At 70.8% G+C, this 57,671-nt stretch carries 44 protein-coding genes and 4 pseudogenes (2 of these 48 only partly in view); 28 read left to right on the top strand and 20 right to left on the bottom strand.

Annotated elements, in window-relative coordinates; genetic code table 11:
- From OHS82_RS11950 to OHS82_RS11920, 7 genes are all read right to left on the bottom strand, one after another.
- Positions 1–1,086, bottom strand: the 5' portion of a protein-coding gene (locus tag OHS82_RS11950; RefSeq protein WP_057575602.1) for a bi-domain-containing oxidoreductase. It extends 1,119 nt beyond the left edge of the window; only the first 1,086 of its 2,205 coding nucleotides appear in the window; the start codon lies at positions 1,084–1,086; its stop codon lies beyond the left edge, outside the window.
- An 80-nt stretch (positions 1,087–1,166) separates the two neighbouring features.
- Complete coding sequence (gene asnB, locus OHS82_RS11945) at positions 1,167–3,092, bottom strand: asparagine synthase (glutamine-hydrolyzing) (RefSeq protein ID WP_057575605.1); 1,926 nt, start codon at positions 3,090–3,092, stop codon at positions 1,167–1,169.
- 3 nt (positions 3,093–3,095) lie between these two features.
- Positions 3,096–4,616 (bottom strand): Wzz/FepE/Etk N-terminal domain-containing protein, encoded by a 1,521-nt coding sequence (locus OHS82_RS11940; protein WP_057575608.1) that lies wholly within the window; start codon positions 4,614–4,616, stop codon positions 3,096–3,098.
- Complete coding sequence (locus OHS82_RS11935; protein ID WP_057575611.1) at positions 4,613–5,989, bottom strand: Wzz/FepE/Etk N-terminal domain-containing protein; 1,377 nt, start codon at positions 5,987–5,989, stop codon at positions 4,613–4,615. Before OHS82_RS11935 ends, OHS82_RS11940 begins: the two co-directional genes overlap by 4 nt.
- A complete protein-coding gene (locus tag OHS82_RS11930) occupies positions 5,982–7,283 on the bottom strand; it encodes a glycosyltransferase family 4 protein (protein WP_079041019.1) in 1,302 nt (433 codons plus the stop codon). Before OHS82_RS11930 ends, OHS82_RS11935 begins: the two co-directional genes overlap by 8 nt.
- The gene (locus OHS82_RS11925; protein WP_057575615.1) at positions 7,240–8,556 is read right to left on the bottom strand and encodes a nucleotide sugar dehydrogenase; all 1,317 of its coding nucleotides are present in this window, start codon (positions 8,554–8,556) and stop codon (positions 7,240–7,242) included. The genes OHS82_RS11930 and OHS82_RS11925 overlap by 44 nt, the downstream gene beginning before the upstream one ends.
- 82 nt (positions 8,557–8,638) lie before the next feature.
- Positions 8,639–10,117 carry a sugar transferase gene (locus OHS82_RS11920; RefSeq protein WP_057575618.1) on the bottom strand — a complete coding sequence of 493 codons (1,479 nt, stop codon included), beginning with the start codon at positions 10,115–10,117 and terminating at the stop codon, positions 8,639–8,641.
- 1,022 nt (positions 10,118–11,139) lie between these two features.
- Here OHS82_RS11920 and OHS82_RS11915 point away from each other — a divergent pair.
- Positions 11,140–11,874 carry a hypothetical protein gene (locus OHS82_RS11915; protein WP_157876296.1) on the top strand — a complete coding sequence of 245 codons (735 nt, stop codon included), beginning with the start codon at positions 11,140–11,142 and terminating at the stop codon, positions 11,872–11,874.
- Positions 11,875–12,133: 259 nt separating this feature from the next.
- Here OHS82_RS11915 and OHS82_RS11910 read toward each other — a convergent pair.
- Positions 12,134–12,631 (bottom strand): annotated as a pseudogene (locus tag OHS82_RS11910) (MarR family winged helix-turn-helix transcriptional regulator); the annotation flags it as partial.
- A gap of 112 nt (positions 12,632–12,743) precedes the next feature.
- Between OHS82_RS11910 and OHS82_RS11905 the strand changes: the two are divergent.
- From OHS82_RS11905 to OHS82_RS11865, 9 genes are all read left to right on the top strand, one after another.
- Entirely contained in the window at positions 12,744–13,259 is a 516-nt protein-coding gene (locus OHS82_RS11905; protein WP_057575623.1) for a YceI family protein, read from the top strand.
- A gap of 139 nt (positions 13,260–13,398) precedes the next feature.
- On the top strand, positions 13,399–13,788 hold the full coding sequence (locus tag OHS82_RS11900) for a cell division protein SepF (RefSeq protein ID WP_057575626.1): 390 nt from the start codon (positions 13,399–13,401) through the stop codon (positions 13,786–13,788).
- 82 nt (positions 13,789–13,870) lie between these two features.
- Complete coding sequence (locus OHS82_RS11895; RefSeq protein WP_328433844.1) at positions 13,871–15,277, top strand: ATP-binding protein; 1,407 nt, start codon at positions 13,871–13,873, stop codon at positions 15,275–15,277.
- Positions 15,274–15,603, top strand: coding sequence for a nucleotide pyrophosphohydrolase (locus OHS82_RS11890; RefSeq protein WP_057575630.1), 330 nt, complete (start codon positions 15,274–15,276; stop codon positions 15,601–15,603). The genes OHS82_RS11895 and OHS82_RS11890 overlap by 4 nt, the downstream gene beginning before the upstream one ends.
- A gap of 214 nt (positions 15,604–15,817) precedes the next feature.
- Complete coding sequence (locus tag OHS82_RS11885) at positions 15,818–16,297, top strand: DUF6099 family protein (protein ID WP_057575633.1); 480 nt, start codon at positions 15,818–15,820, stop codon at positions 16,295–16,297.
- A gap of 142 nt (positions 16,298–16,439) precedes the next feature.
- Positions 16,440–17,363: an LLM class F420-dependent oxidoreductase gene (locus OHS82_RS11880; RefSeq protein WP_057575636.1), complete on the top strand. Its 924-nt coding sequence runs from the start codon at positions 16,440–16,442 to the stop codon at positions 17,361–17,363.
- A 139-nt stretch (positions 17,364–17,502) separates the two neighbouring features.
- Positions 17,503–18,486 (top strand): DUF4232 domain-containing protein, encoded by a 984-nt coding sequence (locus OHS82_RS11875; RefSeq protein WP_057575640.1) that lies wholly within the window; start codon positions 17,503–17,505, stop codon positions 18,484–18,486.
- Between the two features lie 213 nt (positions 18,487–18,699).
- Entirely contained in the window at positions 18,700–20,232 is a 1,533-nt protein-coding gene (locus tag OHS82_RS11870; RefSeq protein WP_328433843.1) for a 3' terminal RNA ribose 2'-O-methyltransferase Hen1, read from the top strand.
- The gene (locus OHS82_RS11865; RefSeq protein ID WP_328433842.1) at positions 20,229–22,799 is read left to right on the top strand and encodes a polynucleotide kinase-phosphatase; all 2,571 of its coding nucleotides are present in this window, start codon (positions 20,229–20,231) and stop codon (positions 22,797–22,799) included. Before OHS82_RS11870 ends, OHS82_RS11865 begins: the two co-directional genes overlap by 4 nt.
- A 665-nt stretch (positions 22,800–23,464) precedes the next feature.
- Here the strand turns inward: OHS82_RS11865 and OHS82_RS11860 are convergent.
- Both OHS82_RS11860 and OHS82_RS11855 read right to left on the bottom strand, forming a co-directional pair.
- The gene (locus OHS82_RS11860; RefSeq protein ID WP_057575646.1) at positions 23,465–24,379 is read right to left on the bottom strand and encodes an NAD(+)/NADH kinase; all 915 of its coding nucleotides are present in this window, start codon (positions 24,377–24,379) and stop codon (positions 23,465–23,467) included.
- A complete protein-coding gene (locus OHS82_RS11855) occupies positions 24,376–25,539 on the bottom strand; it encodes an SPFH domain-containing protein (protein WP_057575649.1) in 1,164 nt (387 codons plus the stop codon). The genes OHS82_RS11860 and OHS82_RS11855 overlap by 4 nt, the downstream gene beginning before the upstream one ends.
- 162 nt (positions 25,540–25,701) lie before the next feature.
- Here OHS82_RS11855 and OHS82_RS11850 point away from each other — a divergent pair, with 162 nt between their 5' ends.
- The gene (locus OHS82_RS11850; RefSeq protein ID WP_057575651.1) at positions 25,702–26,925 is read left to right on the top strand and encodes an arginine deiminase; all 1,224 of its coding nucleotides are present in this window, start codon (positions 25,702–25,704) and stop codon (positions 26,923–26,925) included.
- Between the two features lie 59 nt (positions 26,926–26,984).
- On the top strand, positions 26,985–28,010 hold the full coding sequence (gene argF, locus OHS82_RS11845; RefSeq protein WP_057575653.1) for an ornithine carbamoyltransferase: 1,026 nt from the start codon (positions 26,985–26,987) through the stop codon (positions 28,008–28,010).
- Between the two features lie 27 nt (positions 28,011–28,037).
- Here argF and OHS82_RS11840 read toward each other — a convergent pair whose 3' ends face one another.
- The gene (locus tag OHS82_RS11840) at positions 28,038–28,499 is read right to left on the bottom strand and encodes an ATP-binding protein (protein ID WP_328436055.1); all 462 of its coding nucleotides are present in this window, start codon (positions 28,497–28,499) and stop codon (positions 28,038–28,040) included.
- Positions 28,500–28,825: 326 nt separating this feature from the next.
- Between OHS82_RS11840 and OHS82_RS11835 the strand changes: the two genes are divergently transcribed.
- Together OHS82_RS11835 and OHS82_RS11830 are read left to right on the top strand one after the other, a co-directional pair.
- A complete protein-coding gene (locus tag OHS82_RS11835) occupies positions 28,826–29,653 on the top strand; it encodes an enoyl-CoA hydratase family protein (RefSeq protein WP_057575656.1) in 828 nt (275 codons plus the stop codon).
- Between the two features lie 428 nt (positions 29,654–30,081).
- Complete coding sequence (locus OHS82_RS11830; protein ID WP_328436054.1) at positions 30,082–32,343, top strand: bifunctional salicylyl-CoA 5-hydroxylase/oxidoreductase; 2,262 nt, start codon at positions 30,082–30,084, stop codon at positions 32,341–32,343.
- A gap of 124 nt (positions 32,344–32,467) precedes the next feature.
- Here OHS82_RS11830 and OHS82_RS11825 read toward each other — a convergent pair whose 3' ends face one another.
- Positions 32,468–33,280, bottom strand: coding sequence for a PaaX family transcriptional regulator (locus OHS82_RS11825; RefSeq protein ID WP_328433841.1), 813 nt, complete (start codon positions 33,278–33,280; stop codon positions 32,468–32,470).
- Positions 33,281–33,295: 15 nt separating this feature from the next.
- The gene (locus OHS82_RS11820) at positions 33,296–34,900 is read right to left on the bottom strand and encodes an AMP-binding protein (RefSeq protein WP_057575660.1); all 1,605 of its coding nucleotides are present in this window, start codon (positions 34,898–34,900) and stop codon (positions 33,296–33,298) included.
- Positions 34,901–35,265: 365 nt separating this feature from the next.
- On the opposite strand from OHS82_RS11820, the pseudogene OHS82_RS11815 reads away from it, so the two are divergent.
- Together OHS82_RS11815 and OHS82_RS11810 are read left to right on the top strand one after the other, a co-directional pair.
- Positions 35,266–36,381, top strand: a pseudogene (locus tag OHS82_RS11815) (acyl-CoA dehydrogenase family protein); the annotation flags it as partial.
- Between the two features lie 290 nt (positions 36,382–36,671).
- Positions 36,672–37,073, top strand: coding sequence for a RidA family protein (locus tag OHS82_RS11810; protein WP_057575662.1), 402 nt, complete (start codon positions 36,672–36,674; stop codon positions 37,071–37,073).
- Positions 37,074–37,329: 256 nt separating this feature from the next.
- Here the strand turns inward: OHS82_RS11810 and OHS82_RS11805 are convergent, their stop codons facing one another.
- The gene (locus OHS82_RS11805) at positions 37,330–37,524 is read right to left on the bottom strand and encodes a DUF5999 family protein (protein WP_057575664.1); all 195 of its coding nucleotides are present in this window, start codon (positions 37,522–37,524) and stop codon (positions 37,330–37,332) included.
- Between the two features lie 229 nt (positions 37,525–37,753).
- Here OHS82_RS11805 and OHS82_RS11800 point away from each other — a divergent pair, with 229 nt between their 5' ends.
- Complete coding sequence (locus tag OHS82_RS11800) at positions 37,754–38,179, top strand: DUF6299 family protein (RefSeq protein ID WP_057575666.1); 426 nt, start codon at positions 37,754–37,756, stop codon at positions 38,177–38,179.
- Positions 38,180–38,953: 774 nt separating this feature from the next.
- Here OHS82_RS11800 and OHS82_RS11795 read toward each other — a convergent pair.
- On the bottom strand, positions 38,954–39,244 hold the full coding sequence (locus OHS82_RS11795; protein WP_328433840.1) for a hypothetical protein: 291 nt from the start codon (positions 39,242–39,244) through the stop codon (positions 38,954–38,956).
- 785 nt (positions 39,245–40,029) lie between these two features.
- Between OHS82_RS11795 and OHS82_RS11790 the strand changes: the two genes are divergently transcribed.
- The 3 genes from OHS82_RS11790 (at position 40,030) to OHS82_RS11780 (ending at position 41,895) form a co-directional block, all read left to right on the top strand.
- On the top strand, positions 40,030–40,308 hold the full coding sequence (locus tag OHS82_RS11790; RefSeq protein ID WP_328433839.1) for an RICIN domain-containing protein: 279 nt from the start codon (positions 40,030–40,032) through the stop codon (positions 40,306–40,308).
- A 125-nt stretch (positions 40,309–40,433) separates the two neighbouring features.
- A complete protein-coding gene (locus OHS82_RS11785; protein ID WP_328433838.1) occupies positions 40,434–41,339 on the top strand; it encodes a hypothetical protein in 906 nt (301 codons plus the stop codon).
- A gap of 127 nt (positions 41,340–41,466) precedes the next feature.
- Complete coding sequence (locus OHS82_RS11780; protein ID WP_057575678.1) at positions 41,467–41,895, top strand: hypothetical protein; 429 nt, start codon at positions 41,467–41,469, stop codon at positions 41,893–41,895.
- Positions 41,896–42,006: 111 nt separating this feature from the next.
- On the opposite strand, the gene OHS82_RS43510 is transcribed toward OHS82_RS11780, so the two are convergent.
- Positions 42,007–42,285: a transposase domain-containing protein gene (locus OHS82_RS43510; protein WP_443042335.1), complete on the bottom strand. Its 279-nt coding sequence runs from the start codon at positions 42,283–42,285 to the stop codon at positions 42,007–42,009.
- Between OHS82_RS43510 and OHS82_RS11775 the strand changes: the two genes are divergently transcribed.
- Positions 42,178–42,462: a hypothetical protein gene (locus tag OHS82_RS11775; protein ID WP_328433837.1), complete on the top strand. Its 285-nt coding sequence runs from the start codon at positions 42,178–42,180 to the stop codon at positions 42,460–42,462. The genes OHS82_RS43510 and OHS82_RS11775 overlap by 108 nt on opposite strands.
- Positions 42,463–42,527: 65 nt before the next feature.
- Here the strand turns inward: OHS82_RS11775 and OHS82_RS11770 are convergent.
- The 3 genes and pseudogenes from OHS82_RS11770 to OHS82_RS11760 all read right to left on the bottom strand — a co-directional run bounded on the left by OHS82_RS11770 (position 42,528) and on the right by OHS82_RS11760 (position 45,106).
- Positions 42,528–42,919, bottom strand: a pseudogene (locus tag OHS82_RS11770) (hypothetical protein).
- Positions 42,920–43,311: 392 nt separating this feature from the next.
- On the bottom strand, positions 43,312–44,841 hold the full coding sequence (locus OHS82_RS11765) for a UDP-N-acetylglucosamine 1-carboxyvinyltransferase (RefSeq protein ID WP_057575682.1): 1,530 nt from the start codon (positions 44,839–44,841) through the stop codon (positions 43,312–43,314).
- Positions 44,842–44,905: 64 nt separating this feature from the next.
- Positions 44,906–45,106 (bottom strand): DUF4236 domain-containing protein, encoded by a 201-nt coding sequence (locus tag OHS82_RS11760; RefSeq protein ID WP_079041024.1) that lies wholly within the window; start codon positions 45,104–45,106, stop codon positions 44,906–44,908.
- Positions 45,107–45,779: 673 nt separating this feature from the next.
- Here OHS82_RS11760 and acnA point away from each other — a divergent pair.
- From acnA to OHS82_RS11745, 3 genes and pseudogenes are all read left to right on the top strand, one after another.
- Positions 45,780–48,497 carry an aconitate hydratase AcnA gene (gene acnA, locus OHS82_RS11755; RefSeq protein ID WP_057575683.1) on the top strand — a complete coding sequence of 906 codons (2,718 nt, stop codon included), beginning with the start codon at positions 45,780–45,782 and terminating at the stop codon, positions 48,495–48,497.
- Between the two features lie 449 nt (positions 48,498–48,946).
- Positions 48,947–49,237: pseudogene (locus OHS82_RS11750) on the top strand (carboxymuconolactone decarboxylase family protein); the annotation flags it as partial.
- A 701-nt stretch (positions 49,238–49,938) separates the two neighbouring features.
- The gene (locus OHS82_RS11745; RefSeq protein ID WP_057575685.1) at positions 49,939–51,015 is read left to right on the top strand and encodes a lytic polysaccharide monooxygenase auxiliary activity family 9 protein; all 1,077 of its coding nucleotides are present in this window, start codon (positions 49,939–49,941) and stop codon (positions 51,013–51,015) included.
- A 640-nt stretch (positions 51,016–51,655) separates the two neighbouring features.
- Here OHS82_RS11745 and OHS82_RS11740 read toward each other — a convergent pair.
- Positions 51,656–52,648: an acetylxylan esterase gene (locus OHS82_RS11740; RefSeq protein ID WP_328433836.1), complete on the bottom strand. Its 993-nt coding sequence runs from the start codon at positions 52,646–52,648 to the stop codon at positions 51,656–51,658.
- A gap of 279 nt (positions 52,649–52,927) precedes the next feature.
- Between OHS82_RS11740 and OHS82_RS11735 the strand changes: the two genes are divergently transcribed.
- The 4 genes in view from OHS82_RS11735 to OHS82_RS11720 are tightly spaced (at most 33 nt apart) and all read left to right on the top strand, a layout consistent with a single transcriptional unit that may run on beyond the window.
- On the top strand, positions 52,928–53,923 hold the full coding sequence (locus tag OHS82_RS11735; protein ID WP_328433835.1) for an ABC transporter permease: 996 nt from the start codon (positions 52,928–52,930) through the stop codon (positions 53,921–53,923).
- The gene (locus tag OHS82_RS11730) at positions 53,920–54,834 is read left to right on the top strand and encodes a carbohydrate ABC transporter permease (RefSeq protein WP_199863696.1); all 915 of its coding nucleotides are present in this window, start codon (positions 53,920–53,922) and stop codon (positions 54,832–54,834) included. The genes OHS82_RS11735 and OHS82_RS11730 overlap by 4 nt, the downstream gene beginning before the upstream one ends.
- A 33-nt stretch (positions 54,835–54,867) precedes the next feature.
- Positions 54,868–56,523, top strand: a complete 1,656-nt coding sequence (locus OHS82_RS11725; RefSeq protein ID WP_057575691.1) for an ABC transporter substrate-binding protein — start codon at positions 54,868–54,870, stop codon at positions 56,521–56,523.
- On the top strand, positions 56,520–57,671 hold the 5' portion of the coding sequence (locus tag OHS82_RS11720; protein ID WP_328433834.1) for a GH39 family glycosyl hydrolase. Its footprint extends 516 nt past the window's final position; the window shows 1,152 of its 1,668 coding nt (coding positions 1–1,152); its start codon is at positions 56,520–56,522; its stop codon lies beyond the right edge, outside the window. The genes OHS82_RS11725 and OHS82_RS11720 overlap by 4 nt, the downstream gene beginning before the upstream one ends.

Here is a 57,671-nt window from a genome sequence, read left to right as displayed (position 1 = left end):
CTCGCCGTCCTTCAGACGCTGATACGTCTCGACGGCCTCGTCGAAGTCGGCGATGTGGGAGATCAGGGGCTCCACGTCGACCCGGCCGCGGGCGGCGAGGTCGAGGAAGCACGCCAGGTTGCGGCGCTCGGTCCAGCGCACATAGCCGATCGGGTAGTCGCGCCCCTCCAGCTCGTACGCCGGGTCGTAGCGCCCGGGGCCGTAACTGCGGGAGAAGCGGACGTCGAGCTCCTTCTCGTAGTACGCGTTCCACGGCAGGTCCAGGCGGCACTTGCCGATGTCGACGACGCGGCCGCGGTCCCGGCTCAGCCGGGCGGCCAGCTCGACGGGCTGGTTGCTGCCGCCGCCCGCCGCCAGGTACACCTGGTCCACGCCATGGCCGTCGGTGAGTTCGGCGACGGCGTTCTCCACGGCCGCCGAGGCGGGATCACCGCAGGCAGCCGCGCCCAGCCGCTCGGCGAGCTCGCAGCGCACCGGGTCGGGATCGGCCCCGACGACACGGACGCCCGAGGCGGCGAGCAGCTGCACCACCAGCTGCCCGATCAGCCCGAGGCCGATGACCAGGGCCACTTCGCCGAGCCGCGACTCGCCCTGCCGGACGCCCTGCAGCGCGATCGACCCGACGGTGCCGAAGGCCGCGTGCTGCGCCGCGAGGCCGTCCGGCACCGGGGCGTAGAGGTTCTTCGGCACCCAGTTCAGCTCGGCGTGCAGCGCGTGCTCGTTCCCGGCGCACGCCACGAGGTCGCCGACCTTCACGTCGTCGATGCCGGCGCCGACCTGCTCGACCACCCCGCACAGCGAGTAGCCCAGCGGCGTGTACGAGTCCAGCTTGCCCATCACCTTGCGGTACGTCGCGGGCACCCCGTTGGCTGCCACGCTCTGCACGACCTTGGCCACCTGGTCCGGCCGCGAGCGGGCCTTGCCCAGCATCGACATGCCGGCCTCGGACACCTTCATCAGCTCGGTCCCGGTGGAGATCAGCGAGTACGCGCTGCGGACCAGCACACCGTCCGCCTTGCACCCCGGCGCCGGCACGTCGAGCAGCGCCAGCTCACCGCTCTTGTAGTTCTGTACGACCTGTTTCACCCGAAGTCCTCTTGTCTCTACGCCGTCGTCAGTGGTCAAGTCGTCAGTGGTCAAGTCGTCAGTGGTCAAGTCGTCAGTGGTCAAAGGGAGTTCCGGACGGGCCCGGAGGTCGCGCCGCGATACCAGTGCTCGAGGGTCAGCACATGCCACAGATGCTTGGAGAAGTCCCGTTGCCCGGCGGCGTCCTCGGCGACCATGCGCGCCAGCGCGTCGCGGCGCAGGATCCCGGCACGGACGAGCTCGCCGTCGTTCACCACCTCGCGCACCAGCGGAGCCAGATCCCGGCTCATCCAGGCCCGCAGCGGCGCGCTGAACAGACCCTTGGGCCGGTACACGATCTCCCGGGGCAGGACCGAGACGGCCGCCTCCTTGAGGACGGCCTTGCCCTGCCGTCCGACGATCTTGCGGGCGCCGGGCACCGCGAACGCCGCCCTGACCACCTCGACGTCCACGTACGGCACGCGCACCTCCATCGACGCGGCCATGCTCGACCGGTCGGTGTAGGCGAGGTTCAGGCCCGGCAGGAACATGCGGGCGTCGCCCAGGCACATGCGGTTGACGAAGTCGTCGAGGTCGTTGTCCCGGTAGACGTCCGCGTGCTCGGTCAGCACGTCGTCCACCGTCCCGGCCAGGTCCGGATCGATCAGGGCCAGCAACTCGCCCCGGTCGTACATGGTGTAGCTGCGCCGGAACGCCGTCTCCTCCGGCAGGTCGGCGAAGGACAGGAACCGCTTCGCGAACCGCACCGACCGGTACCCGCGGCGGGCCGACGCGACCGGCAGCCGGTCCACCGCCGCGGACAGACCGCGCCGCACAGGCCGCGGGACCCGCTGGTAGCGCAGCGCCAGCAGGTTGGCCAGGTGCTTGCGGTAGCCGGCGAACAGCTCGTCGGCGCCCATCCCCGAGAGCATCACCTTGACCCCGGCCTCCCGGGCGGCCGAGCAGATCAGGAACGTGTTGATCGCGGCGGGGTCGCCGATCGGCTCGTCCAGGTGGTACGTCATCTGCGGCAGCAGATCGAGCACGTTCGGCGCGATCTCGATCTCGTGCAGGTCGACGCCGAACCGCCCGGCCACCTGCCGGGCGTAGCGCAGGTCGTCCGGCATCGCCTCGAACCTGGCGTCCTCGGCGCGGAACCCGATCGTGTAGGCGGAGATCCCGGGCCGGTCGCGGGCGGCCAGCGCGGTCAGATAGCTGGAGTCGAGCCCCCCGGAGAGGAAGGTCGCCACGGGCACGTCGGAGATCAGGTGGCGTCGGGTCGACTCCTCGACGACGGCCGCGATGTCCGGCTGCTCGCCGGCCAGGGCCCGCTCCCTGCCCTCGGCGGCGACGTCCCGCAGACTCCAGAACCGGCCGCGCTCCACCCGCCCGTCGGGCCGGCACCTCAGCCAGGTCCCCGGCGGCAGCTTCTCCGCCTCGCGGAACGCGCACCGCGAGTCGGGCACCCAGTAGTACAGCAGCGACGCCACCAGCGCCGCGTGGTCCACCTCCAGCGACCCGCCCGTCACGGCGGCGAGCGCCTTCAGTTCGGAGGCGAACACCAGGCCCTCGCCGCGCCGGAGCAGGAACAGCGGCTTGATGCCGAGCTGGTCGCGGACGAGCACCAGGTCGCCGGTGCGCTCGTCGAAGATCCCGAACGCGAACATGCCGCGCAGCCGGGGCAGACAGTCCGTGCCCCAGCGCCGCCAGGCCTCCAGCAGCACCTCGGTGTCGGAGGTGCCCCGGAAGCGCACCCCGGCGGCCGCCAGCTCGGCACGCAGCTCCGGCGCGTTGTACAGCTCGCCGTTGTACGTCAGCACGAGGCCGTCCGAGACCATCGGCTGGGCGCCGGTGTCGGACAGGTCGATGATGGCCAGCCGGCGGTGCCCGAGGTGCACCTCGCCGTCGCCGACGGCGTGGCCGTAGCGGCCCGCCCCGTCCGGACCGCGGTGCGCGAGGGTGTCGGTGAGCCGGTCGGTCACGACCTTCCCGTCCGGCCATCGGTACGTTCCTGCGATGCCACACATGTGCTACTGAACCTCCTGGTCGCTGTCCGGCACCCGTGCCGCCCACATCGGCTGCCGCTCCGCCCGCCGCGGGACCGTGCCCGTCTGCCGGGCCGGCCGCTCGCTGCGCTCGCGCGGCGCGGTGCGCAGCCCGTCCCACAGCGTGCCGTCGGTCCGGTCACGCGGGTCGGGGTCGACCAGCACCACACCGATCACCGGAATGTGCTGGTCGGCGAGCTGCCGGGCCACGGTGTGCAGCCATGCCGCGCTGCCGTGCCCGGCACGCACCACGAGCACGGCCCGGGTGCCGAGGTACTGCAGGTCGGTCCACGCCGTGCCGGGCGCCACCGAGCCGACGCCGATCCGGCGGCCCTGCGGCGACTCGGCCGCTGCACGCTCGCCGGTGACCACGGTCGGGTCCCCCGGCTTCGGGCGGCGATCGGCGAGCTGCCTGCCCGGCAGACCGTCGACGACGACCACCGGCCCCTCCGCCGCCAGTGCCCCCGCGAGGTCCAGGGCGATCACGCTCGTGTTGCGCGCGCAGCCCAGTTCCAGCAGCGACACCGGCTCCGCGGACCCGCGCACGGTGCGGGCCAGGGACGTGGTGAGCCGTTCGCGCGACGCCCGGACCCGGCGGCGCTGCCATCGCCCGCCCGGCCGGTGGGGCAGCTCCGCGATGACCGAGGCGCCGAGGTTCGCGGCGATCTCCCGGCGCAGCACGGGACGGTCCGCCACCACCGAGCCGACCGCCGCCACCGCGAGCCCGAGGAACAGGCCGAGGAACAGCCCGATCGCGGCGTCGGTGGCAGCGGTCCTGGGCAGGGAATACCGCACCACGTACGGGGCGTCCACGATCTGCGTGCCGGCGACGAGCCGGGGAGTGCCGATGCTCGCCTCGCCCGCGCGCTGGCTGAAGTCGGTGATCTGCGAGGTGAGTTCGGCCCGGCGGGCGTAGAGGGACTCCAGGTCCGCGGACGATCCCGGGCCGCTCGCCTCGGTTCCGTCGCCGATCGTCTTGTTGACCTGCGCCAGTTGGGCCTTCAGCTGGTCACGCTGGTCGAGCAGGGCCTTGGCCTCGGCCTTCGAGGCCTCCTGTATCCGCCGCACATGGTCCGCGACGAACGCGTCGGCGAGCGCCCCGGCACGGGCCACCGCTTCCGCGTCGCTGTCACCCGTCACGGTGATCTGCAGCACGTTGTTGGTCACGCCGGCGCCGCTGTAGTCCTGCATGAAGTCCTCGGCCTTCTCCTGGGACCGGAGGGACTTCAGGGCCTGCTCGGCGATCCGGGTGGTCTGCAGCAGCGCGACGTCGGTGCGGATCAGCGTTCCGGGGTCGTTCGGCTGGTCCTCCTCATGCGAGACCAGCACCTTGGTCACCGCGGTCGGCGGCTGCGGCAGCAGGAACGCCACCGCGGCGCCGGCGAGCAGCCCCAGCAGCGCGAGGGAGCACCACAGGCGCCGCCGCCGGCGTACCGCCGCCACCAGGTTCTGCAGATCCAGCAGCGGAGCGGCGGTCGACGACTCCGCGGTCGTACTCGTCGTCACCCTGTGACTCCTGTCGCGTCGTCCCGTTCGCCGTCGAGGCCCGTGGGCGCGGGTACGGCGGTGCGCCGCGGGCGGTCGGCCGAACGCGTCGCCCGGACCGGACCGGCGAGCACGACGCCGACGACGGCGTGCTTGGCGTCCGCACACGCCTCGGAGACGCCGGCGAGCTCCCCGGCGGTCCAGCTGCCGGCGCTGAGCACGACCACGGCCCCCGACTCCTTCCCGCGGTCCGGCACCATCGGCCGGGACACCGGGACGGCCACCGCCCGCAGCAGCGGATCGCTCCCGGCCAGGGCGACGAGCTGCCCCGCCGCCCGGCGGGCGATCTCGTCGCCCTCGGGGAAGACGACCAGCAGCCGCTGCGGGGCCGGCAGCCGGTCCCGCAGGCGGGAGCACACCCGCCGGTAGCGGATCTGCCTGCTGGCCTCGTCGCCGGACAGCTGCGGGGCCGGAATGTCCCACCGGACGTCGAGGCCCAGCAGCCGGCGCAGCCACGCCCGCGGGCCACGGCCTCCCGGCCGGTGCATGGGCCGTTCGACGGGCACGTCGACGGTGCCCAGCAGCGCCGATCCCAGTGCCGCGGCGATCTCGGACTCGCCGCGCAGCCGGCGGCTCATCCGCCCGGCGGTGAGATGGCCGATGACCGCGAACAGGAAGAACAGCAGCGCTCCACCGGCGACGAGCTGCGTCCTCGTCGGCGGCGCCTCGCCGGTCGGCCGGGCCGCCGACCCCATGACGACCATGTTCTTCGCCTCGTCGTCCACCGGGTCGGCCTGCTTGATGGTGCTGATGGCCTCCCGCAGCGCGGTGCGCAGCTTCTCCAGCTCGGTACGGGTCTGCACGCTCTCGACGGTCTCTCCCGGATCGGTCGCGTCGGCCAGCTTGCTGATGCGGCGGCTGGTGTCCTCCACCGACTGCTGGAGCGCGGCGAGTTCCTCCGCCGCCCCCGGGTCGGCGGTCTCGCTCGCGATCCGGGTGGCGTAGGAGACGAACTCCTTGGCCACCTGGTCGGAGAGCCGCTGCGCACGCTCCGGCGTGTCGGCCGTGCCGGAGATCTTGATGATGTTCCCGTCGGTGGCCTTGGCGCCGACCTGGTCCCGCAGGTCGCTGCCGCTCACGCCGGTCCAGCCGAGCGTGGCGGCCGCGCGGTCGACCACCACCGAACTGGTCGCCACCTCCGTCTGCGTCAGCAGCTCGCGCTCCTCCCACGTCCCCGGCAGCAGCACCGACGCCGAGGTCGTGTAGCGCGGCGGGAACAGCAGGGACGCGCCGTAACCGACGAGCGCACCCACCAGGGCGAAGACGGTGAGCAGCCGCCAGCGCCGGCGGACAATCCGCCCGATGGTGACCAGGCGTATCGTGTCGTCACTCAACGGTGCGGCCTTCCCCTGCCGTGTCAGGGGCGCGCGCCGTCACCGCGGTCCGGTCACCGCAGGCAGCCTCGTAGGCGGCGAGCAGCGATCGCTGGGAGTTCCGCCAGGACAGCGGACCGCCGATCCGCTCCTGGCCGATCTTGCCCATGAGGGCACGCTTCTCCGGGTCGTCCAGCAGCAGGGCGATGAGCCGGGCGAACTCGGCCTCGTCGTCCGCGGCCGCGTACACGGCGGCGTCACCGGCGGAGACCCGCGCCTCCCGGAGGTCGAACGAGACGACCGGCCGGCCCATCACCATGTACTCGAGGACCTTGTTCATGGTCGACACGTCGTTGAGCGGGTTGTTCGGGTCGGGGGAGAGGCACACGTCCGCGGTGGACAGGTAGCGCACCAGGTCGGCGTCCGGGATGCGCCCGGTGAACTGCACCTGCTCCGAGAGGCCGAGCCGCCCGGACAGCTCCACCATCGCGTCGAAGGTGTCGCCGCCGCCCACGAACACCGCGTGCCAGTCGCTCCGCCCGACCTCGTCACGCAGCTTCGCCAGCGCCCGCAAGGCGTAGTCGACGCCGTCCTGCGGGCCCATGACGCCGAGATAGCACAGCAGATGAGGCTTGCCGCGCTTCAACTCCGGCTCGGGCGGCACGGGGTGGAACCGCTCCACGTCGGGCGCGCTGCGCACCACGAAGACGTCCGCCGACCGCTTGCCGCCGCGACGCACCGCGACGTCCCGGTAGCTCTCGTTCGTGGCGAGCACGACGTCGGCGGCCCGGTAGGTCCGCCGTTCCAGCGCGCACACGGCGCGGTAGAGCAGGTCCTTGCCGCGCCCGAACCGGGAGAGGTACAGCTCGGGCACCAGGTCGTGCTGGTCGAAGACGAACCGCGCTCCGCGCCGCTTCAGCCACAGAGCCGGCAGGAACAGCAGGTCGGGCGGGTTGCAGGCGTGGACCACGTCGACCGGGCCGACCTTGCGGGCCAGCCTGACCGTGTGCCACAACGCCGAGCCGTACTCCCGCAGATAACCGGCCGGCCCGCCGGTGGCCGCGCGCAACGGGTACCGATGGATCCGCACCCCGTCGATCACGGCCTCCGGCTCGGTGTCCCGCTTGCTCCCCTGCGGACAGATGACGTGCACCGTCCAGCCCGCGTCGCGCAGCGTCGTGCACTCCTGCCATACCCGCCGGTCGAACGGCACCGACAGGTTCTCCACCAGGATCAGCGCGCGCCGGTCGGTCCGGTCGCCGCTTCCCGCATCACCAGGCAAGGCCCACGTACCCCTGTTCGGTCCGGCGCACATCGGCGTCGGGAAGGTGGACGAGATCGATGATCACCGGGGCGTCGCCGTGGGGCAGCGCCGCCAGCACGGCCGGATCCTTCGTCCCGACCAGGCACACCTCGGCGTGGTCGAGCACCTCCTCGACCGAGTCCGCGAGCAGTTGCGCGAGGTGCGGCAGCCGGGTCTCGATGTACTCGCGGTTCGCGCCGAGCAGCCGGGACAGGCTCACGTTGGCGTCGTAGATCTTCAGGTCGTACCCCTTGCCGAAAAGCCGCTCCGCCAGCTCGACGAGCGGGCTCTCGCGGAGGTCGTCCGTGCCGGGCTTGAAGGACAGCCCGAACAGGCCCGCCCGGCGTTTCCCGGTGCGCTCGACCAGCTCCACCGCACGCTGCAGATGGTCGGAGTTGGACGGCAGCACATGGGAGAGGATGGGCACCGAGACGTCGGCCCGCTGCGCCGCGTGGACCAGGCTGCGCAGGTCCTTGGGCAGGCAGGAGCCGCCGAAGGCGAAGCCGGGCCGCAGATAGGCGGGGCTGATGTTCAGCTTGCGGTCGGCCAGGAACACGTCCATCACCTGGTGCGAGTCCACCCCGAGCGCCTGGCACACGGCGCCCAGCTCGTTCGCGAAGCCGATCTTGAGCCCGTGGAACGCGTTGTCCGCGTACTTGATCGCCTCGGCCGTCGGGACCGGCACCCGGAACACCTCGCCGGGCAGGCCCTCGTACAGCGCCGCCACCGCGTCGCCGCTCGCCGGGTCGAGCTCGCCGATGACGGTCTTCGGCGGGTCGAAGAAGTCCCGCACGCTCGTGCCCTCGCGCAGGAACTCCGGGTTGACCGCGACCCCCACGTCCACCCCGGCCGTGCCGCCGACGTACTTCTCCAGGATCGGCACCAGCAGGTTCAGGCAGGTGCCCGGCAGCATGGTGCTGCGGAACACCACGGTGTGCCGGCCGCCCCGCTCGGCCAGTGCCGCGCCGATCTCCTCGGTGACCCGCTCCAAGTACGTCGTGCACAGGCTGCCGTTGGGCTCCGACGGCGTGCCCACACAGACCAGCGAGATCTCGCTGTCCATGATGGCCTCGCGGACGTCGCGGGTGGCGCGCAACGCCCCGGTCCGCACCACGTCGCCGATGAGCTCGCCGATCCGCTCCTCGACCACCGGGGCCTTGCCGTCGTTGACCAGGTCGACCTTCACCTGGTTGACGTCGACCCCGATGACCTCGTGACCCATGCTGGCAAGGCACGCGGCCGACACGCAGCCCACGTAGCCGAGCCCGAAAACGCTGACCTTCATGACCCGTTCCTCCCCCCGCGCAGGCCCTCGCGGCCTGCGGTCCGCACGTCGGCGGGGCCGTTGGCTCCCGGCCCCCCGCGCATCAGTAGGCCCCCTGGCCGTAGAGCACCGCACGCAGCGTCTTCCACAAGATCACCGTGTCCAGGGCGAGCGACCAGTCCTCCACGTACCGCAGGTCCAGCCGTACCGCCTCCTCCCACGACAGGTCGCTGCGTCCGCTGATCTGCCACAGGCCGGTGAGCCCGGGCTTGACCAGCAGCCGCCGCCGGATGTCCGGGCCGTACGCGGCCGACTCCTCCGGCAGCGGGGGCCGCGGACCGACGAGCGACATCGACCCGGTGAGCACGTTGAACAGCTGCGGGAGTTCGTCGAGCGAGTACCGCCGCAGCACCCCTCCCACCCGGGTCACCCGCGGATCCCGGCGGAGCTTGAACAGCGGGCCGGCGCCCTCGTTGAGGTCGGCCAGCTGGGCGCGCGCCCGGTCGGCGTCGGCGACCATCGTGCGGAACTTGAGAATGGTGAACTCGCCGCCGTCCTTGCCGACTCTGCGCTGGCGGTAGAAGACCCCGCCCCGGCTGTCCGCCAGCACGAGCAGCCCGACGAACACCATCAGCGGCGCGAACAGGACCAGCAGGACCGCCGCTCCCATCCGGTCGACGACGCCCTTGACCGCCCGGCGCCCCCCGGTGAAGGTCGGCATGCTGACCCGCAGCAGCGGGATGCCGAGCACCGCGTCGATGTGCAGTCGCGGGCCGGCCACCTCCATCAGCACGGGTGCCACGACCATCTCGGTCTCGGTGCCTTCGAGGTTCCAGGCCAGCCGCTGCAGCCGGTGCGGCGACCAGTGCGGATCCGGGGTGACGGCGACGACACGGTAACCGTCGCCGTGGACGTGCTTGGCGACGTCCGACAGCCGGCCTACCACGGGCACGCCGTCCAGCAGGTCACCGTCGAGCCCGGGACCGTCCGTCGTGCACACCGCGTCCACCCGCCAGCCGAGGTGCGGGAACTTACGGGTGCGGGTGATCAGGTCGTGCACGGTGGCCGGGCTGCCGGCGGCGAGCACCGGACGCAGGCACCGTCCTTCCTTGCGCTGCCGGTGCAGCGAGAGGCGCAGCAGATAGCGCGCGGTCATCGTGACGAGCGCGATCGCGGGGATCGCGACGAAGATCCAGAGCTTGATGTTGCGCGAGGTGAGCGCGATCCCGCCGAGTGCCAGGACGACGGTCGCCGCGAACAGCGAGCGTCCGAGCCGGCGGAACTCCTCGGCGCCCTGGCCGAGCACGGCCGGCGCCCACGACCGGCTGACCGCGAGCGCACCCAGCACCAGCAGCTCGGTGCCGAACGCGAGAATGCCCCATTTCTCATGCCAGTTGGCCGCGTCCCGGGCCCCGAAGAAGTTGCCGATCCCCGCCACCACGAAGGCGGTGGCCACGGTGTCACTGATGATCACGGTACGTCGGTACCGCTGCTCCCAGTCGATCGCGGGCCGGCTGATCGTGTCGTTCTCCAGACGCCCGCGCGCCGACGGAAACGGGCTGACTAGCTCCCCTTGCCGCACAGAACCCCCCAGGTTCCCCAGTGGTTCGACGTGTTCGCCTAACACTGATTCCTCCCCCCGGGAGGCCCCCGCCCCCCGTACTGTCCCTCCCCTCGGGAGGCCCCCGCCCCCCGTGCCGCGCCGGTCCTCCCGCGGCAGGCCCCCGCCTCCCGCGCATGACATCCCGGTACTCCGGCGCTACTCGAACACGCACCCCGGAGGCAGTGGACTCATGTGTTCTGCCCGACTCTCGAGGTGTGCGGCGACCCGTACAGGACCTTGGACGCTCCCCGCGTCCAAGACCCTCCAGGGCGCAAGGAATTGATCACCCCCACGTCCGGTGTCGAGGACGCGCTGGGCGGCCTTCCGCAGCGCCAGACCAATAGATCATTACGGTCGCCTCGTGTTCGAACGGCCGAAGCAAGGTCAATCTAGACCATGGGGAGCCGGTATGAAGAGAGGATGTGTGTAATTTGTGTTTAAGGTTTGGGGCTGATCCTTCGACCGGCGACCGCCTAAGGGTCCGTTGTGGCCGACGCGCATCGCTGCAGCTCGTCCGCCTCTTGGGCCCGACGTGTGTGCGTCGGCGGACGGAGAGTTGCAACTGCCTTTCAGTGCAAGCCTGTTCGGTGGTGACCGCCCGGTCCGCGCACGGTGGCGTGCCGCTGCGGGCGTCCGAGGTGGCGGGCCGGTGGGCCGGACTCCGCGACCGCGCTAATTGATCATGAACGGTCTGCGATGACGTCCCCGGGGTGGGTCGATCCGTCTCGGCGCCGTGCCTTTCGGGCCGTCGGCCGACCGGCGGGAAATCCCTCCGGGCTCACGCGGGAATATGTCAAAGGCAATTCATCGCACTCTTCTCGCCCCGGTCCGGCGAGAGAATCAAGAGGGGCAACCGGCTTGCTTCACGGGGTGGGAACTCGATGATCGATCGGCCGGGTGGCGTCAGCGCGTCCGACACGAACGCGACCACGCGGAACCGCACCGCACCAGCCGCACCGCACCACTCGGCAGCACGGCACAACCCGGCAGCATCACACCGCATGAGGGGACAGCACAGCATGGGCAAGCAGCGCATCACCGTCTGTCTGCCGCCCGTCGGCCCCGACGGGCTCAAGCAGGCGGTCGGACAGGCCATGGACCCCTTCTGGTACGACCGTGAGGACCGTCCCCATCCGGACTGGGTGGGGGAGTGGAGCCACTGGTTCGTCTCCGGGGCCGGCTGTCTCCTCGACGTGCTGCCCGGTCACGAGGACGACCCACGGCTCGTGCGCCACGACGACTGGAGCGAACCCCCGGAGGACCTGCCGCCCTCCCGCTGTCACGGCGGCCCGCGCGGCATCCTCGACCTCGACACGCCCCGCGCCGCCGAGGCCCGCCGGGCCGGCGACACCTGGACGGCGTACCGGGCCTTCTCCGACTGCCACCCCCCGGCGCTGCCCTTCCACCACTTCGCCGAGCGGTCCGGGACCCTGGACCCCGAACTCGCCAGGGAGGCGGCCGTCACCGCGTTCCGGGAACAGCCCCTCATCCAGGCGATCACATCCGACCCCGCGCTGGAGGAGCGGTTCGGCTCCGACCCCTCCTACCACTTCGACGAGGACCTCGCGACGTACGTGACCCGCCACGTGGCCGCGGTGTTGCCCACCGCCGCGCTGCTCACCCTCGACGGGCGGTGGGTCGAGGGCGGAGGCCCCGATTACGAGCGCATGTTCAACAGCTACCTGGACGGCCTTCCTGCCGACACGATGGTCGTGCGGGTGCTCTACCACTCGTGAGGGGGCTCCGCGCGGAGGAGCGGCACGAGGGGCTGGGTGAGCAGCGGCAGGACGCCGGGGTGAGGCGGAGGGGCGGCAGGCGAGGCGCGGCTGGGTGAGGCGCGGCTGGGTGAGGGGGAGTGGCGGCGACGGGCCGTCAGTCGGAGGCCGCCGGTTCCGGATCGGCGCCGGCCCGGGCGCCGGATCCGGCGCTCGCCCCGGCGTGAGCTTCGGCCCCGGTCGGGGCGTGGGCTTCGGCCCCGGTCGGGGCGTGGGCTTCGGTCCTGGCCTCGGCGTCGGGCAGCAGGCCGCTCAGGGCGGCGCACTGTTCGGGACCCATGACATGGTCCAGCGCCGCGGTGACCGTCTCGGCGAGCGCGCCGGAGGCTTCCCGCAGCAGCCGGCGGGCCTTGTCGGTGAGGGCGACCTCGACCCCCCGCTTGTCGCCGCAGACCGACTGGCGGGTGACGAGACCGGCGTGCTGCAGACAGGCGATCTGGTACGTCAGCCGGGTCTTGGGGCGTCCGAGCAGCTCGGCGATACGGGTCATGCGCAGACCCTGCCCGGGCTGTTCGGCCAGCAGGCACAGGACCAGGAACTCGTCGTGCGAGACGTCCAGCCGGTCCTTGACCACGGACCGCAGCCGTTGCTCCACCGCTCCCGTCGCCGCCAGCAGCAGCATCCACCCGCGCAGCTCGGGCGGCAGCAGGCCGTTGCCGGAGTCCTGCGCGGACGGGCAGGCGGGCAGGTCGGCGGGGTGGTCAGCGGGGTCTGCCATGGCTCCCAGTGTATCCGTAGTCCAAATTTGCACGACCCTATTGTTCAGATTTGGATTACCCGCTAGCGTGACTCCCACATCATCCAAATTTGGACCATCAAGGAGTACCGCCATGACCGTCGCCGTGGAAACCGGACTGTGGCAGCTCGACGCGGGCACCTCCACCGTCGCCCTCAAGCACCGGACGATGTGGGGCCTGGTCACCGTCAAGGGTGTGTTCACCGCCGTCGACGGCGGTGGCGAGGTGGCGGCCGACGGCACCGCGACCGGCGTCCTCACCCTCCGGGCGGCGTCCCTCGACACGAAGAACGCCAAGCGGGACGCCCATCTGCGCGGCGCGGACTTCTTCGACGCCGACAACCACCCCGACATCACGTTCGCGGTGCGCTCCGCCGAAATCGGCGCCGACGGGGCGGTCGAGGTGGCCGGTCAGCTCACCGTGCGCGGCATCAGCCGGCCGCAGACCCTCACCGCGCGAGTGAGCGGAGCGGACTCCGACGCCGTCACTCTGGACACGGAGTTCGCCGTGGATCGCAGTGAGTTCGGCCTGGGCTGGAACCAGCTGGGCATGATCCGCGGAACGGCCGCCGTCACCGCCACCCTCCGCTTCACCCGCAAGCCGGCCTGACGAGGGTCGGACCCCGACGTTCGGCCTCCGCGGGGGACCGGTGCGGTGGCGGTCCGTGTCGCTGTTGGGCCGAACGGGTGACTTGGCGTAAGAATTGACTGGTGCATGCATTGAAGGCGAGTCAGTTCTGGGGGTACCGGTGAACCGTTACGACGTCACCGATGAACAGTGGGAAGGGCTCGCTCAGGTCGTTCCGTTGCGCGGCCGGGACGCGTGGCCCTCGGCGGTGGACCACCGCTCGCTCCCGGACGCCGAGACGGAGACCCGGCGCCGCTTCGTCGTCCTGCGGGTCAACGTCTTCGCGGACGCCCGCGAGGTCGCCGAGACGCTGATGGCGGGCATCCCGGTGCTGCTCGACCTGACCGGGGCGGAGACCGACACCGCCAAACGGGTGCTGGACTTCTCCACCGGCGTCGTCTTCGGCCTGGCCAGCGGTATGCACCGGGTCGACCGCAACGTCTTCCTGCTCACCCCGCCGGGCACCGAGGTCGGCGGAATCATGGAGGGGGCGGGCGCACCGGGGGTCTGAGGGCGCGGGGCACGTCGCTCGATGGTGGGAAGCTTGTCGGGGCGTAACGGTTCGGCTGACAGCGGAGTCCTACCGTCCGGACATGCCCTCGTCGCTTTCCTCCTCCACCTCCCTGCCGCACACCGCCGCGCCGCCGCATGCCGCGCCCGACGGAGCGCCTACCGGGGACACACCCCCCACAGTGCCCCTGCAGGCGCAGGCGCAGGCGCACACACAGGCGCAGGCGCCGGCACCGGCGCACTGCGGGGCGGAGCAGCAGGCTGCGCCCCGCAGCGGCGGCGTGCGGACGGCGACCGTCGGCGGGCTCGCACTCCCGCGTGACCGTCCGAAGGCCGAGCCCGGCGACACGGTGTCCGCCCCCGCGCGATACCCGCGGTCCTGCGTCACCGAGTTGCGGCTCTCCGCTTTCGCGGGGCACCGGCGCGCCCGGTTCCTGCTGGGGGCCGTCACGCTGTTCACCGGGGCCAGCGGCAGCGGCAAGAGCACGGCGCTGCGGGCGTACGAGGCGCTGGCGCGGCTCGGGGGAGGGGCACGGCTGGCCGAGGTGTTCGCCGATCCGGTCGCGTGCGTGCCGCAGGGGGCGCGGCCCGACGCCCAGCGCCGCCGCGGGTTCCGCATCGGCTGCACGGCCGACGGCCCCGCGGGGCCGGTCCGACTCGACGTCGCCGTGCAGGCCGAGCCGGAGCTGCGCATCGTGGGCGAGCGGCTGAGCGCGGGCGGCGTCGTACTGCTGGAGACGGCGCTGCGCGATCCCGGACGGCGCACGGTGCAGGCCGCCTGGCACACCGGCGGCTCCGCGCCGGTGACGCGCGCCCCGCTGCCCGACGACCGGCTCGGCACCGCACTGCTGCCACTGCGCGTGGCGGGCAAGACCGACGGCCAGCGACAGGTGCTGGCCGCCGCCGAGCAGATGGTGGTCGCCCTGCGGTCCGTCTTCGCCTGCGACCCACAGCCCGACTGGATGGGCGTCCCCGTCCCCACCGGCACCGGCCGCCTGCTGACCGGCTGCGACAACCTGGCCGACGTCCTCTGGCGCACCCGCGAGGAGTGCGGGCGGCGGCACGCGGCGCTGGTGGCCGCGCTGTCCGCCGGATCCACCGGACCCGCGGGGCCGGTGGTGGACCTGCGCGCCGAACCGCTGGGCGACGGCACGGTCCGCGCGGTGCTCGACCGCGCCGACGGCGGGGGCACGGAACTCGCCCGGCTGGGATACGGCGAACTGCGCTACCTCGCCCTCGCCCTGGTACTGCTCACCGGGCCGGGCGTCCTCGACGTGGACCCGGCCGGCGAGGTTCCGGCCGCGATGCAGACGCTCACCCTGCTCGCCGACGGCCTGGACCGCGGCCTCGACGTCCGGCAGCGCGCCGAACTGCTGCGCCTGGCGGTGCGGATGGCCGAGCGCGGGCACATCCGCTGCGTCGGCGCGGTCAGCGACGGCTCCTGGGCCGCCCGTACGGACGGGGTGACGGTGGTAGACCTGGGGCCGTGACAGAACAACACCTGGATGTGGCGAAACTGCAGCGCAGACTGGCCGAGTTCGCGGCCGTGCGGAACTGGCAGCCCTTCCACACGCCCAAGAACCTCGTCGCCGCGCTCAGCGTGGAGGCGTCCGAACTCGTCGAGATCTTCCAGTGGCTGACGCCGGAGGAGTCGGCCCGCGTGATGGACGACCCGGACACCGCCCACCGGGTGACGGACGAGGTCGCCGACGTGCTCGCGTATCTGCTGCAGTTGTGCGAGGTGCTCGGCGTCGACCCGCTGGCGGCACTGGACGCGAAGATCGACCGCAACGAGCGCAGGTTTCCCGCACCCTAGCGCCGTGCACGGGTGACCTTCCTCAGCGTCACCGGCGGAGTCGCTGGGTCCGTTTTCACTCTCCGCAGTCGACCGGCGGACCGAAATCGATTTGTTGTCCACAGATTTCCGTCATCCTCTGGCTTTTCGCCCCTCGCACCCTCACTCTGGGTAGTGGATAAGGGTGTTCGGGCGGACGTGCGAACCAGCACGTCGGGGACAGACGGGGCGGCGTATGGACGCGGTGCGGCTCATCCTGACGAGCAGACGCGAACTGGCGGGCAGCGGCGAAGGTGTGGAGATCCTCACGCAGGTGTGGCAGGCGCAGGCCCTGGCGCAGGCGATCGGCAGTCGCCTCGCCGTCTCGGGCCCGCCCGAACTGCGCGGCGAGGCGCTGGGCCTGACCGAACTGGCCGGCCGGGGCTGCGGCGTGCTGGGCGCCCCGGACCTCGATCCGGGCGATCTGCTCGCCGCCCGACTGACCGAACTGGAGGACGCCCGCCAGGCGCTGCTCGATCTGGCCTGTCTGCTCGGCGAGGTCGGCATCGCCCTGGTGGGCCTCGCCAGCTCGGCGGACGACCAGGGCACGTACTGGAAGTGCATGGAGACCATCGACGCGGCGGACGAGTCCAGGGACCGGGTCCTGGAGATGCTGCGCAAGCTGACGGCGCGCGAGGAACGCGAGGAGCGGGAGGCGGCCTTACCGGAGCGGTGAGCCCGCCGGAACCGTGAACGCCTTGCCGGACGGCGAGCGCCTCGCCGGACGGCGAGCGCCCCGCTGGAGGGTGAGTGCCTCGCCGGAGGGTGAGTGCCTTGCCGGAGTGATGGACGGGCCGGCCGGCGTGCAGGATGGAGACATGGATCTTCGCATCTTCACCGAGCCCCAGCAGGGGGCGACCTACGACACCCTCCTCACTGTGGCGAAAGCCACCGAGGACCTCGGGTTCGACGCCTTCTTCCGGTCCGACCACTATCTGAAGATGGGCGACGTGAGCGGTCTCCCGGGCCCCACGGACGCCTGGATCACCCTCGCCGGTCTCGCCCGGGAGACGAAGCGCATCCGCCTCGGCACCCTGATGACCGCCGGTACCTTCCGGCTGCCCGGCGTGCTCGCCATCCAGGTCGCACAGGTGGACCAGATGTCCGGTGGGCGCGTCGAACTGGGCCTGGGCGCGGGCTGGTTCGAGGAGGAGCACACGGCGTACGGCATCCCCTTCCCGAAGGAGAAGATCGGCCGGCTGGAGGAGCAGCTGGAGATCGTCACGGGCCTGTGGGCCACCGAGCCCGGCAAGACCTTCGACTTCCACGGCGCGTACTACGAGCTCACCCGTTCGCCCGCGCTGCCCAAGCCCGCACAGGCGAAGGTCCCCGTGCTGATCGGCGGCAACGGCGCGACCCGCACCCCGCGGCTCGCCGCCCGGTTCGCCGACGAGTTCAACATGCCGTTCGGCACGGTCGAGGACAGCGCACGGCAGTTCGGCCGGGTGCGGGCGGCCGCCGAGGCGATCGGCCGCGACGCGGACACGATCACCCTCTCCAACGCCCTCGTCGTCTGCGTCGGCAGGGACGAACAGGAGCTCGCCCGGCGGGCCGCCGCGATCGGCCGCGAGGTCGACGAGCTCCGCACCAACGGGCTGGCCGGCTCCCCGGCCGAGGTCGTCGACAAGATCGGCCGCTTCGCCGAGGCGGGCTCCCGACGGATGTACCTCCAGGTCCTGGACCTGCACGACCTGGACCACCTGGAGCTGATCTCCGCGCAGGTGCAGACGCAACTGCCTTGAGGACGCGGGAGGAGGGGCGGGCACGGCGGCGCGTCCGAGCAACCGGGAGGGTGTTCCGCCGGTGACCTGTGACATGGCTGTGACCGGAGGAGTGGCTTCCGTCACGGCCCGCCGGACGGGCCCCTGATGGGGTGGCCGGATGCGCAGACCTGCCCTCCTCCTTCCCGCAGTGGCCGCCGCGCTGCTGCTCACGGCGTGCGGATCGGAACACGCCGGCACGCAGGCCGGCGGTAGCGGCGAGGGCGGTCCGGCGTCGCCGTCCCCCGTCGACCGGCCGACGGTCGACGGGGTGCGGATCACCTCCGTGACCATCCCCTCCGCGTCCGTTTCCGCGTCCCGTTCCGCTTCCTCCCCCTCGCCCACCGGATCCGGGGGAGGCGTCCGGGCCGACCGGCTCCCCGGCGGGCTCCCCGCCGACTCGGGCGTCTCGGCGGCCTACGAGGTGGTCAACTCCACGGCCGACGCGCTGACGTACACCGTCCTCTTCGACTTCACGACGAGCACGGGCGGGGTCATGAGCAACCAGAAGGTGACCGTGCGCTCGGTCGGACCCGGCCGCACGGTCACCGGAACCGTGCGGCTGGGGACGCTCGCACCGGGAGCCTCACGGGTGACGACGGTGAAGGTCGCCGAAGTGACCAGGGTTCCCGCGGAGGAGGCGCCGTCCGAACCGGGAGTCTGCCCGCCCTCCGGCGTCCGGGTCACCGCCGACGACGGTGACTCCGCCATGGGACTGCGGGTCGTGGGACTGCTCCTGGAGAACTGCGGAACCAAGGACCGCACCCTCGACGGCTACCCGCGACTGAGCCTGCTGGACGACGATCTCCAGCCGGTCCGGGGTGTCGAGGTGATGAAGGGCGGCGGCGGCATCGCCACCGTCGCCGGATTCGACGACCCGCCCCGGGCCGTGACCCTGAAGCCCGGCGAGCGGGCGAGCGCCGGGCTGATGTGGCGCAACACCACAGGCTTCGGCGACGCCGTGGACGTCCCGTACGTCAGGGTGCGCGCCACGGCCGGAACCGCGCCGGTGACGATCACCCCCCACCTGGACCTCGGCACCACGGGGAAGCTGGGAGTCAGCCCCTGGCGGAGGGCGGGAGAGCGGACCGGACCCGGCTCGTAGGCGGCGTCCGCGCCGTCTCCCACGGCTCACCAGGACCGACCAGGTCCGACCGACTGCGGCTGACCCAGGGCTGACCTGGGCTGACCAGGGCCGACGGTCGGCGGGCGGCGCCGATATTCCCGCGTGCCGGCGAGGGGATGTCGATAGGTTGGAGGGCGCGAGAGCACGCGACAAGCGCGCCCGCACCCCATCCGCACTCTTCCGAGGCCCACCGTGTTCCTGACGATCAGCACCACCGGCGACCCCGAACGCCCCGCCACCGACCTGGGCTTCCTGCTGCACAAGCACCCCGGGAAGACGCAGGCGTTCTCGACCTCCTACGGCACGGCCCATGTCTTCTATCCAGAGGCCGACGCCGAGCGCTGCACCGCGGCGCTGCTCCTGGAGGTGGACGCCGTGGCGCTGGTCCGGCGCGGCAAGGGCCGCGGCGGCGCCCCCGACGCGGCACTCGCCCAGTACGTCAACGACCGCCCCTACGCGGCCTCCTCGCTGCTCGCTGTGGCGCTCAGCGGCGTGTTCTCCAGCGCGATGCGCGGCGTCTGCGCAACGAAGCCCGAACTGCCCGCCCAGGCAAGGCAGTTGCGCGTCGAGGTGCCCGCGCTGCCGGCCCGCGGCGGCCCCGGCCTGGTCCGTGCCCTGTTCGAGCCGCTCGGCTGGACGGTGAGCGCCGAACCGGTCGCCCTCGACACGGAGTTCCCGCAATGGGGCGACTCCCGGTACGTGAGCCTGGTCCTGGAGTCGGAGACGCTCACCCTCGCCGAGGCCCTGCGGCACCTGTACGTCCTGCTGCCCGTCCTCGACGACGCCAAGCACTACTGGGTCTCCTCCGACGAGGTCGACAAACTGCTGCGCGCGGGCGAGGGCTGGCTGCCCGACCACCCCGAACAGAAACTGATCACCAGCCGGTACCTGTCCCGCCGCTGGTCGCTGACCCGGCAGGCGATGGAGCGACTGGAACTGGTCCGGCTCGCCGAGGCCGACGACAGCGAGGTCGAGGAGATCGACAACGCGGTCCAGGCGGAGGCCGAGACGGAGGACCGGCCGACCCCGCTGGCCGTGCAGCGCCGCGACGCGATCGTCGCCGCGCTCACCGAGGCGGGCGCCGCCCGGGTCCTCGACCTCGGCTGCGGCCAGGGCCAGCTGGTGCAGGCGCTGCTCAAGGACCCGCGGTTCACCGAGATCGTCGGCGTCGACGTGTCGATGCGCGCGCTCACCATCGCCTCCCGTCGGCTGAAACTCGACCGCATGGGGGAGCGGCAGGCCTCGCGCGTGCGGCTCCTGCAGGGCTCCCTCGCGTACACCGACACCCGCCTCAAGGGCTATGACGCGGCCGTCCTCAGCGAGGTGATCGAACACCTCGACCTGCCCCGGCTGCCCGCCCTGGAGTACGCGGTCTTCGGCTCGGCACGCCCGCGCACGGTCCTCGTGACCACCCCGAACGTCGAGTACAACGTGCGCTGGGAGAGCCTGCCGGCCGGTCACGTCCGGCACGGCGACCACCGCTTCGAGTGGACCCGCGAGGAGTTCCGCGGCTGGGCGTCCCAGGTCGCCGAGCGCCACGGATACGACGTGCGGTTCACCGCGGTCGGATCGGACGACCCGGAGGTCGGCCCGCCCACCCAGATGGCCGTCTTCGAGATGAGCACCGCAACCACAACCACAACCGCTACCGAAACCACAACCGCTACCGAAACCGCAACCGCAACCGCCGGCGGCACCGAGAAGAAGGAGGCGAAGGCAGCATGACCGAGACCGGGATTCCCCCGAAGCAGGGCCGCGTGCTGCCCGTCACCGACCTCTCCCTCGTCGTGCTCGTCGGCGCGTCCGGGGCCGGCAAGTCCAGCTTCGCCCGCCGCCACTTCAAGCCCACCGAGATCATCTCCTCCGACTTCTGCCGCGGTCTCGTCTCCGACGACGAGAACGACCAGAGCGCCACTCGGGACGCCTTCGACGTCCTGCACTACATCGCCGGCAAACGGCTCGCGGCCGGCCGCCGCACGGTCGTCGACGCGACCAGCGTGCAGCCCGAGGCCCGACGTCAACTCGTCGACCTGGCACGCCAGTACGACGTGCTGCCCATCGCCGTCGTGCTGGACGTGCCGGAAGAGGTGTGCGCCGCACGCAACGCCGCCCGCACCGACCGCGCCGACATGCCGCGCCGCGTCATCCAGCGCCACATCCGTGAACTCCGGCGCTCCCTGCGGGGCCTGGAGCGCGAAGGCTTCCGCAAGGTGCACATCCTGCGGGGCGTCGAGGACGTCGAGAACGCCACCGTCGTCACCGAGAAGCGCTTCAACGACCTGACCCACCTCACCGGGCCCTTCGACATCATCGGCGACATCCACGGCTGCGCCTCCGAACTGGAGTCGCTGCTGGGCAAGTTGGGCTACGCCGACGGAGTCCACCCGGAGGGCCGGCAGGCCGTGTTCGTCGGAGACCTCGTCGACCGGGGCCCGGACAGCCCGGCCGTGCTGCGCCGCGTGATGTCCATGGTCAAGTCGGGCAACGCCCTGTGCGTCCCCGGCAACCACGAGAACAAGTACGGCCGGTTCCTCAAGGGCCGCAACGTCCAGCACACCCACGGACTCGCCGAGACCATCGAGCAGATGGAGGGCGAGAGCGACGAGTTCCGTGCCGAGGTGAGGCAGTTCATCGACAAACTGGTCAGCCACTACGTCCTCGACGGCGGCCGACTGGTGGTCTGCCACGCGGGCCTGCCGGAGAAGTACCACGGCCGCACCTCCGGCCGCGTCCGCTCGCACGCGCTCTACGGCGAAACCACCGGCGAGACCGACGAGTTCGGCCTGCCGGTGCGCTACCCGTGGGCCGAGGACTACCGGGGTCGCGCGGCCGTGGTGTACGGCCACACACCCGTGCCCGAGGCCACCTGGCTGAACAACACCATCTGCCTGGACACCGGCGCCGTCTTCGGCGGCAAGCTGACCGCGCTGCGCTGGCCGGAGCGCGAGCTCGTCGACGTCCCGGCGGAGCAGGTCTGGTACGAGCCGGTGAAGCCGCTGCGGTCCGAGGCTCCGGGCGGCCACGACGGCCGTCCGCTGGACCTCGCGGACGTCCACGGCCGACGCATCGTCGAAACCCGTTACGACGGCCAGCTCCGCATCTCGATCCGGGAGGAGAACGCCGCCGCGGCCCTCGAGGTCATGAGCCGGTTCGCCGTCGACCCGCGCCTGCTGCCGTACCTCCCGCCGACCATGGCCCCGACCGCCACCAGCCGGGTGGACGGCTACCTGGAGCACCCGGCGGAGGCGTTCGCGCAGTACGCACGCGACGGTGTCGCACGGGTCGTGTGCGAGGAGAAGCACATGGGCTCGCGCGCGGTGGCCCTGGTCTGCCGGGACGCGGAAACTGCCCGCAAGCGTTTCGGAACCGTCGGCGGCGACCGAGGCCCGACCGGGTCCCTCTACACCCGCACCGGCCGCCCGTTCTTCGACGACGCGAAGGTCACCGAGGAGATCCTCGGCCGGATACGCGCGGCGGTGGACGAGGCCGGCCTCTGGACGGAGCTGGACACCGACTGGCTGCTGCTGGACGCCGAACTGATGCCGTGGTCGCTGAAGGCGTCGGGCCTGCTGCGCTCGCAGTACGCGGCCGTGGGCGCCGCGTCCGGCGCGGTCTTCCCGGGTGCGCTCGCCGCGCTGGACGGCGCTGCGGCCAGGGGCGTCGACGTCGCGGACCTCCTCGCCCGCCAGCGTGAACGCGCCTCGGACGCGGCGGCGTTCACCGAGGCCTACCGACGCTACTGCTGGACGACGGACGGTCTGGACGGCGTGCGTCTCGCCCCGTTCCAGATCCTCGCCGTCCAGGGACGCAGCCTCGCCGACCTGCCGCACGACGAACAGCTGTCGCTCCTCGACCGGCTGGTGGAGCACGACACCACGGGCCTGCTCCGCACCACCCGCCGTCTGTACGTCGACACGGCCGACCCCGAGTCGGTCCGGGCGGGCGTCGACTGGTGGCTGGAGATGACGGGGCGCGGCGGCGAGGGCATGGTCGTCAAGCCGCTGGGCGCACTGTGCCGGGACGAGGAGGGCCGCCTGGTCCAGCCCGGCATCAAGTGCCGCGGCCGCGAGTACCTCCGGATCATCTACGGCCCGGAGTACACCCGCCCCGACAACCTCGCCCGCCTGCGCGGCCGCTTCCTCAACCACAAGCGGTCGCTGGCGATCCGCGAATACGCCCTCGGCCTGGAGTCCCTGTCCCGGCTGGCGGAGGGCGAGCCCCTGTGGCGCGTCCACGAGGCGGTGTTCGGAGTCCTCGCCCTGGAATCGGAACCGGTGGACCCCCGACTGTGATGTCGTAGCCGACGACACTCGTGTCCGGCCCGTCCGGCGACGTATCGCGCGCAGCGCGGTGGCGGCGTCGGGCGGGCCGTGCTCGTCACCCCGCCCGTGCGAGCTGCGCGGGCGGATCACCCACCCCGGTCGGCTCGGACCGCCGGCCCGGGAACCGCTTGCCCGCGGTCCCCGCCGCCCGTCCCCGCAGCCGCCGAAGCGGAGGGCACGGCCTGCCGAGCACGCACGCTGCAACCGATTACCGCCGATTACCGCCGATTACCGCCGATTACCGCCGATTACCGCAGATCGCCGCCGACCCGTGGGGTGCGTCGGACGGCCGCGGCCGACTGCGAACATGCGTCGACGGCCGCGAGCGACGTTCGCTGCCGGGTGGTGCCGGGTGGTGACGGGTGGCGGGTGGCGGTCGGTCGCTGGTGGGGCCCTGTCGGGTCTTGCCGGGACTGACCGACCAGGCGGTCCACCGTCTTCGCCCACGTGGCCGACCGGGGCGCGTCCGGACGACCGGGCCGTCTCGTCGGGGCGCGGCCGCTCGCCGTGCCCGGTGGCAGCGGGGCCCCGGGCGAGGCGGGGCCCGCAGGGGCCGGTGAAACGCCGGCGCGCGAAGCGGCCGCTGCGCCGCTTCCCGCGCGGCAGCCTTCCGGCCTGTCTCGCCTGTGCGCCGCTCACCCCGCGAGCCGCAGCCGCTCCCCGCACACCCCCACCCGAACCCGCTGCCCCCACGTCAGTTCCAGCGCGTCGCTCTCGATGCCGTCGCCGAAGGCGATGAGGCGCTCCGACTCGACCGTCAGCGTCAGCCGGCCGCCGGCCGCGAGCTCGCCCGCGACCAGGGACGTTCCGGTCGCCGGGGACGGCCACGCCTCCCGCACGAACCACACCAGCCGGTCCTCCGTCGGCCCCGGCAGCCGCAGGCGACCGTCGCTCCCGGCCCCGCCCCGCTCCTGCCACACCGACCGGAGCCAGCCGGTCGCCCCCGTGCCCGTGCCCACCAGCACCCCGGAGGAGGCCTGGGCCTCGACGACACCCCCGTCGTCGTCGAGGCCCAGGCGGTAGCGGGCGGTCTGATGACCTGCGGCGCCCAGATAGATCTCGTTGAGGGCCAGCAGCCGCTGGGTGTCGTCCGCGACCGCCTCCACCATGGTCAGCTCGTCCGTGCCGGCGCCCGCCGCGAGGACGGAGCGCAGCAGCGACGCGGCGTCCTGCGGACGGTGACGCACCAGGACGCCCGGGTTGCGGCCCGGGTCGGTGTCGATGCCCACCACCGGCTGTCCGGTCAGGTACTTGGCGACGTTCGCCACCAGACCGTCCTGGCCGACCACGACCACCACGTCCTCCGGCGCGAACAGGAACCGGTCCAGGTCGGCCCGTTCCACGCTCGTCTGACGCCACGTCAGTGGGACGGCGGCCGTCACCTCCGCCAGCGCCCGCCGGGTGCGCCGGTGGCGTTCGGCGACCTCCTCGATGTCCCTGCCCCGCGAGGAGAGGAAGAAGGCGGCCTGGCCGTGCGTGCCGTGCCGGGCCGTCAACTCCTCGTATTCCGTGGTGCGATGGACCAGCACGGCCCGCGGGGCGAGACTCACTCCGTTGCTCCCAGCTTGGCGAGCAGCCCCGTCAGCACGTCCGGTGAGATCGTCACGCTGTCGATGTGCGGCAGGTTCTCCGCGAGCCGCGTCCCGGTGAGGGCGTGCAGCGTCGCGACGTCGACGTCCCCGTGCACCCGCAGCCAGGCGGCCTGCGCCTGGGCCCGCGCCTCGCCGACCTCGCGCGCCGCCTGCGCCTCGGCGCGGGCGAGCTGGACCGAGCGGGCCGCCTCCGCCTCGGAGAGCCGGGCCATGCGCACCGCCTCCGCCTGCGCCAACCGCTCCGTGCGCAGCGCCTCGGCGTCCGCCAGCTGTATCTGTTTCGCCGCCTCCGCCTCCGCGAGCTTCACCGACCGGGCCGCCTCCGCCTGCGCGAGCCGCACGGTCCGTGTCGCCTCCGCCTCGGCCCGCACCTTGTCCGCGGCCGCGCTCTCCTCCGCCTCGCGACGGGTGTTCGTGCCGCGCTGCTCGACCAGCTGCTCCTCACGGCGGGCCAGCTCGATCTTGCTGGCCAGCTCGTTCTCGGCGATCGTCCGCTCCCGTTCGACGGCCACCGCCCGCCGCTCGTACGTCGCCCGGTCGGCCTCCTGCTGGATCAGCTCGCGCGCCGGCGTGCGCAGCGCCCGCTCCACCTCGGGCTCCGGGCGGAGCGCCACCACCCGGACGGCCACGACCTCGATGCCGGTGGCCGGCAGCCGCGGCTCCGCCGCCAGCCCCGCGGCGACCCGCTCCCGCACCGCCGTCACGCCGTCCACCAGCGCCGACGACAGAGAAGTGCGGGCGAGGACGTCCAGCGCGTGCTGCTGCGCCGTCTCGGTCAGCAGGGTGCCCAGCTGCTCGAGCGGCGCGCCGCGCCACGCCCCGGTGTCCGGGTCGACGGAGAAGTCCAGACGGGCGGCTGCCAGGGCCGGGTCGCTGATCCGGTACGTCACCGTGGCCTGAACCGCCACGTCCTGGAAGTCGACGGTGCGGGCGTGGAACGTCATGGCCAGCTCGCGGTCGTCTACCGGCACTTCGGAGAGCGCGGCGCTCAGCGCCCGGAACCAGAAGCTGAGCCCCGGTCCGTCGTGCGCCAGCTTGCCGGAACGGTGGTGGCGTACGTGCGCGGTCGGAGCGCCGCGCAGATGGCGCCAGCCCAGGCGTCGGGTGATGTCGGCCATGAGTGACCCCCCTCGGTCTCGATTCTCGTCAAAACGACGATAAGAAAACGATAGCCCGCCCTCCCCTTGTCGTCAAGAGGACGAAAACCGGGAGCGGAACAAGCCCGCGCGGAATCGGTCCAGTAGTGGGTGAAGGCGGTCCCCGGTGGTCAGGATGGAGTCATGGGATTCCATGTCGACTCCGAAGCCGGACGCCTGCGCCGCGTCATCCTGCACCGGCCGGATCTCGAGCTCAAAAGGCTCACCCCCAGCAACAAGGACGCCCTTCTCTTCGACGACGTGCTCTGGGTGCGCCGGGCGCGCGCCGAGCACGACGGGTTCGCCGACGTGCTGCGCGACCGCGGCGTCGCCGTCCACCTCTTCGGCGACCTGCTCACCGAGGCCATGGCCATCCCGGCGGCGCGAGCGCTCGTCCTGGACCGCGTCTTCGACGAGAAGGAGTACGGGGTGCTCGCCACCGACCACCTCCGCGCCGCCTTCGAGGACCTCCCCGCCCCGCAGCTGGTGGAGGCCCTCGTCGGCGGCATGACCAAGCGGGAGTTCCTGGAAGCGCATCCCGAACCGACCTCCGTGCGCTTCCATGTCATGGAGCTCGACGACTTCCTCCTCGACCCGCTTCCCAACCACCTCTTCACCCGCGACACCTCGGCCTGGATCTACGACGGCGTCGCCATCAACGCCATGCGCTGGCCGGCCCGGCAGCGAGAGACCGTCCATTTCGAGGCCATCTACCGGCACCACCCCCTCTTCCGCGGCGAGACGTTCCGTGTCTGGTCCGAGGGGCAGGCCGACTACCCCTCCACCATCGAGGGCGGGGACGTCCTCGTGATCGGCAACGGCGCCGTGCTGATCGGCATGAGCGAGCGCACCACCCCGCAGGCCGTCGAGATGCTCGCCCACAAGCTGTTCGCCGCCGGCTCGGCCGAGACCATCGTGGCGCTCGACATGCCCAAGCGGCGTGCCTTCATGCACCTCGACACCGTGATGACCATGGTCGACGGCGACACCTTCACGCAGTACGCGGGCCTCGGCATGCTCCGCTCGTACACCATCGAACCGGGCGTCGGAGAGAAGGAACTGAAGGTCACCGACCACCCTCCGGAGCACATGCACCGCGCCATCGCAGCGGCTCTCGGCCTCAGCGAGATCCGGGTGCTCACCGCCACCCAGGACGTGCATGCCGCCGAACGCGAGCAGTGGGACGACGGCTGCAACGTGCTCGCCGTGGAGCCGGGCGTCGTCATCGCCTACGAGCGCAACGTCACCACCAACACCCATCTGCGCAAACAGGGCATCGAAGTGATAGAGATCCCCGGCAGCGAACTCGGCCGGGGGAGAGGGGGCCCGCGCTGCATGAGCTGCCCGGTCGAACGCACCCCTGTATAGAAATGCTAATCTTCGTATAGAGTTCCAGTGTCCTGTTCTCGTACCTCTGGAGCGCCCCCATGGCGACTGTCCCGACCGCCCTCGCCGGCCGCCACTTCCTCAAGGAGCTGGACTTCACGGGGGAGGAGTTCCGCGGTCTGATCGAGCTGGCCGCCGAGCTGAAGGCCGCCAAGAAGGCCGGGACCGAGGTACAGCACCTGCGCGGCAGGAACATCGCCCTCATCTTCGAGAAGACCTCGACGCGCACCCGCTGCGCGTTCGAGGTCGCCGCCGCCGACCAGGGCGCCTCGACCACCTACCTGGACCCGGCCGGCTCGCAGATCGGCCACAAGGAGTCGGTGAAGGACACCGCGCGCGTGCTGGGCCGCATGTACGACGGCATCGAGTACCGCGGCGACAGCCAGCACAAGGTCGAGGAGCTGGCCGCCCACGCGGGCGTGCCGGTCTTCAACGGCCTCACCGACGACTGGCATCCCACCCAGATGCTCGCCGACGTGCTGACGATGACCGAGCACTGCGCGAAGGGCCTGGACGGCGGAATCGTCTTCGCCTACCTCGGCGACGCGCGCTTCAACATGGGCAACTCCTACCTGATCACCGGGGCGCTGCTCGGCATGGACGTCCGCATCGTCGCGCCGAAGGAGTACTGGCCCGCCGACGAGGTCGTCGCGAAGGCCCGCGAGCTCGCCGCGGACAGCGGGGCCACCGTCCTGCTCACCGAGGACGTCGCCGAGGGCGTGCGCGGCGCCGACTTCGTCGCCACCGACGTCTGGGTCTCCATGGGCGAGCCCAAGGAGGTCTGGGCCGAGCGGATCGCCGCCCTCGGCTCCTACGCCGTCACCATGGACGTCCTGCGCGCCACCGGCAACCCGGACGTCCGGTTCCTGCACTGCCTGCCGGCCTTCCACGACCTGGGCACCGCGGTCGGCCAGGGGATATTCGAGAGCCACGGCCTCGACTGCCTCGAGGTGACCGACGAGGTCTTCGAGTCGGCGCACTCCGTCGTCTTCGACGAGGCGGAGAACCGTCTGCACACCATCAAGGCCGTCCTGGTCGCCACCCTCGCCGGCAACCCGCGGGGCTGACCGGGGACGCGCCGCTCACGCCGCCGCTCACGCCGGACGAGGGCTACGCTGCGGCGGAACCGCGGCCAGCCGGAACCACACCGCCTTGCCCTGCTCGGTGGGCCGGTGCCCGCAGGACGAGCTGAGCGCGCGGATCAGCAGCAGTCCGCGTCCGTGCTCGTGCCAGGGGTCGGGCTCCCCGCCGGACGGACGGGTGAGGTCGCCCGGCGGCACCGGGTCGGCGTCGTGCACCTCGACCTGGCAACCGCTCGGATACAGCTCCACGACCAGCTCTATCGGCGCGTCCCCGGCGGTGTGCTCCACGGCGTTCGCGACCAGCTCGGCCGTGAGCAGCTCCGCCGTGTCGCTGTCCGCCCCGTGCTTCAGCTCGGCCAGCGCCGTACGGACCAGCGCACGGGCCACCGGCACGGCCGCGGCGGTGTGCGGCAGCGCGATTCGCCAGGAGGCGGCGGAATCGGAGGGGCGTTCGTGCAAGGCGAGTCCGTTCATGGCGCAGGTTCCCGTGATCGACATCAGGCGGTCCTGCCTTCAACTTCAGGAATGGTACGGCGACCTCCGGCAGAGACGCTCGGTGGGCACCGCGCGGGACGTTCCGACCCCGCTGTCGGGCGGCTTACCCGCGTCAACGCTCTCCCTCGCGCACCTGATCCGGTTGTTACCGCCTTATCGACGACCGGTGACGTGTGTGACGGGCGCACGCCGTGCAGTGACACGGCGACACAGGGCGATTCTGCCCCCGCCGTATATCGCGCACTCATGACGACAGTCACGAGAGAGTGATAACTTCGTAGGCGACCGTCGAGGAGGCCGCCCTCATGAGTCCCTTCACCGGCTCCGCCGCCCGCACCCCCGACTGGCGTCATCTGCACGTCGAGCACACCGACGGCGTCGCCACCGTCACCCTCGCCCGCCCGGAAAAGCTCAACGCCCTCACCTTCGGCGCCTACGCCGACCTGCGCGACCTGCTCGCCGAGCTGTCCAGGGAGCGGTCGGTCCGCGCCCTGGTGCTGGCCGGCGAAGGCCGGGGCTTCTGCTCCGGCGGCGACGTCGACGAGATCATCGGCGCCACCCTCGGCATGGACACCGCCCAGCTCCTCGACTTCAACCGGATGACCGGCCAGGTCGTGCGGGCCCTGCGGGAATGCCCGTTCCCGGTGATCGCAGCCGTGCACGGAGTGGCGGCCGGCGCCGGCGCGGTCCTCGCGCTGGCCGCCGACTTCCGGGTCGCCGACCCCGGCGCCCGCTTCGCGTTCCTCTTCACCCGTGTCGGCCTCTCCGGCGGCGACATGGGCGCCGCCTACCTGCTGCCCCGGATCGTCGGGCTCGGCCACGCCACCCGGCTCCTCATGCTCGGCGAACCCGTCCGCGCCCCGGAGGCCGAGCGGATCGGCCTCATCAGCGAACTGACTGAGGAAGGACGGGCCGACGAGGCCGCCCGAACCCTGGCCCGTCGCCTGGCCGACGGCCCGGCACTCGCCTACGCCCAGACGAAGGCACTGCTGACCGCCGAACTGGACATGCCGCTCGCGGCCTCCGTGGAACTCGACGCCGCCACTCAGGCCCTGCTCATGAACGGCGAGGACTACGCCGAGTTCCACGAGGCGTTCACCCAGAAGCGCCCCCCGAAATGGCGAGGCCGATGAAACCGCCTTCGAGAACAACACCTGCTGCGACACCGTTTGCGACACCGGCTACGACATCTGCTACGACACCCGCTACGACATCGGTTTCCAGGACGGCGGCTCCGGAGGCGGCGGATACCGAGACACCGGTTTCCCGAACGACGCCTTCGAAGAAACCGGCCTCCGAAGCGACAAGTTCGGGGAAAGCGGTTACGGGAACTGTGCATGCGAGGAAAGCGATTACGGAAACGGCAAATGCGGGGGAACCGGTTACGGAAACAACAACCCTTGTGACACCGGATTCCGGGACGACGCTCGCCAGGACGTCTGCGCCGGCGGCGACGGCCTCCGCGCTCCGGAGCGACGTCGGCACGGGGGCCCGCCGCACCCCGCGACCCGCCCCGTCCGACCGTCCTCAGCCGCCCGCTCCGGCAGGACGCCCCCGGCGCATCGCGATCATCGGCGGCGGCCCCGGCGGTCTCTACGCGGCGGCCCTGCTCAAACGCCTCGACCCCGCCCGCGAGATCACCCTCTGGGAACGCAACGCCCCCGAGGACACCTTCGGCTTCGGCGTCGTCCTCTCCGACGAGACCCTGGGTGGCATCGAGCACGCCGACCCGGCCGTGTACCGCTCCCTGCGGGAGGACTTCGTCCGGTGGGACGACATAGACATCGTCCACCGCGGCGTCCGCCACACCTCCGGCGGACACGGCTTCGCCGCCCTCGGCCGTCGCAGGCTGCTGGAGATCCTGCACGAGCGCTGCCGTTCCCTCGGCGTCGATCTGCGCTTCCGTACGCAGGCGCCCGCTCCCGCCCGCCTTGCGGAGGAGTACGACCTCGTCGTCGCCGCGGACGGAGTGCACAGCGCCACCCGGGAGGCGTACGCGGAGGTGTTCAGGCCCCGGGTGACGGGCCACCGCTGCCGCTACATCTGGCTGGCCGCGGACCTCGCCTTCGACGCCTTCCGCTTCGAGATCGCCGAGACCGAGCACGGCGTGATGCAGCTGCACGGCTACCCCTACGCGGCCGACGCCTCGACCGTGATCGTCGAGATGCGTGAGGAGGTGTGGCGAGCAAGCGGTTTCGACGAAGTCGACGAGCAGGAGTCCGTCGCACGCTGCGCCAAGATCTTCGCCGACGCCCTCGGCGGCCGTGCCCTGAAGTCCGACAACTCCGCGTGGACCACCTTCCGCACGGTCGTCAACGCACGGTGGTCGCACGGCAACGTGGTCCTCCTGGGCGACGCCGCGCACACCGCCCACTTCTCGATCGGCTCCGGCACCAAGCTGGCCGTCGAGGACGCGCTGGCGCTCGCCGCCTGCCTGGAGGAACACCCCGACCTCCGCACGGCGGTGACCGCCTACGAGGAGGAACGCCGGCCCGTCGTCGCCTCCACCCAGCGGGCTGCCCGCGCCAGCCTGGAATGGTTCGAGAACCTCGGCCTCTACCTCGGTCAGCCGCCCCGCAGGTTCGCCTTCAACCTGCTCACCCGCAGCCGCCGCGTGACCCACGACAACCTGCGGCTGCGCGACTCCCGCTTCACCGTGGCCGTGGAGCGGGAGTTCGGCTGCCCGCCCGCAACGCCCCCGATGTTCACCCCGTTCCGGCTGCGCGGCCTGACCCTGCGCAACCGGGTCGTCGTGTCCCCCATGGACATGTACTCGGCGGTGGACGGTCTCCCCGGCGACTTCCACCTCGTCCACCTCGGCGCCCGTGCCCTCGGCGGAGCCGGACTGGTGATGACGGAGATGGTGTGCGTGTCCCCGGAGGGCCGCATCACACCCGGCTGCACCGGCCTCTACACCGACCGGCAGGCCGACGGCTGGCGGCGCGTCACCGACTTCGTGCACGCGCAAGCGCCGGGAGCCGCGATCGGCGTGCAGCTCGGCCACTCCGGGCGCAAGGGCTCGACGAGGCTGATGTGGGAGGGCATGGACGAACCACTGCCGGACGGCAACTGGCCGCTCGTGGCCGCGTCGGCCCTGCCGTACAAGCCGGGCAGTCAGACGCCGCGCGAACTGAGCCGCGGCCAACTCCGCGATGTGCGCGAACAGTTCACGACCGCCGCTCGCCGGGCCGCCCGAGCCGGCTTCGATCTCCTCGAACTGCACTGCGCGCACGGCTACCTGCTGTCCGGCTTCCTCTCACCGCTCACCAACCTCCGCACGGACGCCTACGGAGGCTCTCTCGCCGGACGGCTGCGCTTCCCGCTCGAGGTCTTCGACGCGGTCCGCGAGGTGTGGCCGGACCGGCGACCCATGACCGTCCGTATCTCAGCCGCCGACTGGGCCGAGGGCGGCACCTCGGCCGACGACGCCGTCGGCATCGCCCGCGCGTTCGCCGAGCACGGCGCCGACGCCGTCGACGTCTCCACGGGACAGGTGGTGGCCGAGGAAAGGCCCGACTACGGACGCTCCTACCAGACGCCGTTCGCCGACCGCATCCGCCACGAGGCGGGCGTCCCGGTGATCGCGGTCGGCGCGATCTCCTCCTGGGACGACGTCAACTCACTGATCCTCGCGGGCCGTACGGACCTCTGCGCCCTCGCCCGACCCCACCTCTACGACCCGAACTGGACCCTGCACGCGGCCGCCGAGCAGGGCTACTCCGGCCCGGGCGCCGAGTGGCCCGCGCCCTACCGTGCGGGCAGCAGACCCCCGCGCACCGGCCGGGCGGACGCACCCAAACCCCGCCTGAGCCTGGGAAGATGAGACCGGCGGCCTGCGCCGAGCATGGCCGGACCGAGCAGGGTCGGACCGAGCAGGGTCGGACCGGTCAGCACCGACCTCGCCCGGGGCCGGGTCGAGCCAGGCCGAGCCCGGGCCGAGCCCGGGCTCACACCCCGGCGAACTCCGCTCCCGCGTCCCGCAGTCGCTCGTGCAGCTCCTGGAAGACGGCCGCCGAACGCGTGCCAGGCCAGTCCCGCGGCAGCAGCCGGGCGGGCAGGCCGGGATCGACGTAGGGCAGATGGCGCCAGGAGTCCAGCGCGAGGAGGTAGTCGCGGTAGGCCTCCTCGGGCGGGGTGTCCGGCCGTTGCCGCCAGTCCCGCAGCACGCGCGCGTGGCGGTCGAGGAAGGTCTCGTGCTCCTTGGCGATGGCCGCCAGGTCCCACCAGCGGGCGACGGCCTCGACGGTCGGCGCGAAGCCGAGATGCTCGCCCCGGAACAGGTCGACGTACGAGTCCAGGTGCAGCCGTCGGAGCGTGTGCCGGGTCTCGTCGTGCAGGCGTGCCGGGGCGATCCAGACCCCGGGCGTCGCCGTGCCGAACCCCAGCCCCGCCAGCCGCGACCGCAGCACATGCCGCTTCTGCCGCTCCGACTCGGGCACCGAGAACACCGCCAGCACCCAGCCCTCGTCCGCGGGAGGCGTCGTGGCGTAGATGCGCCGGTCGCCGTCCTCCAGCAACTGCCTTGCCTCGACGGACAGTTCGTAGCCGGCCGCACCCTGCGCCGTGCGTGCCGGCAACAGCAGCCCACGGCGTTTCAGCCGCGAGACCGACGAGCGCACGGAGGGCGCGTCGACGCCGACCGCGGCGAGCAGCCGGATCAGCTCGGCGACGGGCACGGGCCCTGGGGCGAAGCGGCCGTACGCGCCGTAGAGCGTGACGATGAGAGACCGAGGTGCGGGCTGGTCGGACACGTTGATCATCTTAAGTCTTCGGCATCACGGCTGGTCACCTTCGGTGCAACCGCTTGCGCGCAACCTGAAGCGCTGGAGCTTGCCGGTCGCCGTGCGCGGCAGCGCCTCCAGGAAGACGACCTCGCGCGGGCACTTGTAGGGCGCGAGCTCCTCCTTGAGGAAGGCGCGCAGGGTCTCGGCGTCACACCGTGCACCCTCCCGCAGGACGGTGAACGCGACCACCGACTGCCCACGGCGCTCGTCGGGTCGTCCCACGACCGCCGCCTCGAGGACGTCGGGGTGACGCAGCAGCGCCTCCTCGACCTCGGGCCCGGAGACGTTGTACCCGGCCGAGATGATCATGTCGTCCGCGCGGGCGACGTACCGGAAATACCCGTCGGACTCGCGGACGTAGGTGTCACCGGTGACGTTCCAGCCGTCCCGCACGTACTGCTGCTGTCGTGGGTCGGCCAGGTACCGGCAGCCCACCGGGCCGCGCACGGCGAGCAGTCCGGGCTCGCCGTCCGGCACGGGCGCACCGGACGCGTCCTGCACGCGCGCGTGCCAGCCGGGCACCGGAACGCCGGTGGTGCCGGGCCGTACCCGCTCGTCCGCGGCGGAGATGAAGATGTGCAGCAGCTCCGTGGCCCCGATGCCGTTGATCAGCCGCAGACCGGTCCGCTCGTGCCAGGCACGCCAGGTGGCCGCGGGCAGGTTCTCGCCGGCGGAGACGCAGCGCCGCAGGGACGACACGTCGTGGTCGCCGAGATCGTCGAGCATCGCGCGATAGGCGGTGGGCGCGGTGAACAGCACGGACACACGGTGCGCGGCGACCGCCGGCAACAGTTGCCGGGGGCCCGCCTGTTCCAGCAGCAGCGCGCTCGCCCCGGCCCGCAACGGGAAGACGACGAGGCCGCCGAGCCCGAAGGTGAAGCCGAGCGGCGGGCTGCCCGCGAAGACATCGTCCGCAAGCGGCTTCAGGACGTGTTCCGAGAACGTGTCGGCTATCGCCAGCACGTCCCGGTGGAAGTGCAGACAACCCTTGGGACGACCGGTGGTGCCGGAGGTGAACGCGATCAGCGCAATATCGTCGGAAGCGGTTTCGACAGCCCGAAAGGGTTCCGCCGACGACGGCCGGTTCAACAGATCGTCGGGGCCGTCGCCGCCGTACGTCGTGATCCGCAGGCCGGGCGCCTCCGCCTTGACGAGGTCGTCGACGGCCCGGATGTCGCACAGCGCGTGCCCCACCCGCGCGATCTCGCACATGGTGCGCAGTTCGTGCGGTCGTTGCTGGGCGAGGACGGTAACCGCTATCGCACCCGCTTTCAGCACGGCCAGCCAGCAGGCCGCCAGCCACGGCGTGGTGGGCCCGCGCAGCAGCACCCGGTTGCCGGGCACGACCCGCAGGTCACTGGTGAGCACATGCGCGATCCGGTCGACACGGGCACGCAGTTCGCCGTACGTCCACGACGGCCCCGACGCGGTGTGGAACACGGGCCGTTCCGGTGCGGCCCCGTCGAGCAGCTCGGCGGCGCAGTTCACCCGGTCGGGGTAGTTCAGCCCGGGCAGCTCGAAGCGCAGCTCGGGCCAGTGGCCGGGCGGCGGGAGGTGGTCGCGCGCGAAGGTGTCGACGTGGGCCGAGACGTTCATGGGTGTTCGCCCCCTTGCCTGGATGGACTGTCCGGCTGGGCTGCCCTGGAGGGCGGTCGTCGTCGTGGGATCGCGCAACGAGCGTATCGCGTTGGTGACGACAGTCAACGGTACGCGATACCGTCGGAGAAGGTGCGGACGGCGCGACCGTGCGGACCGTCCGGGAGCACCGCCCGGACGAGCCGGCAGGCCACACGGTCGGCCCCCCCCCGGACGTGGGAGGACCGGGCCGTACGGACGAGCCGGCAGGCCGAGGCCGACACATGAGGACTGCGGCTGCACGGACCGGCAGCGGACGGCCGCGACGGTCGTGCCGCGACCGCGCGCACCATTCACGGCAGAGGGGAAGGGCGATGCCCGCAACGATGCCCGCGTTCTCGATCGACCCGGCACGGACCGACTGGTGCGCCGAACTGCGCGCGCTGGCCGCCGACCGGCTGCGCCCGCTCGCCGAGAAGGGCGAGCCGGGCCGCGTCAACCGTCCGCTCGTCGCCGAACTCGGCCGCCTGGGGCTGCTGTCCCGGCTGTTCACCTCCGGCGCGGTCGACCTCTGCCTGATGCGCGAATCCCTCGCGTACGCCTGCACCGAGGCCGAGACGGCACTCGCGCTGCAGGGACTGGGCGCCCACCCGGTCCACGCCCACGGCACCGCCGCCCAGCGCCGCCGCTGGCTGCCCGACGTCGCCGAGGGCACCGCGGTGGCCGCGTTCGCGCTGAGCGAGCCGGGCGCCGGCTCGGACGCGGCCGCGCTGTCACTGGCCGCCGAGTGCGACGGAGCGGACGGGTGGCGGCTGACCGGCGAGAAGTGCTGGATCTCCAACGCGCCGGAAGCCGATTTCTACACCGTTTTCGCGCGTACCACCCCCGGGGCCGGAGCGCGGGGCGTCACCGCTTTCCTGCTCCCCGCCGACCGCCCCGGCCTCACCGGTTCCGCCCTCGACATGCTTTCCCCGCACCCCATCGGCGCCCTCCGCCTGGACGCCGTCCCGGTCACCGCGGACGACGTGCTGGGCGAGCCCGACCGCGGCTTCCGCGTCGCCATGGGCACCCTGGACCTGTTCCGTCCGAGCGTCGGCGCGTTCGCCGTCGGCATGGCACAGGCCGCGCTCGACGCCACGCTCGCCCACACCGCCCGACGTGACGCGTTCGGCGGCAAGCTGCGTGACCTGCAAGCGGTCTCGCACCAGGTTGCCGAGATGGCGCTGCGCACGGAGGCGGCCCGGCTGATGGTCCACGCGGCGGCGACCGCGTACGACGCCGCCGCCCCCGACGTCTCCCGGCGCGCCGCGATGGCCAAGCTGCTCGCCACCGAGACGGCGCAGTACGTCGTCGACGCGGCCGTCCAACTCCACGGCGCTTGCGCCCTGCGCCGCGGCCACCTGCTCGAACACCTCTACCGGGAGGTGCGCGCACCACGGATCTACGAGGGCGCCAGCGAGGTGCAACGCGGCATCATCGCAAAGGAGTTGTACGCGGATCTCGCACAGCGGGCGGAGCACGCGGACCGGACCGGGCACACCGGGCCGGTGAGTCCGGACGCCCCCGCCGACCCTCCGGACGGGATCACGCAGGCGGAGCGGAACGGGCAGACAGGCCGGATCGGGCAGACAGACCCGATCGGGCAGGCAGATCCGATCGGGCAGGCAGATCCGGTCGCGCGGGGTGACCTGATCGCGCGGGCCGAAGAGAACGAGAGAGGCGGACGGGCGACGGTGCGGGCCGACCGGTCGCCGCACGCCTCCCAGCCCGAGCGAGTCGACCGGGAGGCCGAGTGACAGCCGAGCGCGTCAACCCGCCGGGGCTCTCGCCGCCCACCGGCTTCTCCCACGCCGTCGTCGCCACCGGCAGTCGCATCGTCTTCCTGGCCGGCCAGACCGCGCTGGACGCCGACGGGAGCGTCGTGGGGGAGTCGTTGCCGGAACAGTTCGCGCGGGCGCTCACGAACCTGCTGACCGCGCTGACGGCGGCCGGCGGCACGGCGTCCGACCTGGCGCGCGTCACCGTCTACGTCACGGACGTCGCCGCCTATCGTGAGCACGCCGCCGAACTGGGCGCGATCTGGCGGCGGTCCGCAGGCCGCGACTACCCGGCGATGGCGGTCATCGGAATCGTCCGGCTCTGGGACGAGCAGGCACTCGTCGAGCTGGACGGATTCGCGGTGCTGGACCACTGACCGGGCTCACGACCGCCGACGTACCCCCGCGACCGGCGGACCGCCGACCGGCCCCGCTCGCGACCGACGCAGGGCGGGCGAAGGGGGTCAGGCCGAGCGCGGCAACCGAGCGGCTCGGACCGGGTGGGTCGGGCGCGGTGGGCCCGGCTCGGTGGGGCGGACCCGGGGGATCGACCGAACGGCTCGGACCGGGTAGGTCGGACAGGGCGGATCGAATCGACAGGGCGGATCGACCGGGCGGGTCGGGCCGGGTGGGTCAGGCCGCGACGGCGAGCTGGTGCACCGTCACGCGATGCGGGGCCACGACACGGCCGTCGGGCAGCAGTTCGCCCGAGTCGTCGAAGACGATCGTGCCGTCGCACAGCAGGTTCCAGCCCTGCTCGGGGTGGGCGGCGACGACGTGCACGGGACGGGCGTCGGCAGCAGCGCCGGGAAGCTGGTGGGAACACATCGCGCACCTCCACGTCGGCGGGGTCGGCCGTCCGGTCGGCCCGCATGGGTAGACCATGCGCCCGGCCGGGAGCCGTCGCCAGGGCCCGCCCGAAAGCGTGACAGCACCAGGACAACTCCCGGACCGTACGTCGACGACCGGTGCGGACTCGCCACCGAAGGAGTGACGATCACCGCCCCGGAGGCATGCGCCCGGTACCAGTGGAGCCCCCACAACAGGAGGTTCTGCCATGTTCCTGCGCCCCGCCCTGTCCGCGGCCGCCGGTGCCGCCCTGCTTCTGCTGGCCGCGCCCGCGGTCGTCGCCGTCGCCGACCCGACGGAGTCCGTCACGGTCGACCCGGTCGGCCGCATCGCCGCCGACGGCACCGTCACGCTCTCCGGCACCTATCGCTGCGTCGCCGACACGGGCCCGGTCTTCCTCAGCTCCTCGGTAGGCCAGGACTCCAACGTCACGCACGGCATCGGCGGCACCCGTGCCGTGTGCGACGGCGTCGAGCACACCTGGAAGAACACCGGCAAGGCGACCCCGAACGACCTCGCCCCCGGCGCGGCACGGGTCGAGGCCACCCTGATGGAACTCCGTCCCGACGGCGGCCTGCCCCTGCCCCGCTTCCACGCGACGCAGAAGCGGGAGGTCACGCTGACCGAGAGCTGATCCCGAAGGCTTCCGTGCGGCCGTCGCGGGTTCGCCGACGGCGACGGCGGGGCAGGCGTCCCGGGGCGGCCCAGCGACCGTCCCAGGGTGCCGTGCCGCCGACGGGGGAACTGATGATCGACAGGGACGTGCCGGCGTCCAGGCGGACCACGACGCGCTCGTCCTCGCGCGCCTGGACGAGGCGTGCGTGACCCAGGTGGATGCCGTCGACCGGCAGGTTGATGTCGGGCAGCGAGATGGTCCGCGGATGCCGGTCGACGAGACCGCGGCCCTCGATCCCTGCCGTAGGGCGGATGGAAGACGCGCAGTGCTTGCGCGGGCATGAGCGCAGTGCCGGGCTGCGCCGCGGCACTGCCCGGCGCGAGCGCCGCCGCGGACTCGTCGGTGACGATCTCGAAGGGCACTCCGCGGAAGAGCCGCAGTCGGGGGGCCTCGGCGGCACTCCGCCGAGGGCCTCAGATGTCCCGGGAGGGACCAGCGGACGCGGTGACCTGCTGCGATGACCGGTTGCAGGTCGCTGACCTGTAGTAATGGTCTTTCAGCTGTTTCATGCGCTTACTCGTTGATGCGGCCGGAAGTCCCAGAAAAGTCCCAGGGAACTCCCACTGCCCACGGCCACTCTTTCGGCACTATGCAGCGTGTGCGGGGCGACGATCGTCCATCGGTGTCCGCGCTGAGTGAACGCCAACGCGCGCTTTTGGAACGGCTTGCGGCTGGTGAAGGTCCTGCGGACCGGGCGCCGGGTGACTGGCGGTCGGCCTTGCGCGACCACAGCTACTGCCGCTGCTGCACTCTTTGGAGGCCGACGACGACCCAGTGCGGATCATCAGCTGGCTGCAGAGCAGCATCAGCGCCCGACTCCTCGCCGAACTCGCCGCGGCCGGCAAGCGCGTGACCCACGACCTCCTCGACACCCTCCCTGCCGGCCGCGACGAGTGCTACGTGCGTGCCCTCCTGGCCCACACCGCCGTGCTCGAACCCCGGGAGGAAGGGCTCGAACGAATCCCTCCATGGCTGGAGCGGATCCTGGTCGACCGGCCGCCGGCCCATGCCCGCCTCGTTCACCCGTGCACATACTGGCTTCTGTTGCGCGCCAAGCGCGCCATCGGGTATCCAAAGGGCGCACCACGCCCAGGAGTTGGGGCCGCATCCACGGCCATGTCACCCTCATCCTGTCGTTCCTGGACCGGCTCGATGAACAACAGCTCAACCTGGCCACCGTCACACAGGACAGCCTCGATCGCAGGCTGACCTCTGGACCCCGGCGCCGGCGCGGCATCCGCTCGTTCCTGACCTGGGCCCACCAGCGTGGCCTGACCGACGAGCTCTGCATCCGGCCGTCCCCCGCGGTGCCCGACACCCTGATCCTCACCGAGGACCAGCGCCGCCAGGAGCTACGCCGATGCCTGAACGACTGTGACCTGCCCCTGCGGGTCTGCGGGTCTGCGGGTCCGCGTCGGCAGAACGCTCACCCTGCTCTATGGCATGCCCGCCGCCACCGTGCGGCTCCTGACCACGGGCGACATCCGCCGCGACATCGACGGCGTCCACCTCAGCCTCGGTCGCCGACCACTGTTCGTTCCGCCCCGGCCAGCCGCCCTGGTGACCGGACTCGCCGACCATGTTCACCAGGCAGCCTCGATGGCCGTCAGCCCGTCAGCGAGGACCTGGCTCTTCCCCGGGACAGTTCCCGGCCAGCCCCTCAGCACCGCCGGCTACAGCCTGTTGATGCGACGCCACGGCTTCCACACCATTCCCGCCCGCAGCGCTGCGCTGACCGCCCTGGCAGGACAACTGCCCTCCCCGGTTCTCGCGGAACTCCTCGGCATCCACGTTCACACGGCCTGGAAATGGGCCTCCTGCTCACAACCTTGCAGAAGTCGCTCACCGCACCGGACAGCACCGGATCGAGAGCCGGTGCACACGAGAACGGCACGTTCCCCTCCGCGAGACGTGCCGGGAAGTCCGAAAGCCCGTACGCCTGGGACCGCGGCACCTCCAACGGCACGATCGTCGACGTCAACTCGGGTATCTGCCTGGGCGCCTACAACGCGGACCACGCCAACGGCACGAAGCGCGTCCTGTGGACCTGCGACGGTCAGGACAACCAAAGGTGGGGCCAGACGTGACCGACCGTTCCCCGCGCCCCTGCTTTTTCCGGGGACGAGGGGAACCGCGTGAACGGGCCGGACCACGCTGTCTGTTGGTGCCACAGGGATCACAACGTCGTACGCACATCTGCGATGCTGGGCAGATGAGCAAGGTGTGGCAAGGACACGTCATCGATGGCACGCGCTTCGTGGTCCCGGCGTCCGGTGTGACGCCGAGGCACGTGCTGTGCGCGGTCGGCGTGGGCCTGGATCCCGATGTCATCAGCCGGGTGGTCGAGGAGGCAGGCGCGGGGGACTTCACGCTCGACGAGTTCCAGCGGGAGCCTGACCCCCGGATGCGTGAGGCGTTCGACGTCGCGGTGGCTTCCCGCCGGGCCACCGGCGTCGACGAGTTCGGCGACGACGACTGGGCCGCGGTGGACGCACACGACTCGGTCGCCTATGTCCTGTCACCGCCGGTCTCCCAGACCACCGGCCTCGATGTGTCCCGCCGGGCGCTGGCCGTCACCGCGGCCCTGCTGGCCAGCGGAGCCACCGCGGTGAAGAACGAGTCCAGCGGGGTGGCCCGCGGTCGGGAGCGGTGGCTGGCCCTGGCGAGCGAGGCGGCGGCCGCCGAGACCGCGCACGACCTGGTCGGCGCTCTCGTCCGGGCGTGGGTCGTGCCGGTGATCCACGACGGGGAGGTCTACTACAGCTGCGGCATGCACCTCCTGGGCGAGGCCGATTTGGAGCTGGTCCCCAAAAGCACCGCGGTGCCCGAGCCGGAGCTGCTGTGGGAGTGGGTGACCACCATGGAGATCGCGTCGTACTACCTGCTGACCGAGCAGCCGGACCACGGCGTCCAGAACGGCGAGGGCTTCCGCATCGCGCAGGACGCCACGCGCTGGATCATGAACCGTGTGGAGTGCGAACGGTTCGAGGACGACGACTTCTTCCACAACCCGTACGGATACTGGCGCCTGACCCCGGCTGCCCGCGACCTACGGAGGGGGGCGAGGCTCAAGAGGCGCAACCCCCGCACGACCTTTGGAACGCGGCGGAAGGGGTGAGAGCGGGCAAGGCGTGGAGATCTCCGGACCACGGGCCGAACGCCGCGCCCTTCTCCAAAGTCTCAGTACCGATCGCGGTCCCGCCGACCCGGGCGACCCCACACGGGGCGAAGAACCGGAGGGAGACATGGCCAAGCGAACACCCACCGGGCCCGGCGCGATCGCGGCCGTGACGGTCGCGGTCCCGGCTCTCGGCGGACTCCAGGGCTCGACGGTCGGCGCGCAGACCGTGGAAGCCGTGTCGAGCCCTTCGACAACCTGCCACGGCACCCAGCCGAAGGGCGGCGGCACCGGTGACTCCGGCATCGGCGGCCCGGAGGACGACACCCCCATGTACCGAACCCTGGTCCTCGACGAGGACGAAGCCTCCCCGGACGTCTACCGCATCCTCTCCAAGCCCTTCGACACCGCGGTCCGCGAGGCCGCCGAGAAGGGCGTGACCGTACGCCTCCATGACCGCGACAGCAACGAGAAGGATCTCAGCGCCCTGATGGTGCGGTCGCTGAGGGCGAGCATGTCGTACAAGACCTTCTGGGAACAGACCTGCCGCAGGTAGAGCACGGTGATCAGCACCTTGTCAGGGCCGCCCAGCCGCGCGTCGATGGAGGCATGCGTGCCGGTCTCGGTAAGCGTCACCATCCGCACCTGCGGAAACCCGCCCGGCTTCCTACTGGAGTCCTTCGGCTCGCCAAAGCGTGGCAGCCGGCCTCGTTGTCCGGCACATCCAGCAGGAAGCCGCCCACCGGCCCTCTCGGGGCCAGTGGGCCTGCCAGGCGCTGGAAGAGCCGCTCCAAAACCTCCGGCCCAGACGCTCCCGGGCCCGCGTGAACGACGCCTTGTGCGGGAAGCAGCAGCTCAACTCCGGTATGCCACCCACCAGATGGTCGGCCACATCGTCGTAGGAGTCCTGGTGGAAGAGCGCCGGCGCGAGTGTGAAGTAGACCATGATGCCCGCCGGAAGTTCAACGAGGTCGCCGCCGCGGTCGAGGACGACCTGCGGCTGCTGCTCACCGACCCGGCCGATCCCCGGGTGCTGTCGGCGCTCCAGGCTGTCCTACCGCCGAGCGGAGGAGACCTTCGAGGAGGCCACCAGGCTGCCGGTCAACCCGCCCGCCCGGCCTGAGTAGCGGGGCGGACCGCAGGGCGGGACTCCGCACCGCCGGCGCGTGTGCAGCTCCGGCATGTCCGTCACGCGGCTGCCCGGGTGCGGGAGGCGAGCTGGGGGAAGGCGTCTTCCCATACGGCGCGCACGGTGCGGCCTACGAGTATGCGCAGCACCGGCCACAGTTGGAAGAGTAGATCCTGGTTGAGGCAGCGGGGCAGGTCGTCCCGCAGGCCCTCGTGCAGAACAGTGCGGTACAGCCCCGTCCGCTGGCGCGGCTTGCCCAAGTCGTACGACGTCATCCCAGACCAGGCCATGTGCAGCGGCAGATCCACGACCCCTGGGTCGGGCCGTGCAACTCGTCCAGTGACTCCGGCAGACGCCGCCGGAATTTCTCCCGGTACAACGCGAGGTCCTCGGCGTCCGCGTCAGAGAGGTCCATCGGCGCGGGGGCATGGTGCTGTGGGCTGGAGGACATGACTCCATTGTGGCGGCCGGAAAGTCGTGCGGGCCATGATGTGCGAGCTGGCGTCTGGAGTGAGCAGCGCGGACCCGTGCTGGGTGAGCTGGTTGTGGAGCGTGTTCTGCCCTGAGTGGGAGGCGCGGACTGTCGGCATGACCGCTCATTTGACGCGCTGGGCGCCCGCACGCGGGGCAGCGAGCCGAGAAACAGGTCCTTGACCGGCCTTTTCCGTGACTCGCTCAGGCCGGCACCCCTCCGATGACGCATTATGTCGAGTACGCGGCGACCGGAAGCCTTTCGGGCCCGGCCAAAAGTCCCAGAAAAGTCCCAGAGGCACCGCCACCTCCCTTCCTGCCCCGCGTTCATGCAGCTCAGCAGGGGTGCGGCGGTGCTTTTCCTCGCGACCCTCAGATGTCCCGGAAGATCTCGATCTGCGCGCCGATCGAGTTCAGCCGCTCGGCCAGATCCTCGTAACCGCGGTTGATGACGTACACGTTGCGCAGCACGGACGTGCCCTCCGCCGCCATCATCGCCAGCAGGACGACCACCGCGGGGCGCAGGGCGGGCGGGCACATCATCTCGGCGGCGCGCCAGCGCGTCGGGCCCTCCACCAACACCCGGTGCGGGTCGAGGAGTTGCAGACGCCCACCGAGCCGGTTGAGGTCCGTCAGGTAGATGGCGCGGTTGTCGTACACCCAGTCGTGGATGAGGGTCTTGCCCTGGGCGACGGCCGCGATGGCCGCGAAGAACGGGACGTTGTCGATGTTCAGGCCGGGGAACGGCATCGGGTGGATCTTGTCGATCGGCGCCTCCAGCTTGGAGGGCCGTACCGTGAGGTCCACCAGCCGGGTGCGGCCGTTGTCGGCCGGGTACTCCGGCGTGCGGTCGTGATCGAGGCCCATCTCCTCCAGGACCGCCAGTTCGATCTCCAGGAACTCGATGGGCACCCGCCGCACCGTCAGCTCCGACTCCGTGACGACGGCGGCGGCCAGCAGACTCATCGCCTCGACCGGGTCCTCGGAGGGGGAGTAGTCCACGTCCACGTCGATGTTCGGCACGCCGTGCACGGTGAGCGTCGTGCTGCCGATGCCCTCGACCCGGACGCCGAGGGCCTCCAGGAAGAAACACAGGTCCTGGACCATGTAATTCGAGGAAGCGTTACGGATGACGGTTACCCCGTCGTACCGCGCTGCCGCCAGCAACGCGTTCTCGGTGACCGTGTCCCCGCGCTCGGTCAGCACGATCGGCCGGTCCGGGCGGACGGCGCGGTCGACGACGGCGTGGTACTGCCCTTCCGTCGCCGCGACGTCCAGACCGAACCGGCGCAGGGCGATCATGTGCGGCTCGATGGTCCGGGTGCCGAGGTCGCAGCCGCCCGCGTAGGGCAGCTTGAAATGGGTCATGCGGTGCAGCAGCGGACCGAGGAACATGATGATGGAGCGCGTGCGCACGGCGGCCTCGGCGTCGATCGCCGCCATGTCCAGCTCGGCCGGCGGCACGATCTCGAGGTCGACGCCGCCGTTGATCCAGCGCGTCCGTACGCCGATGGAGCTGAGGACCTCGAGCAGCCGGTAGACCTCCTCGATGCGGGCGACCCGACGCAGCACCGTGCGCCCCTGGTTGAGCAGCGAGGCGCACAGCAGGGCCACGCACGCGTTCTTGCTGGTCTTCACGTCGATCGCACCGGACAGCCGCCGGCCGCCCACGACCCGCAGATGCATCGGCCCCGCGTATCCCAGAGAGACGATCTCACTGTCCAGGGCTTCACCGATTCGAGCGATCATCTCAAGGCTGATGTTCTGGTTGCCCCGCTCGATGCGGTTGACGGCACTCTGGCTGGTTGCGAGCGCCTCGGCCAGCTGTGCCTGTGTCCAGCCACGGTGTTGCCGGGCGTCACGGATGAGCTTGCCGATGCGTACGAGGTAGTCGTCTGCCATGAGGCTGAGGTTATCTCACATATGAGATGGTGCCTCTTGAGGGGGCCGTTCGGGTGACGTGCCGTCAATGCCGCTTGGCGCGACGCGTACGGCGCCATCCGAAAGGTCCGGGCAAATCCATCGATGTCGTACGGCGTCCGGTGCTGCTGTGCGTCTGGCGCGGTCCGTGCCGACCGCCGCCGGTGGTGATCGACCAGGAGTGCCGGTTGATGTTCAGTCGCACCCCGGGGAGGATGCGGAAACTCTTGCGGAAAGTGAGGGGCATCGAGCCTCCTTCGTCGCGAAGCGTCCGTTGGGCGACGTCTACCCCGGCTCGGCGGACCCATGACCGGGGAGGCCGGGCGTCGCGCCCGTAGGCTCGCTCGACGCCCTTGCCCAACGCGCCGCCCGCCGAACCCGCCCGCCCAACCTGCCTGCCCAACGCGCCTGCTGCGCACTCGAGATGCTCCCGGAGGCCTCCGTCGCCCCCGGCGGGCGCTGTGCAGGGGCTGGTCGCGTCAGGCGTCCGTGGTCGACCGAGGGCCTGTTCGTGGCGAGGCGGGGTTCGTCGGTGATCGCCGGTGGTCGCCCGGTGACCGCCGCCGAAGAGGAGTCCGTGCGGCTGCTTCCGGCCTCCCGCCCGGCGTGCGCCCGGTGCGTGGCGGAGATCACGGGCGGCTCGCGCGTCACCGGCGGCAGACTCGTGCCCCCGCGGAGGGAGCGGTCGGCGTGGCGGGTGGAGCGCGGAATGCCGCCCTCTCCGGCGGGGGTGGCGAGCCCGGGCATGACCATTCCGCGCCCATGTACTAGAGTTATCTCGACATCGAGATATCTGCCGAGGCGCACCGCAGCCGCCACGCCAGTAAGGCTTGCCTAACTTAGCTTGCCCTGAGCTGATCGGCCAAGTCCGCGTGACGGCAGGATGCGGTGGTACGCGCACATCAATGAAGGAGACTGTCGTGTCGGCGAACAGCTTCGACGCCCGCAGCACGCTGCAGGTGGGCGACGAGTCGTACGAGATCTTCCGGCTGGACAAGGTGGAAGGCTCGGCTCGCCTTCCGTACAGCCTGAAGGTGCTGCTGGAGAACCTGCTCCGTACCGAGGACGGCGCGAACATCACCGCCGACCACATCCGTGCCCTCGGCGGCTGGGACTCGCAGGCCCAGCCGTCGCAGGAGATCCAGTTCACGCCCGCCCGCGTGATCATGCAGGACTTCACCGGCGTGCCCTGCGTCGTCGACCTCGCCACCATGCGTGAGGCCGTCAAGGAGCTCGGCGGCGACCCGGCCAAGGTCAACCCGCTCTCCCCGGCCGAGCTGGTCATCGACCACTCCGTCATCGCCGACAAGTTCGGCACCAACGACGCGTTCGCGCAGAACGTCGAGCTGGAGTACGGCCGCAACAAGGAGCGCTACCAGTTCCTGCGCTGGGGCCAGACCGCCTTCGACGACTTCAAGGTCGTCCCCCCGGGCACCGGCATCGTGCACCAGGTCAACATCGAGCACCTGGCCCGCACGGTCATGGTCCGAAACGGCCAGGCGTACCCCGACACCCTGGTCGGCACCGACTCGCACACCACCATGGTCAACGGCCTCGGCGTGCTGGGCTGGGGCGTCGGCGGCATCGAGGCCGAGGCCGCGATGCTCGGCCAGCCGGTCTCGATGCTCATCCCGCGCGTCGTCGGCTTCAAGCTCACCGGCGAGCTGCCCACCGGCACCACCGCCACCGACCTCGTCCTCACGATCACCGAGATGCTGCGCAAGCACGGCGTCGTCGGCAAGTTCGTCGAGTTCTACGGTGAGGGCGTCGCCGCCACCTCCCTCGCGAACCGCGCCACCATCGGCAACATGTCGCCGGAGTTCGGCTCCACCGCCGCGATCTTCCCGATCGACGACGAGACCCTGAAGTACCTCAAGCTCACCGGCCGCTCCGAGCAGCAGGTCGCGCTCGTCGAGGCGTACGCCAAGGAGCAGGGCCTCTGGCTGGACCCGAAGGCCGAGCCGGACTTCTCCGAGAAGCTCGAGCTGGACCTGTCCACCGTCGTGCCCTCGATCGCCGGCCCGAAGCGCCCGCAGGACCGCATCGTCCTCGCGAACGCCGCCGAGCAGTTCACGACCGACGTACGCAACTACGTCGACGAGGTCGACGAGGCGGGCAAGGAGTCCTTCCCGGCCTCCGACGCCCCGGCCGTCGCCCCGAACGGCGCCCCGTCCAAGCCGGTCACCGTGACCGCCCCCGACGGCTCGACCTACGAGATCGACCACGGCGCGGTGACGGTCGCGGCCATCACCTCCTGCACCAACACCTCCAACCCGTACGTCATGGTCGCCGCCGCGCTCGTCGCGAAGAAGGCCGTGGAGAAGGGTCTGACCCGCAAGCCGTGGGTCAAGACCACCCTCGCCCCGGGTTCGAAGGTCGTCACCGACTACTTCGACAAGGCGGGCCTCACCCCGTACCTCGACAAGGTCGGCTTCAACCTCGTCGGCTACGGCTGCACCACCTGCATCGGCAACTCCGGCCCCCTGCCGGAGGAGGTCTCCAAGGCCGTCAACGACCACGACCTCGCCGTCACCTCGGTCCTCTCCGGCAACCGGAACTTCGAGGGCCGCATCAACCCCGACGTCAAGATGAACTACCTGGCCTCCCCGCCGCTGGTCGTCGCGTACGCCCTCGCGGGTTCCATGAAGGTCGACATCACCAAGGACGCCCTGGGCATCGACCAGGACGGCAACCCGGTCTTCCTCAAGGACATCTGGCCCTCCGAGGCCGAGGTCAACGACGTCGTGGCGAACGCCATCGGCGAGGACATGTTCAACAAGTCCTACCAGGACGTCTTCGCGGGCGACGCGCAGTGGCAGGCGCTGCCGATCCCGACGGGCAACACCTTCGAGTGGGACGCCGAGTCGACCTACGTCCGCAAGCCCCCGTACTTCGAGGGCATGACGATGGAGACCACCCCGGTCTCCGACATCACCGGCGCGCGCGTGCTGGCCAAGCTGGGCGACTCGGTCACCACCGACCACATCTCCCCGGCCGGCGCCATCAAGGCCGACACCCCGGCCGGCAAGTACCTCACCGAGCACGGTGTGGAGCGTCGTGACTTCAACTCCTACGGCTCGCGCCGAGGCAACCACGAGGTCATGATCCGCGGCACGTTCGCCAACATCCGCCTGCGCAACCAGATCGCGCCGGGCACCGAGGGCGGCTACACCCGCGACTTCACCCAGGCCGACGGCCCCGTGTCGTTCATCTACGACGCCTCCCGCAACTACATCGAGCAGGGCGTCCCGCTGGCCATCCTTGCCGGCAAGGAGTACGGCTCGGGCTCGTCCCGTGACTGGGCCGCCAAGGGCACCGCATTGCTCGGCGTCAAGGCCGTCATCGCCGAGTCGTACGAGCGCATCCACCGCTCGAACCTCATCGGCATGGGCGTGCTCCCGCTGCAGTACCCGGAGGGCGCCTCCGCAGAGTCCCTCGGTCTGACCGGCGAGGAGACCTTCTCCTTCACCGGCGTCGAGGAGCTCAACAACGGCACCACGCCGCGCACGGTCAAGGTCACCACCGACACGGGCGTCGAGTTCGACGCGGTCGTCCGCATCGACACCCCCGGTGAGGCCGACTACTACCGCAACGGCGGCATCATGCAGTACGTGCTGCGCAGCCTGATCCGCAAGTGACAGGCGCAGCGCAGTAAGCGGTTCGGCAACCTGAGCCGCAGGTAACAGGCGCAGCGCAGTAAGCGGTTCGGCAAGCTGATCTGCAGGTAACAGGCGCAGCAAACGGTTCGGCAAGCTGATTCGTCAGCGACAGGCACAGCAAGCGGTTCGGCAACGGAAACAGCCGATGGAACGCGTGCCAAGTGCTGCTCGAGGGCCGCATCCCCGGTGACGGGGGTGCGGCCCTTCGCCGTACTCGTCGGTCCGGCATCAGCACCGACTGCTTGTTGCGGCAAACGGCGTCTTCAGTGCCCGTCGCGCCGACGGGCCGGCCGACGGGTCCCGTGACGAGGCAGCGCCACGCGGACGGTCGTGGGATCCGCCGGTGCGGCGACCGGTGTCACGCGCGTGGGCCGGGCGGTGTCTTCATGCCGGAACTCGCTACAAGGACCCGAACAGGGAGAGGCATCATGACACTGCGCCTGCCGAAGGCCGAGCTTCCCGCCGAGCTCGAGGAGAACATGATCGAGCAGCTGGGGGCCGTGCCCGAGAACGTCGAGGTGCTGTGGCACAGCCCCCGGGTGGCCCAGGACAACCTGGAGCTCGGGCTCAAGGTCGGGGCGTGGAAGGCGGTCGAACCCGGCCTGAAATCGTTCGCGCACATGGCTGTCGCATCGCAGGTCGGCTGCAGCTGGTGCCCGGACGTCGGCTACTTCCAGGCGCAGAACGAGAACCTGGATCTGGCCAAGGCGAGCCAGGTGACGGTATGTCTCAACGCGGCCCCCGCGATCAGGATCGCGTCCGACGCCGCGGAGGCCACGGTCAGCCTCGTGATCGAGGACGGTCGCGTCACCCGCATCTACGCGACGTCCAACCCGCACAAGCTGACGCGACTCGACGAACCGGTCGATCTCATGAGGTAGCTGCAGCCCGGGTGCTCCGGGAACGGCACAGCCGGAGCACCCGGCGAAGGGGGACCGTCGGACGAGGAACCACGCGTGCCGCTTCCTTCCCGCGCCCGGCGGGGGAGGGCTTCGAACGGCAGCCACCGGCAGCGGGCTCCGCAGGCCAGGCCGGCCCTACAGCAAAGGGCCGGCCTGCCTTTGGACCGCGAGTCGGATCACCGACTTCTCGGACACGCGCCGGCTCAATTCACTGAAAGTTCTCTGCGTATGCGCGAAAGGCTGTGCTCACCGTTTACAAGTGGGCCGCGCAGCGCTACCTTCCGCCACAGGTGAAGTGGGAGCGCTCCCACACCGTTCGCGTCCGGCGGACCGGAACCCGCCGGACCGGGCCGGGACGCTCCCGCTTCGCCGAGCCGACATGCCAGGACGGCGCTACATCCGACCCGCAACGTCCTGGAACCCCTGTCGAACCGCGTTACCCGTCCCCGCATCCGCAGTGCACGCCTGCATGCACGGTCCGTACACGGAAGGCGGACTCATTGAGCATGAAAACTGTCATGATCACGCCAATCTCGAGGTCGGGTGCGAGGTCGCGCCTACGCACCCGAGCCCTCCTCCTCGTCCTCCTGGCCCTGTTGGCCACGGTTCCCGCACTCGGTCTGATCGTGACCGCCGGCGGTGAGGCCCAGGCCCACGGAACCCCCATGAAACCCGCCAGCCGCACTTTCCTGTGCTGGCAGGACGCGCTGACCGACACCGGTGAGATCAAGCCCATCAATCCGGCCTGTAAGAACGCGCAACAGGTAAGCGGCACCACACCGTTCTACAACTGGTTCTCCGTGCTGCGTTCCGACGGGGCGGGCCGCACCCGCGGCTTCGTACCGGACGGTCAGTTGTGCAGCGGCGGCAACCCCAACTTCACCGGGTTCAACGCCGCCCGGAACGACTGGCCGCTCACTCACCTCACGTCGGGTGCGACCGTCGACTTCTCCTACAACGCCTGGGCGGCGCACCCGGGTTGGTTCTACGTCTACGTCACCAAGGACGGCTTCGACCCGACCCGGACGCTCGGCTGGAACGACATCGAGGACCGGCCCTTCCTCTCCGTCGACCACCCGCCTCTCCACGGAAGCCCCGGCACGGTCGAGGCCAACTATTCCTGGACCGGTAAGCTCCCGGCCAACAAGTCCGGCCGCCACATCATCTACATGGTCTGGCAGCGTTCCGACAGCGCCGAGACCTTCTACTCCTGCTCCGACGTCGTCTTCGACGGCGGGAACGGTGAAGTGACCGGAATCCACGAACCGGGCAACCCCAGCGAGCCGGTTCCCGGCACCTGCACGGCGTCCCGCAGAACCACCAACAGCTGGAACGGCGGTTACCAGTCGGAGGTGACCGTCACCAACTCGGGTGACGTCCCGATGCTCGGCTGGATGGTCGACTGGACGCTGCCCGGCGGTCAGTCGGTGGTCAGCCTCTGGAGCGGCAACGCGACCTACAACGGTCAGGCGGTGATGGTCCACAACGCCGACTGGAACGGTTCGTTGAATCCGGGCCAGAGCGCGACGTTCGGATACGTGGCCTCAGGCGCGGGAGGTGACAGCGCTACGAGCCTTCCCTGCAGAGTCGGTTGACGAGAACAGTTCTGAGCGGACTGCTCTGAGCGGACTGCTCCGAGCGGACTGCTCCGAGCGGAGCCGGTGGGCGGTGAGCCGCGCCCACCGGCTCCGACATCGTGGGGCGGGACTGCCCACGGGCCCCGCGCTGCTCGCCGAGGTGGCCGTGACGGGCCAGACGGGCCAGATGTGTCGGGCGGGTCGGGCGGGTCGGGCGGGTCGGTCCGGGGTTCCGAATCGGCTCCGCGGAGCGGCTGTCCTGCACCGGGCCCAATGGCCGGTGGGCACGAGCACCTTGCTGCGCTTCCGGTCGGCGAGCTGGTCCGCAGACGGCACGCGCGCGGGCACCGGCACCGGCACGGTGAGCGTGCCTCAAATGGCCGGGCACCTCCGACGGGAGGAGCCCCCAGGGGCCACCGGGGTTCACAGTGCTTGCGCATCCGGCCACGCATCCGGCCACGGCCGCCCGGCCGGCCGTGGCGCACAGACCGACCGGCTGCTGTCTCCGGAGCTGTTCGATGCGCGCCGACATGACAAACGGGTATCCGAGCCGCCATACGGCCGGCGGCAGCAGCAGCGGCGTCGACGGATCGAGCTCGCCCGTCCGGTCAGCGAGCCGCTGGACCTGCTCCGGCCGGGCACCGCGACCGGACGGCGATCAGTGGGCCAACTGGGAATCCAGCCAACTGAGTTGTCGTCGTACCTGCTCGGCCTCACCTCCTTCGTGACCGTTGAACGGATAGGCGTGGATCTCCTTGCAGGAATGCCCGCCGCTGCTCAGTTCGCCGTACCGGTTGAACGCCGCGTACACCCCGCTCGGCGGACAGACCGTGTCGCGCAGGCCCGTACCGAAATGGGCGGGGGCCTGTGCGCGGCGGGCGAAGGACACGCCGTCCACGTACGAAAGCGTTCGGTAAGCGGTCTCCTCACACCCCCGACGGACGGAGAGGTAGGCGGCGATCTCGCCGTACGGCCCCGCGTCCGTGAGCTCCAGCGACCGCCGCATCCCGCACAGGAACGGCGCCGTGACGAGGACGGCCGTCAGATCGTGGACCAGGCCCGCGACCGCAAGGGCCAGTCCGCCGCCCTGACTGTTTCCGACGGCGGCCGTGCGCACCGGGTCGACGCCGGGCAGTGACCGTACTGCCGTCACTGCGCGCACCGCGTCCGTGATCAGGCGTCGGTAGTAGTAGTCCGGCGGGGAGAGGAGGCCGCGGACGACCGGCCCGGGGCCGCCGGACACGACGGTGTGCGGGTCGGGGGTGTCACCCCCGTTGCCGTACTGGTCGCCCTGGCCGCGGTTGTCCATCAACAGATGTGCGTAGCCCGCGTTCACCCAGGTCAGCCGCTCATGAGGGAGACCGCGTCCGCGTCCGTAGCCGACGTACTCGACGACTGCGGGCAACGGTTTCCGCGCACCGGCCGGGAGGCTGAACCAGGCCCGGATCGGATCGCCCGCGTAGCCCCGGAACGTCACGTCCCAGGTCCGCGTCAGTCGGAGACCGGTTTCGACAGGTCGTACCGACACCAGCGGGTCCCGCTGCGCCGCGTCCTTCAGGGCCGCAGCCCAGTGGACGTCGAAGTCGGCGGGCTCGTCGGGTTCGGGGCGATGGCGCTCCAGATCCTGTAACGGCAGGTCGAACGCGGGCACGAGGGCTCCTCACGCGGGGTGGTCCGACGATTGTTGCGCTGGTCATCCAGAAATTTGCGAAGAACGGTAGCACTCGCTGCACTGCACACGCACAGGATCTACCCCGGCCCGCAGGGGATTCAACGCCGCAGGAGGTCCCACCAGTCCGCTGTGCAGCACCCATTGACAGCGCTTTCCGGGACCCCGTACGTTTCCGCAGAGTTACCGGTAAGGGCACGAAAGTTTCGAGATCCCGCGTTGAGATCCGAGTGTTTCGAGAACGCCCCGGGAGGCCCGAGCATGAGCACCTCCACCACATCGGCCCCACCCCCCGACACCCAGGACCCCGACCCCGCTGCGAAGGCCCTGAACCGCTCCTCGCGCCCCACCGCCCGCCGCGGCTGGCGGAGGGCATGGCGCCGGGACTGGCAGCTGTACTCGCTGGCCGTCCTGCCCCTGCTGTTCTTCGTGGTCTTCCGCTACCTGCCGATGGTCGGCAACGTGATCGCCTTCCGCCGCTTCGAGCCGGGCGGTTCGATCCTGGGGGAGCAGTGGGTGGGGCTGCGGTATGTGCGGATGTTCCTGACCGACCCCACCTTCTGGCAGGTCTTCCGCAACACGCTGTGGCTCGGCGGGCTGACGCTGCTGTTCTGTTTCCCCCTGCCGCTCGTCCTGGCGTTGCTGCTCAACGAGGTGCGCCGGCGTTCCCTGCGACGATTCGTGCAATCGGTTTCGTACCTTCCGCACTTCCTGTCGATCGTGATCGTTGCGGGCATCACCCTGCAGATGCTGGCCACGGACGGTCCGGTCAACCATGCGCTGGGCCTGCTCGGCCATGACCCGGTGCGCTTCATCCAGGAGCCGGGCTGGTTCCGCACGGTCTACGTCGGTTCGGAGATCTGGCAGACCGCCGGCTGGGGCACGATCCTCTACCTCGCCGCGCTCACCACGATCGACGAGGACCTCTACGAGGCTGCCCGCATCGACGGCGCGAGCCGCTGGCGGCAGATCTGGCACGTCACGCTGCCGGGCATCCGTCCCACCATGATCACGCTGCTGATCCTCAACATCGGCACGTTCATGGCGGTCGGATTCGAGAAGGTCCTGCTGCTGTACAACCCCCTGACCTATCCGACGGCCGACGTGGTCTCCACCTACCTCTACCGCGCCGGCGTCGAGTCCAACAGTTTCAGCTACGCCGCCGCGATCGGCCTGTTCGAAGCGATCATCGGCCTCGTCCTGATCACGAGCGCGAACCAGCTGTCGCGCCGCACCGTGGGGACGAGCCTGTGGTGAGCCTTCTGACGCCCCGTGCCCGGCGTCCGCGCACGTCCGTCAACCAGCCGACGCGCGGTTACCGTGTGTTCCAAGGCGTCAACGGAGTGATTCTCACCCTTGTCGTCCTGGTGACCCTGTACCCCTTCGTCAACATCATCGCCCGGTCCTTCAGCGGTGAAGGGCACATCAGGGCCGGCGAAGTGGCCCTGTGGCCGAAGGGATTCAACCTCACCACGTACAGAATCGTGTTCCAGGACTCGATGTTCTGGCGAAACTACGGCAACACCGTCTTCTACACGGTCGTCTCCACGGTCCTCGCCATGGTTCTGACCACGTGCTACGCCTACGTCCTGTCGAAGCCCGGCCTCAAGGGACGAGGCCTGCTCGTCGGTGTCGCGGTGTTCACCATGTTCTTCACCGGCGGGCTGATCCCCAACTACGTCCTGGTCACCAGCCTCGGCCTGAAGAACTCCGTCTGGGCCATCGCCCTGCCGAACGCGATCAGCGTCTTCAACCTGCTGGTGATGAAGGCCTTCTTCGAGAGCCTTCCGACCGAGCTCGAGGAAGCAGCCGAGATCGACGGACTGAGCACATACGGAATTCTGCTCAGGATCGTGTTACCGCTGTCCAAGGCCGTCATCGCGACGATGGTCCTCTTCTACTCGGTGTCGTTCTGGAACTCGTGGTTCTCGGCCTACCTCTACATGGACCGCACCGAGCTCATGCCGGTCACCGTCTATCTGCGCAACCTCATCGCGGGGGCGACCACAGGGGGAAACGCCGGTGCCGCCACGGAAGAGCTGAGCCAGGTCGGGGCGAACATCCAGGCGGTCACGATCGTGCTGACCTCCCTGCCGATCCTCTGCGTATACCCGTTCGTCCAGCGCTTCTTCGTCTCGGGCGTGATGCTCGGCGCGGTCAAGGGCTGAGATCCGTACCTCCTACGGCACAAAGGAGCACCCGTGAAGAACGCCGGTCAGCTGTCCCGACGTCAAGTCCTCGCGGCCGCGGGCCTCGTCGGTCTCGCCTCTCTCACCGGCTGCGGGAGCGGGGACGAAGGCGAGGACGGCAAGGATCTCGCCAAGAAGCAGAACGGAGCGATGAAGGAGTACCGCGCCGGACAACAGTTCAAAGCGTCGAAACCGCTGTCGTTCTCTCTTCTGCACAACAACAACCCGGTCTATCCGATGAAGGACGGCTGGCTGTTCTGGACCGAACTGACCCGGCGCACCGGTGTCACGCTGAAGCCGATCGCCGTCCCGCTGAGCGACTACGAGAAGAAACGCAGTGTCCTCATCGGAGCAGGGGACGCACCGTTCCTGATCCCGAAGACGTACCACCCCTCCGAGGTCGCCTTCGTCTCGTCGGGCGCGATTCTCCCGGTCAGCGAGTACACGCATCTCATGCCCAACTTCCGTGACAAGGTCCGGAAATGGAGACTGGAGCCGGAACTCGACTCCATCCGGCAGTCCGACGGCAAGTACTACCTCCTGCCCGGCCTGCACGAAAAGGTCAAGTCCGGGTACTCGCTGTCGCTCCGCACCGACGTCCTGGGCAAGCTGGGACTGAACCTGCCCACCACCTGGGACGAGGTGTACGACGTCCTCAAGGCGATCAGGACCGAATACCCCGGCCGGTACCCCTTCTCCGACCGATGGAGCACCAACACCCCGTTTCCCGCCGCAGCGCTGTGCAGCTACCTCGGCCAGTCCTTCGGGGTGCGGGCCGGCTGGACGTACGACAACATCAGCTTCGACGCCAAGAAGGACGCATTCGTCTTCACCGGTGCGACGGACGGCTACCGTCAGATGGTCGAGTACCTGAGGAAACTGGTTACCGAGAAGCTGCTGGATCCGGAGAGCTTCACCCAGACCGACGACGACGCGGTGCAGAAACTGCTGGGCCAGAAGTCCTTCGCGATCAGCGCCAACCCTCAGGAGCTGGTCCAGAACTACCGCTACAACCTGGAGAAACAGGTCAGGGGAGCGAAGATCGAGATGATCCCGGTTCCGCTCGGCCCGGCCGGACCGGTGGTGCTCGGCGGAGCCCGGCTGGAGAACGGTCTCATGATCTCCACGAAGGCCCTCAAGAGCGACACCTTCGTCGCGATGATGCAGTTCGTCGACTGGCTGTGGTACTCGGACGAAGGGCAGCGGTTCGCCAAATGGGGTGTGCAGGGCTCCACCTACACCCTCTCCGACGGGCAGTACCGGCCCGGGCCCGGCATCAGCCTCATGGGCTCGGCCCCGGACGCCCCGAAGGACCTGCAGAAGGACTACGGCTTCTTCAACGGAGTGTTCACCTACGGCGGGAGCTGGGCGCTCGTCTCGTCCTCCTTCAGCCCGGACGAGAAGAAGTTCCAGGACGCGATGTCACAACGCGAACAACTGCCCGTCGGGCCGGCTCACCCGCTGCAGTCCGTGGAGCAGGAGCAGGCCTCCCTCTGGGACACGCCGCTGCGGGACCACGTCGTCCAGAGCACGCTCAAGTTCGCCCTCGGCAAGCGCCCGATGTCCGAGTGGGACGACTTCGTCAGCGAGCTCAAAGGCAAGAACATGGACCGCCTCGTCGGGCTTCACAACAAGGCGCGCGAGCGGTTCGCGAAGGAGAAGGCGTGATCCGGGTGCCCGAGGAGCCCGTGGGCCGGCACACGGATGCCTGGCGGCACTGTGTCGGCACCGGTCGCGTCGAACTCGCCCTGCGCCGCGACTACCAGGACTCCCTCGCCCTGATACAGCGCGACATCGGTTTCCGGTACATCCGCGGCCACGGCCTGCTCAGTGACGGGATGGGCGTGCACCGGCCGTACGACCACGAGGGCGCACGGCACGTCCATCATGCCTTCACCTACGTCGACCAGGTCGTCGACGCCTATCTCGAAGCCGGTCTGCGTCCCTTCGTCGAGCTCGGATTCATGCCGCAGGACCTGGCGTCCGGACCGCAGACGGTCTTCTGGTGGCGCGGCAACGTCACCCCGCCCCGCTCGTACCGCGAGTGGGCGGACCTGGTGCGGGCGGTCGTCGTTCATCTCGTGGACCGCTACGGCATCGAGGAGGTCCGCACCTGGCCGATCGAGGTGTGGAACGAGCCCAATCTGGCCGACTTCTGGCAGGGCGCGGACGAGAAGGCCTACCACCGTCTCTACGAGGTGACCGCGCACACCGTGAAGGACGTGGACGCCGGTCTCCAGGTCGGTGGTCCGGCGATCTCCCCGGGCGCCGACGACTGGCTGGAACGGTTTGCGGAGTTCGTCGAACACCGCGCGGCCCCCGTCGACTTCGTCTCGAAGCACGCCTACAGCTCCGGGCCCGCCCAGCACGTCCCGTTCGGCGCCCACCAGACACTGGCTCCGGCGTCCGACCTGCTCGCCCAGTTCGCCACGCCGCGTGACCGCCTCGAAGGAACCCGGCTGGCCGGCCTGCCCGTGCACATCACCGAGTTCAACTCCTCCTACCGCCCCGACAACCTGATCCACGACACCGCGTTCCACGCCGCCTACCTGGCCCCGGTCCTCGCGCACGGCGGTGACCTTGCGGACTCCTTCTCGTACTGGACCTTCAGCGACATGTTCGAGGAGGCCGGCGTCCCCACCGCCCTGTTCCACGGCGGCTTCGGGCTGCTCACCCACCGGCAGGTCAGGAAGCCCACGTACCACCTGTACGCGTTCATGGCCCGCACGGGTGCCGACCTGCTCGCCCGCGGCGACGACCACCTGGTCACCCGGCATCCCGACGGCCGGGTCACGGTCCTGGCCTGGACGCCCGTC

Source organism: Streptomyces sp. NBC_00425 (assembly GCF_036030735.1).
Taxonomy (GTDB): domain Bacteria; phylum Actinomycetota; class Actinomycetes; order Streptomycetales; family Streptomycetaceae; genus Streptomyces.
The sequence above is the reverse complement of the archived record's forward strand: the minus strand, read 5'-3'. Positions and strand labels throughout refer to the sequence as shown.

Excerpts from the sequence above, each read along its gene's own strand:
- OHS82_RS11790 (WP_328433839.1), top strand. The coding sequence starts at position 40,030 with ATGGGCCTCCTGCTCACAACCTTGCAGAAGTCGCTCACCGCACCGGAC.
- OHS82_RS11780 (WP_057575678.1), top strand. The coding sequence starts at position 41,467 with ATGGCCAAGCGAACACCCACCGGGCCCGGCGCGATCGCGGCCGTGACG.
- OHS82_RS11925 (WP_057575615.1), bottom strand. The coding sequence starts at position 8,556 with ATGAAGGTCAGCGTTTTCGGGCTCGGCTACGTGGGCTGCGTGTCGGCC.
- OHS82_RS11885 (WP_057575633.1), top strand. The coding sequence starts at position 15,818 with ATGGACGCGGTGCGGCTCATCCTGACGAGCAGACGCGAACTGGCGGGC.
- OHS82_RS11825 (WP_328433841.1), bottom strand. The coding sequence starts at position 33,280 with ATGATCAACGTGTCCGACCAGCCCGCACCTCGGTCTCTCATCGTCACG.
- OHS82_RS11915 (WP_157876296.1), top strand. The coding sequence starts at position 11,140 with ATGAGGGGACAGCACAGCATGGGCAAGCAGCGCATCACCGTCTGTCTG.
- OHS82_RS11875 (WP_057575640.1), top strand. The coding sequence starts at position 17,503 with ATGCGCAGACCTGCCCTCCTCCTTCCCGCAGTGGCCGCCGCGCTGCTG.
- OHS82_RS43510 (WP_443042335.1), bottom strand. The coding sequence starts at position 42,285 with ATGGTCTACTTCACACTCGCGCCGGCGCTCTTCCACCAGGACTCCTAC.
- asnB (WP_057575605.1), bottom strand. The coding sequence starts at position 3,092 with ATGTGTGGCATCGCAGGAACGTACCGATGGCCGGACGGGAAGGTCGTG.
- OHS82_RS11850 (WP_057575651.1), top strand. The coding sequence starts at position 25,702 with ATGGGATTCCATGTCGACTCCGAAGCCGGACGCCTGCGCCGCGTCATC.
- OHS82_RS11735 (WP_328433835.1), top strand. The coding sequence starts at position 52,928 with ATGAGCACCTCCACCACATCGGCCCCACCCCCCGACACCCAGGACCCC.
- OHS82_RS11905 (WP_057575623.1), top strand. The coding sequence starts at position 12,744 with ATGACCGTCGCCGTGGAAACCGGACTGTGGCAGCTCGACGCGGGCACC.
- OHS82_RS11765 (WP_057575682.1), bottom strand. The coding sequence starts at position 44,841 with ATGGCAGACGACTACCTCGTACGCATCGGCAAGCTCATCCGTGACGCC.
- OHS82_RS11835 (WP_057575656.1), top strand. The coding sequence starts at position 28,826 with ATGAGTCCCTTCACCGGCTCCGCCGCCCGCACCCCCGACTGGCGTCAT.
- argF (WP_057575653.1), top strand. The coding sequence starts at position 26,985 with ATGGCGACTGTCCCGACCGCCCTCGCCGGCCGCCACTTCCTCAAGGAG.
- OHS82_RS11880 (WP_057575636.1), top strand. The coding sequence starts at position 16,440 with ATGGATCTTCGCATCTTCACCGAGCCCCAGCAGGGGGCGACCTACGAC.
- OHS82_RS11760 (WP_079041024.1), bottom strand. The coding sequence starts at position 45,106 with ATGCCCCTCACTTTCCGCAAGAGTTTCCGCATCCTCCCCGGGGTGCGA.
- OHS82_RS11930 (WP_079041019.1), bottom strand. The coding sequence starts at position 7,283 with ATGTGCGCCGGACCGAACAGGGGTACGTGGGCCTTGCCTGGTGATGCG.
- OHS82_RS11805 (WP_057575664.1), bottom strand. The coding sequence starts at position 37,524 with ATGTGTTCCCACCAGCTTCCCGGCGCTGCTGCCGACGCCCGTCCCGTG.
- OHS82_RS11785 (WP_328433838.1), top strand. The coding sequence starts at position 40,434 with ATGAGCAAGGTGTGGCAAGGACACGTCATCGATGGCACGCGCTTCGTG.
- OHS82_RS11745 (WP_057575685.1), top strand. The coding sequence starts at position 49,939 with ATGATCACGCCAATCTCGAGGTCGGGTGCGAGGTCGCGCCTACGCACC.
- OHS82_RS11840 (WP_328436055.1), bottom strand. The coding sequence starts at position 28,499 with ATGAACGGACTCGCCTTGCACGAACGCCCCTCCGATTCCGCCGCCTCC.
- OHS82_RS11820 (WP_057575660.1), bottom strand. The coding sequence starts at position 34,900 with ATGAACGTCTCGGCCCACGTCGACACCTTCGCGCGCGACCACCTCCCG.
- OHS82_RS11855 (WP_057575649.1), bottom strand. The coding sequence starts at position 25,539 with ATGGCCGACATCACCCGACGCCTGGGCTGGCGCCATCTGCGCGGCGCT.
- OHS82_RS11895 (WP_328433844.1), top strand. The coding sequence starts at position 13,871 with ATGCCCTCGTCGCTTTCCTCCTCCACCTCCCTGCCGCACACCGCCGCG.
- OHS82_RS11800 (WP_057575666.1), top strand. The coding sequence starts at position 37,754 with ATGTTCCTGCGCCCCGCCCTGTCCGCGGCCGCCGGTGCCGCCCTGCTT.
- OHS82_RS11865 (WP_328433842.1), top strand. The coding sequence starts at position 20,229 with ATGACCGAGACCGGGATTCCCCCGAAGCAGGGCCGCGTGCTGCCCGTC.